We start from the raw sequence: 56045 nt of genomic DNA, 5'->3' as shown, positions 1-56045 counted from the left end.
CGAGCGTCGCGCCGCCGGCGAACACCGTCAGGCGGCGGGCGACCTCGTGCTCCTCCTCCCTCACCCCCCCCCCCCCCCCCTCTCCCCCCCCCCCCCCCCCCCCCCCCCCCCCCCCCCGCGCCGTGTCGCCCCCTCAATCACGCGTGATGCCCCTCCAGTCACGCGTGATGCCTCCCGGATCACGCGTGATGCCTCTTTCCGCCCGCGCGTGTCCACCTCACGCGCGGGCAACGCCCCGGCATGGCAGCATGGAGATCGTGGTGAGCCCTGCTGAACTGCCGACCGCCGAGGTCCGCGACCTGCCCAAGGACGGCCTCGTGCTGCTCGACGTCCGCGAAGACGACGAGTGGGCCGCCGGGCACGCGCCGGGCGCGGTGCACATCCCCATGGGAGAGCTGCCCGTCCGCGTCGGCGAGCTGACCGACCTGCCCGACGACCAGCCGATCCACGTGATCTGCCGCAGCGGCGGCCGGTCCGCGCGGGCGACGGCGTGGCTCAACCAGAGCGGCTGGGACGCGGTGAACGTCGCCGGCGGCATGGGCGCGTGGCACCGCGAAGGCCGGCCGATGGTCGGCGAGCACCCCGGCATCGATCCCGAAGTGATCTAGCCTTGCAGCCGGGTCAGCCTCCGCAGTACCCCCCGGGGTACTGGCCGCGCCAGGTGCCGCCGCCGAACGCCCCGCAGCTGCAGGGCCGGACGCTGGCCGCCCAGCCGGAGCCGTACCCGTATCACCGCCGTCAGGCCCACCGGCCGAAGCTGCGCTGGGTGGCGACCCCGCCACCGGGCGCCTGGCCGCGACGCCGGGTCGTGCCGCCCGAGCGGTACTTCGGGCCGCCGTCGTACCCCGTGCCCCCGCGCTGGGGGTTCCCGAACCTGGTCTGGCGCCGTCCGACGTCGGTGCCCGGCACGGCGTCCGACGAAATCCGCCCCATCGACCGCGTGCCGGTGCTCAGCCGGAGCCTGATCGGTGTCCTCTTCGGGTTCGCCGTGCTCTCCGTGGTCGCCGCCGGCGCGGAAATCTGGCGTTACGTGCTGCTCGTCCAGGGCCGTGACGCCGCGCTGACCCGCTCGGTGGTGGCGTTCTCCGACGGGTTCGTGCTCACCGCCGGCCTGCTGGCCTCGATCCTCGCGCTGCTGCCCGCCGGGCTGTCGGTCTGGTGGCTGCTGGTCACCCGGCAGGCGGCGTCGGACCTCTCGGGTGACGCCTCGCCGCGCCCGGTGTGGCAGGTGCTGGTCGGCGTTCTCGTGCCGGTGGCGAACCTGCCGATGGCGCTGTCGATCGTCGGCGAGCTCGAGCACGCGGTGCTGGGCCGCCCGCGCGACATGCGCCCGAAGCCGTCCCGCCAGGTCGTCGTGTGGTGGGGCGCCTGGCTGCTGAACTGGATCCTGCTCGGCGCGACGATCGTCTGGCGCTTCCGCGAAGACGTCCAGTCGATGGCCGACAGCGTCATCCTGGTCGCCCTGACCGACCTCTCCGCGGCCGCGCTGGCCGTGGTGACGGCGCTGGTCGTCCGGCGGTTCTCGGCGCTGCTGGCGCCTTCGGACGCGCGGGCCGTGCGGTCGATGCGCGTGCTGAAGGTCGCGGACGCGCCGGAGCCCGAGCTGCGCACCGCACGCCCGGCCGGCGCGGCCCGCTAGTACCTCCCGAAAACCGGTTCCAGCTGGTCGAAGGCCAGTTCCGCGAGGGGCCACACCGCGTCGGAGATCTGCTTCTCGTCCTCGACGGTCCGGTCGAAGACCTCCTCGAAGAGCACGCGCAGCACGGTCGTGAGGTGCGCGGCGGCGAGCACCGGCGAGAGCCCCTCTTCGGGGTGGCGCCGGATCAGCAGGTGCGTGAGGGCGGCCTCGCGCTCGCGGTGCATCTCGTGCAGGGCGTTCGTCAGGACCGGGCTTTCCTTGATCATCCGCACGAAACCGGGACCCGAGAAGCCGACCAGCGCGTGCTCGGCGCCCAGCGCTTCGAAGTAGAGCTCGCGGGTGTCGTGGAAGACGCTGTCGCGGACCAGGGTGGCCGGCCAGGACGTGAAGTCCGTGCGGATGTCGAAGACCAGGTCCTCCTTGCGCGGGAAGTGGTTGGTCACGGTCATCTTGGCCACCCGCGCCTCGGTGGCGATCTCCGCGATCGTCACGTCTTCGAAGCCGTTCCTGATGAAGAGGCCCGTCGCGACGTCGGAGATGTTCCTCCTGGTCTCGTGCTTCTTCTGGGCCCGGAGTCCCTCGCTCATGGGGTCACTCTACTGGGTCGGACCCAAGTTTGTGCTTGACCCATCGACTGGGTTCGACCTAATCTGAGGTCCGACCTAGCCAACGGGGGTGGAGATGACAACGGCGGTACGTCCGGACGCGGCGTTGTGGCGGCTCGGCGGGGTCCTGATCATGGGCGCGGTGCTGTCGATCCTCGACGCGACGATCGTCACCGTCGGGATCGACTCGATCGCCCGCGACCTGGGCAGCACGCTGCCGACGGTGCAGTGGGTGGCGAGCGCGTACCTGCTCGCGGCGTCGGCGGCGATCCCGTTGTCCGGCTGGCTCGCCGACCGGTTCGGCGGCCGCGCGGTCTGGCTGACGGCGGTGGCGATCTTCACGGCGGGCACGCTGCTGTGCGGTTTCGCCTGGTCGGCGTCGGCGTTGATCGTGTTCCGGGTGCTCCACGGCCTGGGCGGCGGGCTGATGCAGCCGGTAGGCCAGGCGGTGTTCGCGCAGGCGGCGGGCCCGGCGCTGGGCCGGATGATCGGCGTGATCACCCTCCCGGCCACGGTGGCCCCGGTGCTGGGCCCGATGCTCGGCGGCGCCCTGGTGGCGGACTTCGGCTGGCGCTGGATGTTCTTCGGGATCGTCCCGCTGGGCGTGGCGACGTTCGTCTTCGCCCGGCGGCTCCTCCCGGCGCCGCCGCCGTCCGGCACTCGCGAGCCGCTGGACGTCCGCGGGATCCTGCTGCTCTCCCCGGGGCTGGCAGTGTTCGTGTACGGCCTGGCCGAGGGCCTCACCGTGGCGTGGGTGGCCGGAGCGGTGCTGCTGTTGGCGTACGGCGTCCACGCCTCCCGGGTGCGTTTCCCGGTGCTCGACCTGAAGCTGTTCCGCGACAAGGGGTTCACGGTGTCGAGCATGAGCACGTTCTTGCTGGGCGCGTCCCTGTACAGCTCGATGTTGCTGCTACCGCTGTACTACGAGCAGGTCGAGCACGCGAGCCCGCTGCAGGCCGGACTCCTCCTGGCGCCCCAAGCGGTGGGATCGGCGGCGGTCCTCCTCGCGGGCGGCCGCCTGCTGGCCCGCTTCGGCCCCCGCGCCATGATGCTGGCCGGCATCACCCTGTCGTTGCTGGGAACGGTTGCCTTTACCCAGCTGGGTTCGGCGCCCAGCGGCGTCTGGCTGACGCTGTCGTTGCTGATCCGCGGCGCCGGCCTGGGCGCGGCGACCACGCCGGGCATGACCACGCTGTACGGCTCGCTGGAGCGCTCACGGATCCCGCGCGCGGCCAGCGCGTTCAACGTGATCAACCGCATCGGCGGCTCCCTCGGCACCGCTCTGCTGGCCGCGATCCTCCACACCGAACTGACGGTGTCGGCCGCACCCACGGCCTTCGGAACCACGTTCACGTGGGCGCTGGCGCTGTCCGCCCTGACGCTGATCCCGGCGGCGCTGTTCCCCGGCCGAAGCCGGCTCGCTTAGCCCTTCCCCAAGGAGAACCCGATGACCCGACGCCTCCTGAGCGTCCACGCCCACCCCGACGACGAGTCCAGCAAGGGCGCGGCCACCCTGGCCCGCTACGCCGCCGAAGGGGTCGACGTCCTCGTCGCCACCTGCACCGGCGGTGAACGAGGCGACATCCTCAACCCGGCCCTCAACACGGAGAAGACCCGCGAAGACCTCCCGGCGGTCCGCCGTCGCGAGATGGCGGCCGCCGCCGAAATCCTCGGTGTGCGCCAGCGTTTCCTCGGCCTGGTCGACTCCGGCCTGCCGGGCGAAGGCGAGCCACTGCCCGAAGGATGCTTCGCAGCGATCCCACTGGAAGAGGCGGCAGCGCCGCTGGTCGCGCTGATCCGGGAGTTCCGCCCACAGGTCGTGATCACGTACGACGAGACGGGCGGTTATCCCCACCCGGACCACATCCGCACCCACGAGGTAACCCGCGAAGCCTTCACCGCGGCCCCCGACCCCACCCGCTACCCGGGCACCGGCGAGCCGTGGCAGGCCCAAAAGCTGTACTACCAAGCAGTCCTGAGCCGCGCCTGGTTCCAGGCCCTCCACGACGCAACGCTCGCGGCCGGCCTGAAGTCATCGATGGGCACGGTCCTGGACGAACTCCCGAAGGAGGACAAGCTCACCGTCACCACGAGGATCCGCTGCGAAGCCCACTTCAGCACCCGCGACCGCGCCCTCCTAGCCCACGCGACCCAGATAGATCCCACCGGCCCGTTCTTCACCCACTCACGCGAAATCGAGCGCAAGGTCTGGCCCTACGAGGACTACCACTTGGCCCACCCCACCCCCAGCCCCGCCCCAGAAGACGACCTATTCACCGGCGTAACCCCCTGAGCCCCGCCTCCAATCACGCGAGTTCGGCGTCCAGTCACGCGAGATCCGCCCCGGATCACGCCGAGCCAGACACCCAGCGGGTCAGACGGTGACCCGGAGCCCTTGCAACCCGCGGATCACGACCCCGGCCGTCACGCGAGGTCCGCTCCGGGGTCACGCCGAGCCGGGCGCCCAGCAGCTCAGTCAGTGACTCGGCGTTCCGCAGCCCGCGGATGACGAACTCCGGCCGTGGCCGCGGGATCTCCGCCAGGCGCAGTCCCGGCAGCAATCCATGAGTTCCGCGTTCAGTCACGCGGATCCGTCCCGGATCGCGCCAAGCCGGGCGCCCGCGGGTCAGGCGGTGACCCGGAGTTCCCGCAGTCTGCGGATGACGAACTCCGGTCGTCGCCGCCATGCGCAGCCCCGGCGGCAGTCCGCGAGTTCCGCTTCCAACCACGCGAGATCGGCACCCAATCACACGAGATCCGCCCCGGATCACGCCGAACCAGGCGCCCAGCGGGTCAGACCGTTACCCGGAGTTCCCGCAACCCGCGGATCACGAACTCCGGCCGTCGCCGCGGAGCCTCCGCGAGCCGCAGCCCCGGCAGCTTCACCGCCAAAGCGCTCAACGCCGCGGCGATCTCCACCCGAGCGAGAGGAGCACCAACGCAGTAGTGAATCCCAAGCCCGAAGCCCAGATGGGCATTCGGCGTCCGCCCGATGTCGAGCCGGTCCGGTGAGTCGAACACCTTCGGGTCTCGAGCCGCGGCACCCAGTAGCGCCCCGATCTTCTGCCCGCGGGAGACGACGTAGTCGCCGATCGTCACGTCCTCTGTGGCCGTCCGTTCGAACAGCTGCAGGGGCGAGTCGAACCGGATCAACTCCTCGACGCACGAGTCGAACAGCTCGGGGGACGCCAGCAGGCGCTCCCACTGGTCCCGGTGCGTGAGGAGCGCGGTGATGCCGTTACCGAGCACATTCACGGTGGCCTCGTGGCCGGCCATCAGCAGTAGCACCGCGGTCGCCACCAGCTCGTCCGGTGTCAGCTCGCTGCGCAGGAGGTCGCTGATGATGTCGTCGCCGGGGGACTCGGCGCGGGAAGCCGCCACCGTCCGGATGTAGGCGACGAACTCCTCGGCGGCCCGCTCGGCGGCGTCGCGGCCGTCCTCGGGCAGGTCGAACTCGTACATCTTCACGATGCTGTTTGACAACTCCACCATGCGGGGCCCGTCGGATCCCGGCACGCCGAGCAGTTCGGCGATCACCGCGACCGGCAGCGGCTGGGCCAGGTGCTCCAGCAGGTCCGCGCTGCCGTCGGCGGTGATGGCCGCGGCGAGGTCGTCGACCATGCGGGTGGCGAGCGTCGCGACCATCGGACGCAGCCGCTGGACGTGGCCGCGGCCGAACGCGCCCGCGATCACGCGCCGCAGGCGGGTGTGGGCCGGCGGCTCGTTCTCCAGCAGGGAGTTCCGGTGAAGGAGGTTGAACGAGGCGAAGCGTTCGAGCGGCTCGGCGTCCTGCCAGATCCGGCCGAGCCCGCGGTGGCGCAGCACAGCGGACGACGCGGCGTGCGAAACCGCCACGGCCAAGCCGAGCTTGTCGTGGAAATGGACGTCGCCTTGTGCGCGCAGGGCGGCGAACGCCGGGTACGGGTCTTCGAGGAACTCGGGATCGCGGGGGTCGAACACGTCGCGAGACTAACCCTTCGATAGCGTCTCAAGCCGAGCCAGAGGAGGCAGCAGTGGGCAAGGGCGCGCGCAAGAAGGGTCCCAAGCAGGCGTCGGACCGCAAGCCGAAGGTGCGCGACGTCTTCGTCGGCCAGCCGTTCGAGGGACTGGCGGCGGAGCCCGAGCTGATCGCGCTGCGCGAGTTCGTGCCGTCCGCGACGGCCAAGCTGACCCTCGCCGACGGCGGTGACGTCACCCTCGGCACCGTGCTGCCGATGGCGGCGGCCGCGTTCGTCCGCTCGGACGGCGAGCGGTACCTCGGCCTGCAGGTGCAGACCCGCTCCTCCGACATCAGCCGCGACCTCGGCCGCTCGCTGAAGTGGCTGCTGGACGCCAAGGAGGGCGACGTCCTCGGCGTGCCGGACACCACGACCCCGCCGGCCGCCGACGAGCACGCGCGCCTCCAGGACCTGCTGACCCCGGGCGCCGAGCTCGACGTCACGCTGCACACCGACTTCGCGTGGTGGCTGCCCGAGGACGCGGACGCCACCGGTGACGTCGCGGTCTCCCTCGAGCGCGCGAACGCCGCCATCATGCCGACCGAACGTCTCGGCTCGGGCGCCTACTGGGTCCTCGCGGGGGAGAAGGCGCACCTGCGCTGGGTCCGTCCGGAGCCGGAGAACCTGCTGCTCCAGGCCCTGGCCCGGCTGTCCGCGGCCGGCGAGCTGGGCCTCGGCGAAGGCTCGCGCTACGCGGGCTCGTTCCGCGCGCACGGCCTGCTGGTGCCGGTGTGGGACCTCGACCCCGAGGCCCACGCCCGCGAATGGGCCGACGCGAAGGACGCACTCGGCGCCCGCCTCGACACGGCGTTCAAGTCCCTCGACACCGAGCCCCTGAACGCCGCCGAGCGCCGTGCCCGCGACGGTCTCATCGGCCGCCAGCTCACCCTGCGCTGACCTCGGCCCGCCGCCGACCGCGAGCACCAGCCACGCCGCGTCAACAAGCGCCGGACTACCGGTCCGAACCGGTGGTCGGTGACCGCCTCGATGAGCGTTCAACCAGGGCTTTTGTGGCGCACGAGACACCGCCGCCGGCTCGCGCCGGTGGGACCATTCTTCGCGTGATACTTCACATCTGCGGGGCGGCCGACTGGGCCGGAGTGGGCGAAGACGGCGAGTACCGGCCGCCGTCGCTGGGGGAAGCCGGGTTCATCCACTGTTCCGACTTCGGCACGGCACACCTGCCGGCCAACGCGCTCTACCGGGGGCGGACCGATCTGGTCCTGCTCGAGATCGACCCGGCGAAGGTCGGGGCGCCGGTCCGCTGGGAGGACGGCGAGCCGCCGCACCCGGCCGGGATCTGGTTCCCCCACGTTTACGGCCCGATACCGCACGCGGCCGTGGTCGGCGTGCACGAATTCGGCGAGACGGCGGACGGCGGCTTCACGCTGCCGGCCGCGCTCGCGCTCCGTTGACGTGGGCAACTCATCACCCGCCTGGGCGGCTACGAATCCAGGCGGGAACGCAGGCAACCTGAGGGGGCTGTGATGCGTGTTGGGGAGGAAGGCGACTCGGCTTCTGGCTACCCGACCCCGATGGGAGGCGATACGGTGACCGCTGCGGCACCCGTCTTCACCGGGGGAGATACCTGGGTGACCAGCGCAGGCCGAGGGAGGGCCGCGACGTTGCCGGGTGAGCTGGCGGACTTCGGCGACTTCGTGCAGGCGACACTGCCGGGGTTGCTGCGGTACGGCCACGCGCTCACCGGCAACCCGCACGACGCCGCGGACCTGGTCCAGACCGTGCTCGAAAAGATGGGCTCGCGCTGGAGCTACGTGCACGAGAAGACCGGCGACCCGCTGGCCTACGTCCGCCGCTCGATGGCGAACGCGCACGTGAGCCGGTGGCGTCGGACGCGCCGCGAAAACCTGGTGGCCGACCTGCCGGACACCGATCCGCACGTGCCGGCCGACCCGTTCGAGCACGAGCCGCTGTGGCGCGCGTTACGAACGCTGCCGCCACGGCAACGTGCCGTCATGGTGCTGCGTTACTACGAAGGTCTCTCGGAAGCGGAGATCGCCGGTGCCCTCGGTATCACGCAGGGGACCGTCAAGAGCCAGGCGAGCAAGGCGATCGCGTCGCTGCGGATGAAGTTGAAGTCGGCCGACGACGAAGGCGAAGGGAGTGCAGCGGGTTGAACATCTCCGAGGACGAGCTGGAGCAGCGCCTGCGCGCGATGTTCGCCGACGAACGGCTCGACCTGCCGCCGCCACCCGACGCCGGCACGGTCATCGTGGCCGGTGCGCGACGGCGGCGCCGTCGTCGTCACGCCGTGCAGGCCGTGGCGGGAGTCGCCGCGGCCGTGGTCGCCGTGGCGGGCGGGCTGACCATGGTCCGCCTCCACACCGAAGACGGCACCGCGGTGATGTCCGCCGACGGGTCCGTGATCAGCGTCAAGCCACCCGAGAACCTCACGCCCGGCCGGCAGCCTCAGCCGTCGACGCCCGGGCCCACGAGCACCCACGACATCCAGGTCTCCCCGCCGCCGACCGCGGTGACGTCGAAGCCGGGTCGGCCGCCGTCGACGCCGAAGCCGTCGACGCTGCCGGGCGTGATGAGCGGCCCGCTGCTCGCCGCCGACGGCTTCGGCCGGCTGAAGCTGGGCATGTCCGAGGCCGACGTGACCGCCCAGGCCGTCACGCTCAGCGAGACCCAGGCGGGGACCGCCTGCAGTGTCTACACGGTGGACGGCAGCGGAGTGCCCGCGCCGGCGACCGTCGTGATTTCGAAGGCCGTCGGGCTGACCGTCGTCACCCCGGCGCAGGTCGCGCACACCGCGGAGGGCATCGGGGGCGGGTCCACCAAGGCGGACGTCCTCGCCACCTACCCGGCCGCGAAGGAGGAGCCCGGCGGTATCGCCGCTCCCGCCGGCGGCGCGGCCGACTACCACTTCCGGCTCGGGGAGAGCGGCGTCGTCGAGACCAGCCTCATGAGCGTCAACCAGGACTGCGCCGGCTGAGCGCCGGCCGCATGCGAAAACCCGGGCTGTCCACAGGGGGAGAGCCCGGGTTTTCGGCTTCTGTGGTGGGAAGCAGTCAGAACGTCAGAGTGCCCCGCCGGCCACCGGCGGCATCTGCGAGTCGGAGCCGCCGTCGCCGACGGACTCGCGGTGCAGGTGGTTCTCGACCTCGAACAGGTTGCCGTTCGCGCGCTTGACGACGTTCAGCAGCGTGCTCATCTGGGAGATCTCTTCGACCTGCTCCTTGAGGAACCACTGCGTGAACTGCTCGCTGATGTAGTCCTCTTCGGCGCGGGCCGCCTTCGCCATCGCGGAGATGTCGGTGGCGACTTCCTTCTCCTGCTCGAGCGCGAGCTCGATGACCTCGGTGACGCCGGAGAACTCGTTGCGCACCTCGCCGGTGCCGGGGATCTCGACGTGGTGGTCGCGGTCGAGCATGTACTGCACGAGCGCCATCGCGTGGTTGCGCTCTTCGACCGACTGCTTGTAGAAGTGCTTCGCCAGCTGCGGGAGGTCCTCGGCGTCGAACCAGACCGCGAGCGAGATGTACTGCTGGGACGCGTTGAACTCGTTGTGGATCTGCGCCTGCAGCAGTTCGTAGAACTTCGAGCGCGGTTCTTTCTTCTTGGTGAGGGCCATGCGAACCAGAATAGGTCAAGATTGGCGGTAAAGCCACTTCGGACTGGTGATCTACCCCCTATTAGGGTTACCATTCCTAGAGAAGACAACCCTTATTTAAGTTAGCCTTCCCTCAATGCACAATGCATTAAGGGAAGGCTTACCTCTATTACTTGAGGGGGTCGCGGCGGACCGGGCAGGACATGCACCGCGGGCCGCCCCGGCCGGAACCGAGCTCCGAACCGGTGATCGGCAGCACCTCGATGCCGGCCGCTTCCAGCCGCTCGTTCGTCTCGACGTTGCGCTCGTACCCGACAACCACACCGGGCGCCAGCGCGAGGGTGTTGTTCCCGTCGTCCCACTGCTCGCGCTCGGCCGTCACCGGGTCGAGCCCGGTGTCGATGACGCGCAGGCGGTCGATCTCCATCGCTTCGGCGGCGGCCACGAGGAACGGCGCCGGGCCGGCGACCTTGACCCCGCCGTCGCCGGTCGGGCGCAGCGTGAACGCCGTCAGCGAGTCGCGCGCCAGCGGGTACATCACCACGGCGTCGGCGTCGACCATCGTGCACACCGTGTCCAGGTGCATCGTCGCGCGGGACTGCTCGATCGGCACCGCCAGCACGGTGTGCGCGATGCCGTCGGCGAACACCGACCGCGCGAGCGACTCGGCACCCGCCGCCGTCGTGCGCTCGCCGACGCCGATGGCGAGCACGCCCGGCGCCAGCAGCATCACGTCGCCACCCTCGATCGGCGCCGAATGCGCGCCGTACGCGCGGGCCGCGTGCCGGAAGTACGGGTGGTAGGCGTAGATCAGGTCCAGCACCGCGGTCTCGCGGCGGCGCGCGGGCATGGTCAGCGACGAGATCGCCACCCGGTCGGCGATCCACGCCGACGAGTCCCGCGTGAACAGCAGGTTCGGCAGCGGGTCGACGGCGAAGTCGTGCGGGTGGTTCATCATCCGCACCAGCGACGCGCCCTCGGCGGACGGCAGCTCCTCGAACGTCATCCCGGCCATCAGCACCTCGGCGAGACCGGCCGCGTCGACGCCGGAAAGGTGGGAGCGCAGCGAGTCGCCGAGGTCGCCGCCGAGCCGCCGGTCGTCGACCGCCGCGTGCACCCCCGCCGTGTGGGCGCGGTCGTCCTCCAGCGCCGTCCGGAGCGCGTCGGCCAGCAGCAGCACCTCGACGCCGCGGCCGCGCAGCACGTCGGCGAACGCATCGTGCTCGGCCTGCGCCCGGTCGACCCACGGGATCGAGTCGAAGAGAAGCTGGTCGTTGTTGCGGGGCGTCAGCCTTTTGAGCTCGTTGCCGGGCCGGTGCAGCAGCACCGCGCGCAGGGGTCCGACTTCGCTGTCCACCCGGGGAGGTGTCGTTTCGTCGATCACCACCCGAGCTTAGTCAGGGGAGCCAGGAAATGTGCCCCTTGAGCAGCGAGTACCCGACGAAAGAGACGAAGTCGAACAGCGTGTGGGCGGCCACCAGCGGCCACAGCCGGTTCGTCTTCTGCCACAGCCGCCCGAAGACGAGCCCCATGATGAAGTTGCCGACGAACCCGCCGAAGCCCTGGTACAGGTGGTACGACCCGCGCAGCACGGCGGCGCCGAACACCGCGTTGTTCTCCCGGACGCCCAGCTGGCGCAACCGGGTCAGCAGGTACCCGATCACGAGCACCTCCTCGGCGAAGGCGTTGCCGAACGCGGAGAGCGTCAACGTGATCGGCCGCCACCACGTGTTGCCCAAATTGGACGGTTGCACCGCCAGGCTGAACCCGAGGTGGTAGGAGAGGAAGTACAGCCCCAGGCCGGGGATCCCGATCAGCGCGGCGAGCACCACGGTCAGGAGCGTGTCGCGGCGGGGCGCGGTGCGGTCCAGCCCCACCTGCGTGATCTTGACGCCCGCGCGCCACAGCAGGTAGAGCCCGAGCGCGCCCCAGCCGATCAGCTGCGCCGCCGACAGCAGCTGCTTGAGCAGGTCGATCAGGCCCAGCGTGGCCTGGGGGACGTTGAGCTTCGCCGGCTGCTGGGCCAGCGGGATCGGCTTCAGCAGTGAGTCCACAAGGGACAGCAGGCTGCTCACGCCGGACAGGCCGAGCGTGATCCCGAAGACGATCAGCAGCTCGAGCTTGACCGCCTTGCGCTCCCGCGGGTCCTCGATCGTGACGGGGAAGTCCGGCCGGGCCGGGGCCAGCCACGATCGCGCGGTGAAGGTCATGTCCGCACGCTACCTTCGGGGTATGCCCAGGACTATCGCCACCAACAAAACCGTCGACCGCGCCGCGCTCGTCGAGTTCCTGTCCACCCGCCACCGCGCGATCCTGCTGGCCACGAAGGCCGACGGGAGCCCGCAGCTCTCGCCGGTCACCTGCGGGGTCGACGCCGAAGGCCGGCTGGTCATCTCGACCTACCCCAAGCGCGCCAAGGTCGTGAACATCAAGCGCAACCCGCAGGTGTCCGCCTGCATCCTGTCCGACGAGTGGAACGACCAGTGGGTCCAGCTCAACGGCACCGCCGAGGTGCTGGACATCCCGGACTCGGTCGAGCCGCTCGTCGAGTACTTCCGCGCCATTTCGGGTGAACACCCGGACTGGGACGAATACCGCGAGGCCATGGTCAAGCAGGGCAAGAGCATCATCCGCGTGACGATCGAGAGCTGGGGCCCGCTGGCCAAGGGCGGCTTCCCCGCCGAACTAGCCTGACGTCCCCCGCAGGAACGGGCAGCCGACCAGCCGCCGCAGCTCCATCGCGAGCTGCGGCGGGCTCTCGACGGACTTCGAAAACGCCAGCCGGACGTCGTGGTCACCCGCGTCGGACTCGACGCGCAGCCGCAGCCCGAAGCGGTCCAGCCCGAGCGGGCGGATCCGGCCGCCGCGCAGGTCTGCCGGCAGGTGCTTGGCCAGCTGTTCGACGACGTCGGAGTGGTCGCTCTCCAGGTGCCGCAGCCACTGGGCCTCGTAGTCGTGGAACGGGTCCGGCGGCGCCGCGCTGAACATGTGCGGCCGCAGCGAGTGGGTGCCTTCGGCGTCGGCGAGCACGAGGGACGCCGGCGTGAGCCGCAGCAGCGTCACGCCGTGGCCGACGTCGAGGAGCCGCTCGTCCGGCCGGGACTCGGCGATCGCCACCGCCCGCGCGCGGGCCGAAACCGGCGAGAGCGGCCGCAGCCAGCCGGTGATCCACAGCAGCCCGCGGATCGGCTCCCGCAGCTCGACCGGCGCCTGGTCGGCGAGCTCGACCATCACGGCCAGCTCGCCGCGCTGGGTCTGCTTGGCCGCGGCGACCATCGGGTGGTCGTCGGGCAGCAGCACGCTGACACTCCCGCTGTGGTGCACGTGGTGCAGGACCGGGACGACGCGCTCGCCGTCGAGACCGGCGCGTTCGCACGTCGGCATGAGCGACGCCGGCCCGTTGCGGGTGGCGATCGTCTTGGCGCGCTCGGCGGGGTTCGGTGCCGGCGGGCGGCGGATGGATGTCGGTGCCTCGGTCACGGCTCACCTCCTACTTAGGTGAGCCTAACCTGAATCCGGTGGTCTGGATAGTCACCCGGTTGCGGTGACGGTCACGTCGGCGCTCCGCTGAACGGAGCATCGGGTAACGCCGATGACCGCTTTCCCGAAAAGGCCGGTGACCAGTGCCGACACGGTGGGGGCTCAGCGTGCAGATCGTCCCGGTTCCCGAACGCGTGCGCGCGTTCGAGTTCGACCCCGCCATGCCGTCCGGCGCCGTGCCGATCTTCGGCGAGTACCTCGACCGGATCGGCCGCAGCGCGGCGAACGGCCGCCTGCTGACCTGGGTCCTCCCGCTGGTCGGGATCGCCCCGTTCCTCAGCGGCGCCGGGCTCGCGCTGACGCTGGGCACGATCGCGCTGGCCGGCTCGGTCGTGACGTGGTGGCTCTACCGGGCGCACCTCTGGGTGCCGGAAACGCGGCTGAAGCGGGAGCCGTTCCGCCAGGTGGAGATCGCGCCCGACGGGCTGGTCGCCGCCGGGCGGGCGGTCGGCGTCCGCCTGCCGGACGGCCGCTGGCTGCGCGTCCGGCTCGACGAGGCGGACCGGCTGCTGCTGGCCGGGCACCGGCGGGTGTGGCTGCTGGGCCGCGGCGCGAAGGTGTTCGTCGGCCTCTCCGGCGTGGTCCGGGTGCGCCGCGCCCGGATCTTCGACGCGCCGCCGTCGGGTGCGGTCGCCGTGCCGCCCGTGGTGGCGTCCGGCTCGCCGCGGCTCGACCCCGTGCTGGCCGCGCACCGCCGCCGGATCGCCCGCGAACTGCGCGCGACGGCCGCTTTCCTGCTGGTCCTGGCCGGGTTTGCGGTGTGGGTGCGGTACGACTTCCCGGTGACGAAGTGGGCCGCGCTGACCGTCACGGCGGGCGCGCTGCTCGGCGCGCTCGTGACGGCGTTGCGAGCGGTCGCCCACCGCCGTCCGCTCCCGGCGGACCACTGGACGGAGCTGCGCGCGGTCCTGGACGGTCCGGTCCGCATGGGCCGCCACGGCGCGGCCCGGCTGAGCGGCCTCACGATGCTGGCCGACGGAACCGTGGTCGGCTTCCGCCTGCACAAGGCGGACCCGTCTATGGCGGCCAACATCGCGGCGACGGGCCGGCTGTGGATCGCGGGAGTCCCGAGGCCGGGCGCGGCGAAGACAGGCGTGCCCGGCTACCCGGTGCTCGGCACGGTCTGGCTCGGCTGAGCGGGCGTCCGGTCCCGGCGCGGCAGGAACAGCGGCGTCACCAGCACCAGCACCCCGGCAACGCCGATCGCGACGCGCGGGCCGGTGAAGCTCGCGAGGACACCCCACAGCGCGGTCAGCGCGGCGATCGACGCCTTGGTGCTGACCGACCACGCCGAGAGCGTGCTCGCGACGCGGTCCGCCGGCAGCTGCTCGAGCCGGTAGGTCGCGAGCACCGGGTTGAACACGCTGCAGGACACGATCAAGCCGAGCTCGACGACCATGACGAAGGCGAGCCCACCGGCGCCGGCCGGAAGGAAGGCCAGCGCGAGCAGCCAGCACGCCCGGACGGCGCCGGAGACCAGCAGGATCGGGTGCTTGCCGAACCGCTGGACGAGCCGTGGCGTCAGCCGTGAACCGGCGAGCCCGCCGAGGCACGGCACCGCGAAGGCGAGCCCGTACTGCCACGGCGTGAACCCGAGCTGGTTCAGCATCAGCACGGCGAGCAGCGGTTCGGTGCCCATGATCAGGCCGTTGAACAGCAGGACGTTGAAGTACAGCGGCCGCAGCCCGGGGTGCGTCAGGATCGTGCGCCACCCCTCGGCGAGGTCCCGCGCACGCAGCCGGCTGGTCTGCCGCGGCCGTGGTTCACCGCCGCCGATCGCCCGGATCCCCAGCGCGGAGAGCAGAAAGCTGACGGCGTTGGCGGCCACCGACGTCACCGGCCCGAAGAGCGCGAAGGCGGCCCCACCGAGCGGCGGCCCGAGCGCGGTGGCGGTCCAGTTCGTCGACTCGAACCGCCCGTTCGCGACCAGCAGATCTTCGGGCGGCACCAGGCCTTTCAGAAAGGCACCGCTGGCCGAGGTGAAGGTGATGTCCGCCGCGGCGACGACCACCGAGACGACGAGAAGCTGTCCGAAGCTCAGTGACCCGAGGGCATAACAGGCGGGCACGCTGATCAGCGCGGCGAACCGGACGAGGTCCATGGCCACGAGCACCGGCCGCTTCCGCCGCCGATCGACCCAGGGCCCCATCGGCACGGCCACCAGAGCCCCGACCGCGGGCCCGACGGCAGCGAGCGCGGAGACGGCCGCGGGTCCGACGTGCAGCACGAGGATCGCGAGCATGGGAAAGGCCCCGAAGCCGAGCCAGGTCCCGAACGCGCTCACGGCATAAGCCGTCCACAGCCACCTGAACCGCCGCCCGAGCCGCCTGCGCATCACCGGAGGATCAAAGCGAAGCGAGGTGCGGGGATCAAACAACCGTGCCGTCGGCGCGCCACAACCCCGCGTTGTGCGGCCCGGTCCGGCTCGCCCGGGAGAGGCAACACTCGGGGCGGCGCACGTAGGGCGATCGTCGAGTCGGCCGGCACCGACCAATCCCTTCGACCCCGCCCGGGCATCGGAGAACCGGCGGACCTGTTCGCCGGTGCGGACCGGGAGCAGGTCCTCGATCAACGCCCATTGATCGTCTGAGAGCAACTGAAACCTTTGTCGGACACGCCCTAGAGTCGTCCGCTGTGGACCTCGTTGCCGTGCGCACCTTCGTCACCGCCGTGGAGACGGGGCGGTTCCAGGACGCCGCGGCCGACCTCGCGATCACGCAGCAAGCCGTGTCGAAGCGCATTGCCGCGTTGGAGAAGTCGCTTGGGGCGCGGTTGTTCACGCGCACCGCGCGCGGAGCCGTGCTCACCCGTGAGGGTGCGGCCTTCCTGCCGCACGCCCGCGAGCTGCTCTCCGCCGAGGCGCGAGCACTCGCGTCGGTCCGCACCGGGCCGCTCCGGGTCGACGTCATCGGCCGGCGGCTGTGCCCGGCGGCGCTCCTGCGCGGGTTCCACGAGGCTCATCCGGACGTCGCGCTGGAGGTCGTCACGCTGTTCGACACCGCGATCGCCGCGATCCAGGAGGGCTCGGTCGACGCGTCGTTCCGCGCCGTCGCCGAGCTCCCCGATGACCTCGACGCGCAGTGGGTGTTCGACGAGCCGATCCAGCTGTTGTGCGGACCCGCGCACCCGCTGGCCGCGGCGACTTCGGTGACGCTGGCGGAGCTGGCCGGCCACCGGATCTGGATGCCCGGCGTTGTGCCCGGAACCGAGTGGGGTGCCTACTACGCCGAATTCACCACCGCGTTCGGGCTGTCGATCGACGCCGCCGGGCCGAACTTCGGCACCGAGGTCGTGCTCGACACGATCGCGGAGTCGCCGAAGGTGGCCACCCTGGTCGGGGCCGAAAGCCGAGTTCTCTGGCCGGCGGAGCACGACCTGCGACGCGTCCCGATCGAGCGTCCGACGCCCGTGTACCCGCATTCACTGCTCTGGCGCCGAGGCAACGCGCACCCGGCGCTGGCGGCCCTGCGCGGACACCTCGGAAAGGGCGAGCGCGCGGCCGGCGCGTGGCGGCCCGGCTGGGCGCACTAGCCCAGGGATTTCCGCGTCGCCTGTTCCGTCTCGAGGACACCCTGCCGGATGCCCTCCAGCTGGTCGCTCAGCTCGCGCACCGCGCCGGTGTCCACCGCGACGTCCGTGGTCGCCGCCGTCAGCTCGGCGACGCGCGCCACCAGACTGTCCAACCCGAGCGCCCCCGACTGCAGCTGGGCCAGCAGCTTGTCGCGCGCGCCGGACAGCCGTGCGTGGACGTCCGCCTGGGCCTGGACCGCCGCCAGTGCCTGCTCGAGGTCGCCGCGGACCTCCTCGGGAGCCGACGGCAGTGACTTCTCCAGCCGTCGCCGTTCCCGTGTCACGGCCTCGAGGTCGACGCGGGCGAGAGCGTTGCCGGTGGCCGAGGCGCGGCCGGCCAGCCGCCGGAGCGTTGTCAGCGTTTCCTGTACCACCGGCTCCATGTCCGCGACGCGGTCGGCGAGCGGGCCGGGGTCGAGGGACGCGCTGAGCGAGCCGAACCCGTCGGCCGCGCCCTCGGCTCGGCGCAGCCAGTTCGCTTCGGACGAGCCAGGTACGACGTCGAGCACCCGCGCTTCACGCCGTTCCGGCTCCGGCTCACGACCCAGCGAAGCCACCCCTGCGCGGGCGGCCAGTACCGCTATGCCGATGCCGACGGCGGCGACGACCGGCAGCTGCACGGCCCATGCCACCCCCGCCGAGGTGGCGGCGAACAGCAGTCCCCACGGTTCGGCGAGCTCACGGGCGAACTTCATCAGAAGTTGGAGATCACGGACGTGAACACCTGGTTGATCGAGTCCGGTTTGGACGAGTCGTACTCCGATCCTTCGGTCGCTTCCGCGATCTGCTTCAGCACGTCCTGGTCGGCGTCCGCGCCGTAGGCGATCGTGAACAGCCGGACGGTCTCCGAGTTGCCCTCCGGGCGCAGCTGCGGCAGCAGGTGCTCGATGTCGACGCCGCCGGAGTCCTCGTTGCGGCCGTCGGTCAGCACGACCACCGCGTTGATCGCCGACGGGTCGACGTGCGCCTTCATGTACTCGTACGCGGCCAGCGACGAGTCGTACAACCCCGTGCCGGACTGCGGGGTCAGCCCGCTCAGCCGCATCGCGAGGGTCTCCTTGCCGCTGGTCCCGAGCGCCTGGACCGGCACCAGCTCCTGGTAGTCCTTCTCCCCGTCGAGGCGGGTCGAGAACTGCCAGAGCCCGACCTGGTCTCGCGGCACGAACTGGCCGAGCGCGTCGATCGCGGCCTGCTTGGCCAGGTCGATCTTGCTCTTGCCGGTGCCCTTCGCCTCTTCCCCCATCGAGCCGGAGACGTCGACGACGAGCAGCACGTTCGCCTTCTTGCGCAGGTCCGTCCAGGTCGTCAGCAGCTTCGCCAGCACCGAGGGCCCCGGCGGCCGGAGGAAGGTGATCTTCGCGTCCGCCTGGACGCCGTTGGCCGTCGTCGCCTGCGGGCCGGGTTTGCCGTCGAAGGTGCGGAAGCCGAGGTTGAGGAACTTCGGCTGCGCGTCCGGCCCGCGCAGGTAGTTCAGGAAGTCCGCGGCGATCTGCTTGCGGGTCGGGTCGGCCCAGTTCAGCGTGACGAACGGGTGGTCGGAGTTGAGCGTGCCGTCCGCCGGGTAGATCGCGACGAGCGGCACCTTCGGCGGCGCGTGCTGGCCGACCTTCGCGGGGTCGTTTGTCGGGTTGCCCTGGTTGTAGCCGATCAGCGAGCTCTCCTCGACGGTCACCGCCGAGATGTAGGACAGCGCCGCGCCGCGGTCGTCGGCCTTCTGCAGGTTCGTCAGAAACGTGAGCGTGTTGTCGCCGTAGTGCACGATCGCCTGCTCGATGTTCGAGACGAACTGCTTCGCCTCGGGCTTCTCGAGCGCGGCCGCGGTGAGGTCGGACGACGTGCCGGTGGCCGCGTAGTACGCGCCGATGGTGGCGTTCAGCCCGGCGGTCGAGATGTTCGGGTTCGTCTTGCCCAGCCGGAACTTCCCCCACTCCGGGTGGCCGTACTTGGCCCAGCCCGCCGGGTCGGTCGCGAGCGTGGCGAGGTCCTTCCAGCCGATCGGCTTCGCCGGCCAGCCCAGCGCTTCGGCCATCGGCTTCGGCATGGCGACGGTCAGCGGCGAGTTCGCGATCGACTGCGGATCACCGTCGGGCACGATCGTCCCGGTGTCGCCCTTCGCGTTGACGCGCAGCAGGTTGACCCAGCCGCTCGCGGCCGGCGTCCAGACGTCGGGGCGCGGCCCGTCGGTGGCCTCGTTCCAGCCGTTGGCGAGCGCCTGCATGGCGATGCCCGACGACTTCGACTTCACGACGACGTCGACGCAGTGCCCGGCGACCGTCCGGCCGGAGTAGGCCTTCGCGACCTCCTGGACGATGCCGACCTTCTCGGGCGACGACGCGACGTTCAGCGCGATCGCGTCCGAGCCGGTGCACTTCGGCGCGTCGGCTTCGTCCGAGCCGCTGGTCCAGGCCCGGATCCCGATGATCAGTCCCGCCGCCACGACGATGGCGGCCAGGAACGGGAGAATCTTTCTCTTTCGGCGGGCAGGCTGGGAATTGATCATCGAACCCCCACTTCACGTCGGATGACCATTATCCGGCGGGAGCGGGGTGGCCGGGGGTGTGTTGCCGAACCGTTGCGCGGAAAACCCGGCAGGAGCGGGCGGGGTGACGGCCTTTTTGCCGCCACCCCATTTTGTTTCGCATTCACAACTATGCGTTCGTCGAAACCCTCGATCGGCCGCCGCGGCGGTGCGTCCTTTCTTCGGCGCCGCGCAGCCGCACCGAAGCCTGGAGGAACCCGCGTTCGGCCGCGCGTCGGCCCGCTGCGCCCACGTCAGCGCTTCGTCGAGCCGTGCGCCCGGTAAAGCGTGGCCGGTTCGCCGCCCGCGGTTTCCCACAGCGTGGTCGCCTCGGTGAGCCGTCGGTGGACGCGCAGCGCGCCGCGATCCGCCGTCAGCCAGCCGCGCAGCCGGGACCAGCCGTGACCAGCCGGGCCCGTACGAACCGCTCCACGAGCGTCGAGTCCAGCTCGGCGTGCGGGACGCGCCGCCGGGTGTCCGCGGTGCCTTCGCCGAAGGTGACCAGGCGCAGGAACAGGTCCCTGGCCACGGACTTCTCCGGCGGCGTCGTAACCGGCGAGCGTCAGCGTGACCCCCGGAGTCTCCCGCCAGGTCCGGCGCAGGGCCTCCGTTGCGAACGGCAACGCTCCCGGCTGCCGCGCGACCTCGGCCACCAGCGTCGCGACCAGCGCGTTCTCCAGTCCGCGGCCGGCGTCCGCCGCGGGGCCGAGAACGAGATGCCGGAGACAGGAGTCCACGAAGTCGTCACGCACCCCGAGGACGACCCGCGCCGGGGCTTTCCGCCCGCCCGCGGCGTCGGACAATGTCCCCGCCGAGTAATGCGCCCGTTTCCCCAGTTCGCGATAGGGCGGGCTGCCCGCCTTATCGCGCAATCGCCGTAAATCATCGGCGAACTGTGACAAAACCTCGTCGTCCGTATCGATCGGCCGTTCCCACGCGGCATTACGCCACCCCCGTTGGCGTATTCCATACTGGAGGGGAACGATGAACAGCAACACGATGAAGCGGGCTGGCGGGGGCCGCCACGGCCGCGGCCGCCGAGGCGCCGAGGCGCCGAAGAATCCGACCGTGCACTCGGCGCTGCCGGGCTCGGGCGTGCGTCCGGGTCGACTACGGCCGCAGCGGCGCGTGGACGCACTGCTCGGACGCCGCCGACTACGGCCCGGGCCCCTCCTCGCGACCGCGGGGAGGGGCCCCCGCCGTCAGCTCTTGGGCCCGCGGCGCGACCACGTCCACGCGTAACCGGGGTCTTCGGACGCGTCGGCGGCCTCACCGAGCTCCAGCGGCGCGAATGTGTCGACCATGACCGCGGTTTCGTCGAAGAACTCCGCGCCGATCGACGCCTCCGCCGCGCCCGGCTGCGGGCCGTGCGTGAACCCGGACGGGTGCAGCGAGAGCGAGCCGACGCCGATCCCCGAGCCCTTGCGGGCCTCGTAGTTGCCGCGCACGTAGAACATCAGCTCGTCGGAGTCGACGTTCGCGTGGTTGTACGGCACCGGGATCGAGTCTTCGTGGTAGTCGACCTTCCGCGGGCAGAAGGAACACACGACGAAGTTCGGACCCTCGAACGTCTGGTGCACGGGCGGCGGCTGGTGCACGCGCCCGGTGATCGGCTCGAAGTCGTCGATGTTGAACACCCAGGGGTAGAGGCAGCCGTCCCAGCCGACGACGTCGAACGGGTGCGTCGCGTACGTGTAGCGCGTCAGGCCGGCGCGGTGGCGCACGAGCACCTCGACGTCCTCGCCGTCGGCCAGCAGCGGCTCGGACGGACCCCGGACGTCGCGCTCGCAGTACGGCGAGTGCTCCAGGAACTGGCCCTTCGCGGACAGGTACCGCTTCGGCGGCCCGATGTGCCCGCGCGCTTCGAGCGTGAAGAGGCTGACCTCGCCGTGGGGCAGGACGCGGTAGGTGCACGACGTCGGGATCACCAGGTAGTCGCCGTCGCCGACCTCGAGGCTGCCGTAGATCGTCTCGACCGTCGCGGAGCCGCCGTGGACGTAGAACAGCTCGTCGCCGGCCGCGTTGCGGTAGAGCGGGCTGGGCGCGGTCGCCGTGACGAACCCGATGGTGACGTCGTTGTTGCCGAACAGCCGCCGCCGGTCGGTCACTGCGTCGGTGTCGCCGCCGAACTTGAGGTCCTGGGTCTTGAACGCGCGCGGCTTGAGCGGGTGGTTCGGCGTGAGCGAGCCGCGGTCCTCCTCGACGGCCACGGCGTCGACGATCGCCGTCGGCAGGCCGCGGTGGTAGAGCAGCGCGGAGTCGGCGGAGAAGCCCTCGACGCCCATCAGCTCCTCGGCGTAGAGGCCGCCGTCCGGCTTCCGGAACGCGGTGTGCCGCTTGTGCGGGATCTCGCCTACCCGCCGGTAGTAAGGCATCGACAACCCCTTCTGAAGCGTCCGCTTTGCGAACGATTTTGTCCTCATGTCGTACGCTACTAGCGTGTCATTCGTGTCAAGCGCTGTGGAACTCACGCCCCCCGGCCCCCGTGGGATTCCTCCCCTGTTCGCGAGGCTCGTCGACGACTCGGCGCTGTTCCCTCCGGGCGATGCGGCCATGCCCGAAGCCCTGCGCGCGCACTTCGCGAGCCGGGAGTCCGAACACGCAGGTGTACTGGGGGTTTTTCTCTGTCAGGCCTCGCGGCTGCCCGAGCTGATCACCGAGCTGATCAAGATCAAGCCGAAGCAGCCGCTGCCGCTGTCGCTGATCATCGACACCGGTCTCGGCGGCGTGCCGAAGGCGATCTCGATCGTCGAGTCGCGCAGTGAGCTGCTCGCGCTGCGGATGGTCGAGATGCCCGCGCCGTCGGACGTCGACGAGGTCTGGCTGGAGCGGGTCTCGGAGTTCGTCCCCGAGGACGTCATCCGCGTCGTCGAGCCGCGCCGCGGCGTCGGCTGGCTGGACGGCGTCCGCAAGGTGATCGAGCACGGCAGCTGGCCGAAGATCCGCTGCGGCGGCCAGGCCGGGGAGAACTTCCCCAGCGTCGACGAGGTCGCGGACTTCCTCGCCGTGGTCAGCGGGTCCAGCGGTGCGTCGTTCAAGGCGACGAACAGCCTGCACCGCGCGGTGCGGCACGCGGACCCGGACACCGGGTTCGTGCACCACGGCTTCCTCAACCTGCTGGTGGCCTCCGGGCGCAGCCTCTCCGGCGGCGACGTCCGGGGCGCGCTGGAGTCGACCGACGCCGAAGCGCTGGCCGACGAGGCTCGCGGGTTGTCCGAGCAGGCCGCGAAGGCCGTCCGGGCACTCTTCGCGTCGTACGCAGCCGCGTCGTTCGAGCAGCCGGTCGCCGACATGGGCGAACTCGGCTTGCTGTGACCGGCCGGGAGGGGTCACTGACGCTCGACCGGGGCTTGGCGCTGCTGCAGGCGGTCGCCGACGCCGGCGGGGACGCGGCGACCATCTCCGAGCTGGCCGTGGCCATCGGGGCCAGCCGCGCCGCCGTCTACCGGCTGCTCGTGCCGCTGTCGGAGCGCGGGCTGGTCTGGCGCGACGGCACCAAGGTGCGGCTCGGCGTCGGCCTGCTCCGGCTGGCCGGGCAGGTGCTGCCGCAGCTGCGGGACGCGGCCGGCCCGGTGCTGCGCGAGCTGGCCGAGAAGGTCGGCGCGACGGCGCACCTGTCGGTCGCGCAAGGGGAGCAAGCGCTTGCGGTGGCCGTCGTCGAGCCCTCCTGGACGAGCTTCCACGTTGCCTATCGCGTCGGCAGCCGGCACGCGCTGAGTGCGGGCGCGGCCGGCAAGGCGATGACCCTGCGGCCCGGCGGTGACGGCTGGGTGACCTCGGCCGGTGAGCTCGAAGCGGGCGCGTCCGGCGTCGCGGCGCCCGTGCGCGGGGTGCCGGGGCTGAAGGCCAGCGTGGGAGTCGTCTCGATGGAGCCGCTCAAGGCGGCCGAGGTGGGCCCGCAGGTGCTCGCGGCCGCCGTCCGGCTGGCGGACATCCTGCGCGCTTAGCGGCGCGAGACCGCCAGCAGCGGCCGGACCATGGTCAGCAGCAGGGCGACGTCGATGCTGAACAGCAGGCGCTCGAACAGGCCCAGCGTGACGTCCTGCTGCGTGGGGCCGACGACGAGCGTGATGACGAACCCGCCGAGCACCACGGCGATGCTGGCGAAGCTCGCCGTCGCGAGCCGCCGGATCGTCGTCCGCCGCGGCTCCCACGGGCAGCGCTCACGGCCGCGCCTGGTCAGCACGAACGCGGCGGCGGGCAGCGCGACGAACGCCGTGAGCGCGGCGATGTTGTGCACCTGCCCGGACAGCGTGCGCGCCTGCCCGTCCGGGTCGACGGGCACGAGCCCGCACACGAGCAGCCCGGCCGACCAGACGCCGAGCAGCACGCAGACGGCGGTGGTGCCCGGCCGGTGCGCCTTGGCGATGCCGGCGAGCAGGGCGACCGAGCCGAGGGAGAGCGCCAGGCACATCACGCTGAAGAGCGGCGCGGCCGAGCCGTGCCCGAGGCGGCCGTAGACGTACTCCGACAGCGTCTGCCAGACCGGGCTGACCTGGCCCGACAGCCGCAGGTGCAGGTCGATCGAGATGGCCACGGCGAGGCCGATCCCGCCGAGCGCCAGCCGGCCGTGCACCGGCGAGACTGCGGCGGACCGGGGCTTCACTGCGGTCACCTGCGTTCTCCTGGCCTGTCGGGGACACGGCTGAGGGCAAGGTGGTGTTCACCTTGCCCTCACCCTTTTGTTCCCGAAAGGTTACCGCGTGACCCTGTGAAGGAGCTGTACGCCTCCGTGCTCAGAATGCGAGCTGCAGCAGCGCGAAGGCCGCGAACCCGGCAAACAGGAACCCGGCGCAGCGCTGGATCAGCTTCGGGCGGATCCGGTCGCGGATCTTCGCGCCGATGAAGACGGCCAGGCCGGCGACCACGACGAGCGCGGCGAAGGCGCCGACACCGACCGCGACGGGGTTGCCGATCCGGGCGGCGAGACTGGCCGTCGCGAGCTGGGAGGCGTCACCCCACTCGGCGGCGAAGAGCACCCCGAAGGACGTCATCGCGGAGCGCATGAAGGACAGCGGCGTGGGGCCGACGCGCGAAGCGTCGTCGCCGGCTTCGTCCCCTTCGCGGAATCCCTCGCGAAGGAGCATGAAAGAGCCGAGACCGAACATCGCGGCGACGACCAGGGAAAGGACCAGGTCCGGCAACAGCGTCAGCACACTGCCGAACGCGACGGCGATGACACATTGCACGGCGAACGCCGCGCACACCCCGGCGAAAACCGGCCAGCCGCGGAAACGGGTGGTCAGCACCAGGGTGGCCACCAGCGTCTTGTCCGGCAGCTCCACGGCGAGGACCAGGCCGAACGCGCTGATCAACGCCACCATCGCGGCAGTCATGAGTAATTTCGCCCCTTTCACTGCAACGATAAAGGGGCGATTCGGAACGCCGCAAGCTGATGGCTTCCGCGAATTCGGCCGATCGGCGGTCATGAATTTGTCATCCAGCCGGGACGCACAATTTTCTTCGGTGCGCCGAATTTTGGTTTGTGCCCTGCGGTAGGTTGACGGGCATGGGGTCAGAGGCGCGTGTCGCGCAGGTCAACGAGGTCATCCGCCGGCTGGAGGAGCACTACGTGTTCCCCGACGTCGCGGCGAAGCTGTCGGAGGTGCTTCGCCAGCGTCTCGGCGACGGCGCGTACGCCGGTCTGAGTGACGCCGAATTCGCGACGCTCGTCACAGCCGACCTGCAGTCGGTGAACGGCGACCAGCACCTGCGGCTGCGCCACCACCCCGAGCCGGTGGCCGAAGACGGCGACGAGGCGATGAACTCCGAGGGGTTCCGGATCGAAGCCGAGCTCGAGGGCTTCGGCATCGCGGAGGTGCGGCGGCTGCCGGGCAACGTCGGCTACCTCGACACGACGCTGCTCTACCCGCCCGAGCTGGCCGGGCCCGCGATCGCGGCGGCGATGACCCTGCTCGCGCCCACCGACGCGCTGCTGCTCGACGTGCGCCGCAACCGCGGCGGCACCCCCGGGACGAGCGCGTTGCTCCAGACCTACCTCGTCGACGAGCAGGTCCACTACCTCGACATCTACGAGCGCGAAGGCCACCGCACGACGCAGATGTGGACCCTGCCCTACGTCCCGGGCCTGCGGTTCGGCAGCACGAAGCCGGTCTGGGTGCTGACCGGCCCGAAGACGTTCTCCGGCGGCGAGGACCTGGCGTTCTCGCTGCAGCAGCAGGGCCGCGCGAAGACGGTGGGGGAGGCCACGCGCGGTGGCGCCCACCCGCGTGAGCAGTACAAAGTGGACACCTACCTCGACGTGACCGTGTCGATCGCGCGGTCGATCCACCCGGAGACGGGGGAGAACTGGGAAGGCGTCGGCGTCCGCCCGGACCTCCCAGTGGCCGCGGACCAGGCGTTCGACACGGCGTACGAGCTGGCGCTCGCGCACGTGCTCGAGCTGGGTGACGAGGGCCCGCGCCGGGCGGTCGCCGACGAGGCGCGGCTCGCACTCACCCGTTCGTAGCTCACCCAGGACGTTGGTCCTGGGCGGAACGGGACCACTTGAACTGGTCGGGTCCCGGCCTCCGGAGCACGCTGGACCACGTGGAGGTCCTTGAGCTAGCGCGGTGGCAGTTCGGCATCACCACCGTCTACCACTTCCTGATGGTCCCGCTGACCATCGGGCTGTCGATCCTGGTCGCGGCGATGCAGACCCGCTGGGTCCGCACCGGCGATCCGCGGCACCTGAAGATGACCAAGTTCTGGGGCAAGCTGCTGCTGGTCAACTTCGCCATGGGCGTGGTGACCGGCATCGTGCAGGAGTTCCAGTTCGGGATGAACTGGAGCGCGTACTCGCGCTTCGTCGGCGACGTCTTCGGCGCGCCGCTCGCGATGGAAGGGCTCGTCGCGTTCTTCGTCGAGTCGACGTTCCTCGGCCTGTGGATCTTCGGCTGGGACCGCCTGCCGAAGAAGGTGCACCTGGCGTGCGCGTGGGCGTTTTCGCTGGCCACGATGGCCTCGGCGTACTTCATCCTGGCCGCGAACTCGTGGATGCAGCACCCGGTCGGCGTCACGTTCGAGAACGGCAAGCCGACGATGAACTCGATCTGGGCGGTGCTGACGAACAACACGGCCCTGGCCGCGATCCCGCACACCCTGGCCGGCGCGTTCTCGGTGGCGGCGGCGTTCCTGGTCGGCATCGCGGGCTGGCACCTGTGGCGGCGTCGCACGAACCAGGACGTCTGGCGGTCGTCGCTGCGTCTCGGCGGCTGGGTCGGCATCGCGGCGTTCGCGGTGCTGGCGATCACCGGGGACACGCAGGGCAAGCTGATGTTCGAGCAGCAGCCGATGAAGATGGCGTCGGCGGAAGCCCTGTGCCACACGGAACAGCCGGCGAGCTTCTCGATCATCGCGATCGGCGACGTCGCGGGGTCCAACTGCGAGGACGTCAAGACGTTCAACGTCCCGGCGCTGCTGTCCTTCCTGGCGCACAACGACTTCAAGACCGAGGTCAAGGGCGTCGAGGACCTGGTCACGGAGTACCAGGCGAAGTACGGCACGAACTACCCGGACGACCCCTCGCTCGGCTCGCTGGCCGGCAAGCCGATCGACTACGTGCCGAACCTGCCGGTGACGTACTGGGGCTTCCGCATGATGATCGGCTTCGGCGCGATCTCGGCGGGCATCGGCCTCCTGGCGCTCTGGCTGACGCGCCGAGACCGGATTCCGACCGGCCGCTGGTTCCCGCTGCTGGTGCTGCTCGGCGTGGCCACCCCGTTCCTGGGCAACAGCGCGGGCTGGATCTTCACGGAGATGGGCCGTCAGCCGTTCGTGGTGGTCCCCAACCCGAGCGGTGTGGACGGGGTCTGGATGTTCACGGCCCAGGCGGTGTCCCGGCTGACGACCGGCGAGGTCTGGACGTCCTTGATCGCCCTGACCACGGTGTACGCGGCACTGGGAGTGGTGGAGCTGTACCTGATGCGCAAGTACATCCGCGGCGGCGTCGAAGCGGTGATGCCCCCGGAGAAAAAGGACTCCGACCAGGCCGACGGCGACACACTCGCCTTCGCGTACTGAGGGGGACACCATGTCAAACCCACAGGTCAGGGGCTGTGCAGCAGCCCCCGGCATCCCCAGACCAGCCCCCACCCTTCCCGGGGGGCGTCCCCGAACCCAGCGTATCGGCCTGGTCACTCTCGCGGGTTACCCACAGCAAATCTGTGGACAACTCGCCCGGATGTGGATAACTCACGGCCACCCTGCGAAAGGCGGGTTCCGATGACCCTCGCCACGGTCTGGTTCGTCGTCATCGCCTTCTTCTGGCTGGGCTACCTCTTCCTCGAAGGCTTCGACTTCGGCGTCGGCATGCTGCTGCCGATCCTCGGGCGCGACAACACCGAACGCCGCGTCATGGTCAACACCATCGGGCCCGTCTGGGACGGCAACGAGGTCTGGCTCATCGTCGCCGGCGGTGCTATGTTCGCGGCCTTCCCCGCCTGGTACGCGAGCCTCTTTTCGGCCGCCTACCTGCCGCTTCTCGTCCTGCTGCTCGCCCTCATCGGCCGCGGGGTCGCCTTCGAATACCGCGGCAAGGTCGACTCCGACCGCTGGCGCCGCACCTGGGACCGCGTGATCATGGCCGGCTCGTGGATCCCGCCGCTCGCCGTCGGGCTCATCCTCGCGACCACCGTTCTCGGCCTGCCGCTCGACGCCGAAGGCAACCGCGTCGGCTCCGCGTTCGCCGCCTTCCGGTGGGACACCCTGCTCGGCGCGGTCGCCGTCACCGCCTTCTCGCTCACCCACGGCGCCGCGTTCCTCGCCCTCAAAACCAGCGGTGAACTGCGGGAACGCGCCCGCGGCCTGGCGCTGAAACTGCTGCCGGCGGCGATGGTGCCGATCGTCGCGTTCCTGTCGGTCGTCCAGTGGCGTGCGGGTAATCTGTGGACACTGCTCGCGTTTGGGATCAGTGCTCTCGCGGCGGTCATCGCCTGGCTGCGGCTGCGGGCCGACCGTGACGGGCAGGCCTTTGCCGCGCTCGGTGTTGTCATCGCCGGGGCCGCGGTGCTGATGTTCGGCGCGCTCTTCCCGAACGTCCTGCCCTCGACGCTCGACGCCGCCAACACGCTCACGATCGAAGGCGCCGCGTCGAGCCCGTACACGCTGACCGTGATGACCTGGGTCGCCGTCTTCGGCGCGCCGGCCGTGCTGGTCTACCAGGGCTGGACGTACTGGGTGTTCCGCAAGCGCATCGGCACTCAGCACATCCCGGCGGTCCACGCGCCATGACCGAACTTCCCGGCCGCGCTCCTCTTCCCGCCTCGGAGTCCACAACGGACTCGGTGCGGCCGGGAAAGGGCCCGCTCGGCGCATTGCCGGCCCTCGTGCCGGCCGTGCGCCGAGCGCTGGCCCTGGTGGGGTTCCTCGCCTTCCTCAACGCCGCCGCGCTGGTCGCCCAGGCGTTCCTGCTCGCCGACGTCCTCGCGGCGATCGTCGGAGCAGGCTCCGGGGGACGCACCGCCCAGCTGGCCGCGCTGCTCGCGCTCGTCGCGACGCGCGCGCTGACCGGCTGGGCGGTGCGCACGGTCTCCGCCCGCGCGGCCGCGACGGCGCAACGCGAACTCCGCGCGAAAGCCGTCGACCACGCGCTCCGCCTCGGCCCCGAGTGGATCGCCCAGCGCGGCCACGGCGAGCTGACCGCGCTCACCACCCGCGGCCTCGACGCGCTCGACGCCTACTTCCGCGAATACCTCCCCGCCCTGGTGACGGCGGCCGTCGTGCCGCTCGGCGCCGGCGCGGCGATCCTGTTCGCCGACTGGCCGTCCGGAGTGATCGTGGTGCTGACGGTGCCGCTGCTCCCGATGTTCGCGATCCTCGTCGGCAAGTACACGGCCGGACGCGTCGCGGACGCGACCGACGCGGCCCACCGCATGTCCGGCCGGCTGCTGGAGCTCGTCCGGGTGCTCCCGGTGCTGACCGCGTTCCGCCGCGCCGCCGCGCAGGCCGAAACCGTCCGCGGGCTGTCCGAACGCCACCGCCGCGCGACGCTCAAGACGTTGAAGGTCGCGTTCTCCTCGGCGTTCGTGCTCGAACTGATCGCGACGCTGTCGGTCGCGCTCGTCGCCGTGGTGATCGGCGTCCGGCTCGTCGGCGGCCACCTGCCGCTGGCCATCGGGCTGGGCGTGCTGATCCTCGCGCCGGAGTGCTACCAGCCGCTGCGCGCGGTGGGCGCGGCGTTCCACGCCAGCGAGGACGGCGTCGAAGCGGTCCGGCGCGTCGCCGACCTGCTGGCCGTGCCGGCGCCCGCGTCCGGCACCGCGGTTCCTTCGCGCGGCGAGCTGCGAGTGACTTCGCTGCGTGTCGCCCGACGCGGCGGTTTCGCGCCGGACGGCGAGACGTTCGCGGTCCGGCCCGGCGAGACGGTCTGGCTCCGCGCGCCGAGCGGCGGCGGCAAGTCGACCACGCTCTCGGCCCTGCTCGGCTTTGTCCCGGCGCACGATGGTGCCATCACGGTCGGCTCGACCAACCTCGCCGACGCCGACCTCGCGCGCTGGCGCGAACAAGTCGCGTGGGTGCCGCAGTCGCCGGTGTTCACCGGCGGCACGGCCCGCGAAGAAGCCGGGTCGGACGCGGTGCTCGCCGAACTCGGCCTGGCCGGGCTCGCGGATCGGCCGGTGGCGAAGCTTTCGCTGGGACAACGTCAACGCGTCGCCGTCGCTCGCGCGTTGCACCGGGTGCGCGACGGCGCCTGGCTGTTGCTGCTCGACGAGCCCACAGCACACCTCGACGAAGCGAGCGCGCGCCTGGTGCTCGACGCGGTGCAGCGCGCCGTCGACAACGGTGCCGCGGCGGTCATCGCAGCCCACGAACGCACGGCTGCGGTCGATATGTCGACTTCCGACGCGGTTGTCGCTGAGGTGTCCACAGAGGACGCTTCGAGTGCGCCGCTGAGGTGGCGCGCGCTCCTCGACGGACGGCTTTTCGGCGGCGCTGTGCTGGGTGCGGTGGCGTTGCTGGCCGGGGTGGCGCTGACCGCGACGTCGGGCTGGCTCATCGCCAAGGCGTCGCAGCAGCCGCCGATCCTGACCCTGACGGTCGCCGTGGTCGGCGTGCGCGCGTTCGGGCTCGGCCGCGCCGGGCTCAGGTATGTCGAACGGCTGGTCACGCACGACGCCGCGTTCCGCATCGCCGGCCGGCTGCGGGTGCGGTTGTGGAATTCGCTGGTGCGGCTCGGGCCCGCGCGGAGCCTGCGCGCGGGGGAGGGGCAGCGCCGGCTGGTCGCCGACGTCGACACCGTGCGCGACCTGCTGCCGCGCGTCGTGTCGCCGCCGCTGGTGGTCGCGCTGGTCGCGGCCGGGGCGATCGCCGTCCAGACGTGGGTGCTGCCCGCGGCGGGGCTGACCCTCGCGGGGGCGGTGGCGCTGGGGTTATGCGCGCCGTGGGTCGCTTTGCGCGCCGAACGCCGGGCGACGTCGGTGCTGGCGACTGGCCGTCGCGAAGTGGCGTCGAGGGTTCTGGTGCTGTTCGAGGCGGCGGCCGAGCTGCTCGCCTTCGGCACGGCTCGGGAGCACCGCCGCGCGCTGACGGAGGCCGACACCCGGCTGGTGACCCAGGCGCGTCGCCAGGCGTTCGGTGTGGGCGCGGCGGAAGCGCTGGTGACACTGGTCTGCGGCGCGGCGATGGTCGTGAGCACGGCGTTGGCTGCCCAGGCGGTCTCGAGCGGACGGCTCGACCCGGTCCTGGCGCCCGTGCTGGCGTTGGTGCCGCTGGCGGTGGCGGAGGTGCTGGCGCTGCTCCCGCCGGTGGCGCAGCACTGGGACACCTTGCGACGCGTTCGTCAGCGGCTGGCCGACACACCGGCGTCCGGTGCGATCGAGGCCGAGCACGGTGCCGGGGTGGTCCTGCGGGGAGCGGATCTCGGCTGGCCGGACGGTCCGACGGTGTTGCGCAAGGTTGATCTCGACCTGGCGCCGGGGACGTATGCCGCGGTGGTGGGTCCGAGCGGCGCGGGCAAGTCGACGCTCGTCGCGGCGTTGCTCGGGTTTCTGGCACCTCGGCGCGGCGCGGTTGTCGTGCCGGAGGGGGTGGCGTGGGCGCCGCAGGAGCCGATGCTCGCCGCCACGACGGTCGCCGAGAACCTCCGGCTCGCGCGCCCGACCGCGTCCGAAGCCGAGCTGCGGCAGGCGTTGCGCCAGGCCGCACTCGACAACCTCGACCCGGCGACGCTGCTGGGCAGCGGCGGCAGTGGCTTGTCCGGCGGGCAGGCCCAGCGGGTCGCGCTGGCGCGGGCACTGCTCGGGGCGCCGTCGGCGGGGCTCGTGCTGCTCGACGAGCCCACCGCACACCTCGACGAGCCGACGGCGCGGGTGGTGCGCGAGCAGCTGCGGGAGGCGCTGGCGGGCCGGACGGTCGTGCACGTGACGCACCGAGCCGACGAAGCGGACAACGCGGACGTGGTGCTCGAGGTCCGCGACGGCCGGGTGGTGGCGCGGGTGCCGGTGCCGTGATCGATTCCCGCCGTGTGCTTGCCGGGCCGCCCGCCCGCCGCGCGATAATGACGGAACTCATGGATCCGACGCTTGCCGCGCGGGCGCTGTCCGCCGCCACCGAGATCACGAGCACCGCCCTGTCCGGCGACGACCCGGGCGCGGTGCTGGACACGGTCGTAGCCAGGGCGGCCGAGCTCGCGGACGCGGACCTGGGCTTGGCAATGGTGAGCGCCGACGACGGCCGGGTGGTGGTCGAGGCCGCGTATTACGCCACGCCGCATCCGTCCGCGGAGACCCGGCCGGCCGAGGCCTTGGCGGCGCAGCCGGGCATCGAACCGGCCGCACCGAGCGGCGAGCCGGCCGCGAACAGTGGGGCGACTGCGGCCAGCTCGGCAACCGGCGGCGCGAGTGCGACCGCGGCCACCAAGTCGGGCGCAAGCGCCGAATCTGCCGCAGGCGGCCCGACGCGCGGCGAGGCGAGTGCCGCCGCGACCGCGAGCTCGGTCACCAAGTCGGGCGCAAGCGCCGAATCCGCAGTGGGCAGCGAGGCAACCGGGGACGCGAGTGCCGCCGCGACCGCGAGCTCGGTCACCAAGCCGGGCGCAAGCGCCGAATCCGCGGCGGGCAGCGAGGCAACCGGGGACGCGAGTGCGGCCGCGACCGCTAGCTCGGCCGTCAAGTCGGGCGTGAGCACTGGGTCAGCCGCAGGCAATGCGGCCGCCAAGCTGGGCGCCAACCCTGGATCGACCGCGGCCGGCCCAGCACCCGGCCACGCGAGTTCGCCTCCCGGGCCGCAACCCGCCCAGCCGGGCGTTGCCGCCGGGGAGTCTCTCCGTGGCCTCTCCCTCCCCGCCGACTCCGCCGCCGGCCGGGTTGCTCGGGGTGGGGAACCCGTGGCCAGTGCCGACTTCACCGTCGACCCTCGGACCGCGCCCTTCGTCCCCGCCGAACTCCACGGCTACGGCCCCTTCGCCGCCGCGCCTTTCGGTTCGGGGGGTCGGGTTCTCGGGGCGCTGACCGTCTACCGGAAGCAAGGCCGTGAGCCCTTCTCCGCCGGGACCGTCGAGATGCTTGTCGCCTTTGCCGCTCAGGCCGGGGTTGTCCTGGCTCTTGCCGAAGGCGCCAATGCTCGTCACCGCGTCGCTCTCTACGAAGAGCGTGAACGCATTGCCCGCGAGCTCCACGACGTCATCGTGCAGCGGCTCTACGGCGCCGGGATGCAGCTGGACCGGGTTCGGCGCAACATGCGCAAGCGATTCGCCCAGGCCGATGGCGCGCGGCTGTCCGACGCGATCGACCAGCTGGACCAGACCATCGAGGAGATCCGGGGCACCGTGCGCGCGCTGCGGTCGCCGGAGCCTCGCCACGACACCGGCACGCCCACCGACCTCGCCGAGTCGGCGCGCGGCGAGGTCCGGATCGCCGGTGAGCTTCTCGGTTACCCACCGACCTTGGAACTGTCCGGCGAATTCGCCGACGTCCCCGCGGAACGGGCCGACCACATCCGGGCCGCTCTGCGCGAAGCACTGTCCAATGTGGTCAGACACTCCGGGGCCAGCGAAACCCGCGTGACACTGACCAGGGACTCCGGCGGCGTGAAACTCCGTGTCCGCGACAACGGTTCCGGTGTCCCCCAAGGCGTCGCCACCCGTGGCCTGCGTCATCTCGCCGAACGCGCGGACGCCGCGGGCGGGAAGTTCTTCCTGAACTCCTCGCCCAGTCTCGGCACGCTCGTCGCGTTCGACCTGCCTCTCGACTGACTCGGCCTCACCCTTCTCGGGTCATCCAAGCCTCCCTTCCTCGCCCTCGGGAAGGATCTTACCGAATTGTCGAACATATATTCGACTCACGTTCGAGTGAATCTAGCCTCGGTTTACCGGTGATCGAGATGGCGGTCCGTGACGACGGCTGAAAAGGACGCAGCGAACGGCGGCTTGCGGACGTGATCGTCGCGCGGAGTCACTTCTCCCGGCGCGCGATCCACGCGGCGGCCTGCGTGCGGCGCTGCATGCCGAGCTTCGCCAGCACCGACGTGACGTAGTTCTTGACCGTCTTCTCGGCGAGGAACAGCCGCTCGGCGATCTCGCGGTTCGACAGGCCCTGGCCGATCAGCTCCAGCACGTCGCGCTCGCGCTCGGTCAGCGTCGCCAGCTCGTCCGTCGGCGGGTGCCGCATCTTGTCCAGCACCCGCGCGGTGCTCACCGGGTCGAGCAGCGACCGGCCGGCCGCGACCTCGCGGACCGCGTTCACGACGTCCTGCCCGCGCACCTGTTTCAGCAGGTAACCCGCGGCGCCGGCCATGATCGCGCCGACCATCGCCTCCTCGTCGTCGAACGCGGTGAGCATCAGGCAGGCCGGCGGGTTCGGCTTGGACCGCAGCTCACGGCAGAGCGTGACGCCGTCGCCGTCGCCGAGGCGGACGTCCACCACCGCGACCTCCGGCTCGACGTGCATCGCCACCGCGAGCGCCTCTTCGACGCTGCTGGCTTCGGCGACGACCTCGATGTCCGGCTCGTCGCCGAGAAGGTCGCGAAGTCCGCGGCGGACCACCTCGTGGTCGTCGACGAGCAGCACCTGGATCGGCATACCCCGAGGTTACGGGGTAGTACCCCAACGTGTGACCGCGGACCCGTAACATTCTCACCGGTACGTATTTCCGGCGCTGATTCCGCAGGTCAACGGCCACTGGGGAAGAATCACGAAACGGCCCGTTTTTCGTTGGGCGCTGGCATTTCCGAAATTCCGGAATAGTCCGTAACAGCCTTGACGGCGTCACGATAGTAACCACGCAATCGCGGCACCAACCGCCGCGTTCATCCCCGATTCTTCCCTCGAAAGGACTTCCGGTGTCCTTGTTTCGTCGCGCCCTGACGACGGCTGCCGCCGTTGCCGGGCTCGCTCTCCTCGGCCCCGTCCCCTTCGCCTCCGCCGCCCCGGCCGGGGACAAGAACTGCTCGGACTTCACCTACCAGGAAGAGGCTCAGGCCGTCCTCGACGCAACGCCGGGCGACCCCAACCACCTGGACGACGACAAAGACGGAATCGCCTGCGAGAAGCTCCCGCACCGCGGCCAGCAGAGCACGACCGCGACCTCCGAAAAGCCGTCGACGACCACGAAGACCCACACGGTCCCGAAGTCGACCGCCACCAAGAAGCCCGCCACCACCGGCGGCCAGGTCAAGGTCAAGCCGGTCGGCGGCGTCGCCACCGGTGGCGGTGAGCCCGACGAAGGCGCGCCCACCTTCCTCGTGCTCAGCGGCACCCTGCTCGCCGCGGCGGCGTCCGGCGGGATGGTGCTCTACCTGCGCCGGCGGCCGAGTTGAGGCATCCGCGCCTGTGGCCCGCGGTCACGGCGGTCGCCGCCGCGCTCGGCGCGGTCGTGGTCGTCGCCCTCATCTTCGCGTTCTCGGCGCCGGCAGCGCGCCTGCCGGAGCCCGTACCGGTCACTGGCCCACCGTCGGCCGTCGCGACGCAAACCGGGCTGCCGGCTGCGAAACCCGCGTCCCTGACCATCCCGGCCATCGGCGTCGCGGCCCAGGGCATCAAGGACCTCGGCCTGACCCCGCAAGGGGAGCTCGAAGTCCCCGGTGACGCCAAGACGGTCGGCTGGTTCACCGGCGCGCCGTCGCCCGGCGAGGTCGGGCCGGCGGTGCTGGCCGCGCACGTCGACTACAAACACGTGCCCGGCGCCTTCTCCCGGCTGAAGGAGCTGCACGACGGCGAAGAGGTCCGCGTCGGCCGAGCGGACGGCCGGATGACGGTCTTCACCGTCTACCGCGTCGACCGCTACGCGAAGGCCGGTTTCCCGACGGAGCAGGTGTACGGCGACACGGCCGACCCCGAGCTGCGGCTCATCACCTGCGGCGGGGAGTTCGACCGGTCGAGCGGCAACTACCTCGACAACGTCGTGGTCTACGCGCGGCTCACCGCCGTCGAAGCCTGAGTGAGGTCGATCCGCGCCACCGCCAGCCGGCGGTACGCGCGGTCGCCGAGCGACCAGACGTCCAGGACGTCGCCGTCGAGCTCCGGGTGCGCGATCACCAGCCGCGTCGCTTCGCCGCCGTCCGCACGGTAGCCGACTTCCGCCGGGAGCCCGGCTTCGAGCTGCCGGCACAGCTGCTGCTGGGCGGGGGTGAGCCGGCCCGCGTACCGGTCGCTCAACACCCGCGCGAGCTGCCCGCGCAGCAGGCCCGGGCCGATCGCCGGGGCCGCCAGCAGCCGGTCGGCGTGGTCGAGGGGATCGGGCGGCCCGTCGCCGGGCTCGGCGTCGCGGACGACGACCTCGGGCTCGGCCTGCTCCCGCGCGGGGAGCACGATGCTGCCGTCGGCCGCGTGCCGCGTCGGCGCGTAACCGGCTTCGCGCAACGCCTCGAGCGTGCCGGATGCGTCCACAGTGGACGTCAGCACGGTCGGCGCCACCGCGCGCAAACCGAGTTTGCCGAGCTTGCGGTGCGCAGCCAGCTCGGCGAGCACCGCGGGTTCGCCGACCACGACACTCGCGACGTCGAGGACCTGCGCCTCACCGTGCCGCCGCGCGACGTCGTTGACCAGGTACACCAGCGGCTGCGGCAGCTCGCCGGTGGCGATCGCGGCCAGCTCGTCGAGCAGCTCGGCGGCCGTCGCGCCCTGGTCGAACGCGCGCCGGACGGTCGACGGCGCGAACCGCCAGCTGGTCGCGGCGCCCTGGGCCTCGCGGTCGGCGACGCGGTCCAGCAGCGCCGCGAGCCGCGCGTCGGGGGAGCCGGGGACGATCGCGGTCAGGTCGGTGCCGAACAACGCCGTCGTCCGCGCGCGGGCCACCAGCTCGTCGGTGACCTCGACGAACCGCTCTTCCGAGAGCAGGGCGCGGCCGGCCGCGGTGACGGCGCCGTGTGCGACGACCCCGAGGAGCTCGGCGTCGGCCACGGCGTCTTCGATGTGCCCGGCGAAGTCTTCGGTCGGCAGCATCGGCGCGTGCCACCGGGCGAGCCGGGTGAGCTCGCCGACGTCGGTGATCGCGCCGCCCGGTTCGAGCCGCGCCAGCAGCCGCACGACGGCGCGGCGCACCAGCGTCATGACGTCGGTCTCGTACGTGGGCAGCTCCCACCAGGTGCTCAGCAGCAGCCGGTAGAGCAACGCGGGCGCGGGCCGGGCGAGGCCGGGGTTCGGCGCGAGCGTGGGGGGCGGCGCCTTCTGGCCGCGACGCGGGGGCGGCGGCTCGTCGGCTACCAGCAGCCCGGCCTGCGCGGCGAGGTCGACGGCCAGTTCGATCTCGCCCGGCGTGCCGCCGGTGTCCTTGGCGAGCTTCTTGACCAGCCGGGTCCCGATCGTGCCGTCCTTGAGCAGCGGCAACGGCTCCGCGGCGGCCAGGTCGAGGATCGCCGAGACGCGGTCGAGCAACCGCAGCGCGGCGGCCGACGAGAGGGCTTCGACCGCGTCGGCGCCGCTTTGCGTGACGGGACACTGCGGCTCGTCGGGCGTGAAGGGCAGCTGGTGGTCCGGGCCACGCAGCGCCAGCGCCACCTCGAGCGGCATCGCCGTGCTGCCGTAGTAGGTGCCGAAGAGGAAGCCGTGGTCGAACGCCCAGGTCCCGGTGCCGTCGAACGGCGTCATCCCCTCGACCTCGGGGACGCCGCCGGCCATGTCCCGCAACAGTTTCCGCGTCGCCTCCGGCGCCGTGGCGAACAGCTCGCGGACGCGGTCGCCGTCGCGGAAGAACCGGAGGAGCTCCGCGCGGCCGTCCGGCAGGCCGAGGGCCCGCGACAGCTGCCCGATCCGGGCCCGGCCGAGCTCCTCGAGCAGGTCGGCCAGCGGCGGGCCGAGCCCTTCGGCCTGGAAGCTGGTGCGCTGCAGCAGATCCGGCAGGACGACGTCGCCTGAGTCGTCGACCCACACCAGCGCCCGCTCGGCTAGATCGTCCACAAAGGACTCGACGGTGCCGGGACCGGCGCCGAGCAACCGGGCGGCGCCGGCGACGGACGCCGGCCCGATCGCGTGGCAGACCTGGAAGGCGCGCAGGACCTGGATGTGCGGCAGCGGCAACCCGAGCAGGGCTTCGTCCACGGACTCGGGCTCGGCCAGCCGCGCCGCGACGACGTCGAGCCGGCGCGGCCACGGGTCCTGGAGCACGTCCGGCCGGTGGGCCAGCACTTTCGCCAGCCCGGCCCGGTCGAGGCCCGCGAGCCTGCCGAGCAGTTCGTCGGCGGTGGTCATCCGTCCAGGCTAGATCACGTCTCGCAGGCCACGCCGTCACCGTCGCGGTCGAGCGCGGGCCGGTAGCCGGGCTCACCGCGGTGCAGCGGCGCGGCGCCGGCGGCCTTCGCGGCGGTGCAGTTCTTGTAGTACGCGGCGGAGGTGTCGGGCTCCGGCGCGGGCTCAGTGGTCTCGACGATGACGGGCGGGGGCTTCGGGGCCGCCTTCGTGGCCGGGGCCGCCGGAGTCGGTGCGGGCGCCGGGGCCGAAGTCGGCGCGGGGGCGTTGATGGTCCCGTTGCACGGCGGGCCCCAGAGTCCGCTGACCGCTTGCTTCGCGACGTTTTCGGCGGCTTCGAGCGCGGGCGAAGCAGCGGTCGTGGCGTACTTGAGATAACCCTTTTGCAGCGCGAGAGCCGCGTAATCCTGGCCGTCGGCGAGGGTCACCGTGATGCCCTGCGCCGTTTCCGCGCCGAGCGTCACGGCTTTGCCGGAAAGGGTCGTGAGGGCCCAGCTCTGCGATTCCGTCCAGTAGCACCCGGAGCCGGCCGGTGCCGTGAGACCGAGGACGTGCACTGTTCTGGTGGTGCCGTCGCTGCCGTTCACGACGACGGTCGCGCCGTCGGTCACGGTCGCGACCGTGTAGGTCACGACCACCGGGGTCGGCGTGGCGGACGTGCTGGTCGGCGGCGGTGTCGAGGACGCAGGCGCGGCCGCCGCCACCGGCTTCGGCTCCGGCGCCTCACCGAAAACAGCGCCGAGCACGAACAGGACGGCGAAGGCCGCCAAGACGATCTTCAGCCAGCTGGGAAAGCGTTTCATCCCGGGATTCCTCGTTCCTCGACAGACGTGCCGACGGTGTACTCGCGAAATCCACCACCGTTGTTACGCGGCCGCCGGTGATGGACCACCAGTTGTTATCCGGCGGATTGTCACCGTCACGATCACGTCACGAACAACCGTTCCCCGCCGAAAAGGTGTCACAAGGAACCGGTCGCGAACGACCAGCGGGGCGTGATCGAATCCCTCCCGCTGCTCGGCGCCGGCGGCCACCCCGCGCGAGGCGTCGACTTCACCGCACTGGACATCCGGACGACCGGGCTGCGGCCCGGGCACGTCGTCGAGCTGGCCGCGGTGCGGGTCCGGCCCGACGGCGTGGTCGCCGGCGAGCTGTCGACGCTCGTGGACCCCGGGCCCGGCGTCTCGCCCGGGCCGGCCGTCGTGCACGGCCTCACGCGTGAAGATCTCGACGGCGCGCCGTCGTTCGGCGCCGCGCTGAGCGCTCTGCTGAACTTCTGCCGCGGCAGTGTGGTCGTGGCGCACGACCTGCGGTTCGTCACGGCGTTCCTGGACCGGGAAGTCGCGCGGATCGGCGCGCGGGTGCCGGTGCTGCCGGGGGTCAGCACCGTGGACGCCGCGCGGACCGCCGTCCGGCTGCCCAACTACCGGCTCGCGACGGTGGCGCACGCCTTCGGTGTCGCGGCCCGGCCCGAGCGGCCGGCGCTGTCCGGCGCGCGAACCGTCGCGCAGCTGGTCGTGAGCCTCTTCGGCCGCCACGGCTTCACGTTCGCGGCCGCGCCGGTGCTCCCGGCGCTGCCGCAGTTCGCCGTCGGCCCGTTGCGGCCGCGGGCGGACACGCCCGTCGCCGAGCCGAGCTGGATGGCCGAGGCCGTCGAGCGGGTGGTGGCCGGTCCGGACGCGGACGCGTACCTCGACCTGCTCGCCGGAGTGGTCGCCGACCAGCACGTTTCCGCGGACGAGGTGGCGGCGCTGGCCACGCTGGCGACCGAGGCGGGCTGGCCGGACGACCGCGTGCGTGCGACGCACGAGCGGTTCGCCGGCGCCCTGCGCGAGATCGCGGAACGGGACGGCGTGGTGACCGCCGCGGAGGCGCGCGAGCTGCGTCAGGTGGCGACCGCGCTCGGCGTCACCGGTGTCGACGTGCGGCCCACCGACGGCGGGAAACCGACACGGGTGCTGGTGCTCGGCACCAGCGTCGCGGCCGACCGGCTGCGGGCGCGGGTGCTCGCCGAGGGCGTCCAGCTGGCGAAGAAGCTGACCGGGAGCGTCACGCACCTGGTGGCCGACCCGACCGTGCCGCCCAACGAGCCCCGGCTGGCCCGGGCCGCCGAGCTGGGCGCGACGGTGCTGGACGTCCACACCGCACCGGTCGCGCTCGGCTTCGAGCCGCCACCCGCCGGCGCCGGCGCCGGCTCGTTCGGCGCGGGTCCTCGGCGGGCGGGTGCTCATGGGTGTCGGGCTCGTGCTGATGTTCTTCATCGTGATCGCGATGTTCGCCGGGTCGCCGGTGGTCGCGGGGATCTTCCTGAGCGTCTTCGGCGTCGGCGCCCTGCTCGGCGGCTGGTGGATCGCCGAGCCCGCGCCGCGGTGAGCGGAGTTTCGGTACCGTCGGCCCGGTGCCACGACTGATCCACCTGAACGGCCCGTCCGGGATCGGGAAGTCGACGATCGCGCGGGCCTACGCCGAGCGGCATCCCGGCGTGCTCAACCTCGACACCGACCGGGTCGTCTGCCTCATCGGCGGCTGGCAGGAGACCTTCTTCGAGACCTTCAAGGCCGCGCAGCTGCTCACGCTCGCCATGGCCGAGACGCACCTGCGCACCGGCCACGACGTCGTGATGCCGCAGCTCGCCACCCGCGTTGTCGACATCGAGGCGTTCGAAGCCGCGGCCGCGGGATGCGGGGCCGAGTACCGGGAAATCCTGCTGACCGCGGCCAAGCCGGTCGCGCTCGGGCGGTTCGCCGCGCGGGCCGCGGCCGGGGACGAGGTGACCAAAGGCGTCGACGACGTCGTCCGAGGCCGCGGCGGCACCGCCATCGTCGAGCGGATCCACGACCAGCTCACCGCCTACCTGCCGCAGCGGCCGCGGTGTGCCGTCGTGCCCACCGACGGGCTCGCGCCCGAGGCCACCTACGCCGCCGTGCTCGCCCACCTGCGGGCGGGCTGAGGCTTTCCGGTTCACTGGTCGGTATGGCGGCGATCCCCGAATTCGCGATGCGGCAGATCGAGCGGTGGTGTGCCCAGCGCGGTTCCGTCGGGTGCCGCGTGCTGGAGCGCGCCGTGGTCATCGTCGAATCGGCGGGCGGCGCCGGGGAGCGGGAAATCGCGCGGTTGTCGCTCGACGAGTTCGGGATCTGGTCGATGCTGCGGCCCGACGGCGCCGGCGGGTGGCTCGCCGACCCGGACGCGCCCGTCGCGAGCACTCCGCCGCCGTTGCTGGCGCAGCTCTGACTCAGGACGGCGGCGGGAAGCGGACCTCGTTGCGGTCGATCTTCGCGTGCGCCGCCTCCGCCAGGTCGACGCCGAGGCGGTCGGCCAGCTGGAGCAGGTACAGCGTGACGTCCGCGATCTCGTCGAGCACGTTCGCCTCCAGCGCCGGGTCCGTGCGCCACGCGTCCGATTCCTCCGGCGTCAGCCACTGGAACAGCGAGGTCAGCTCGCCGACCTCGCCGGACAGGGCCATCACGAGGTTCTTCGGGGTGTGGAACGGCTCCCAGGCTCGGGCGGCCGCGAAGCCGCGGAGGCGCTGGGTCACGTCGTCGAAGGTCACGGGCCGATTGTCCCCGGCGGTCACGGACCGCTAACGGCCGTATGGCGGACTGCCGTTGACCGGTGAATCTCTCACTCAATAGGTTGACGTCCGTCGGGATGACAGCGGGGCCCAGGGCACGGGAAGGACCGTCTTGAAGTACCTGCGATCCGTCCGCGGACGCATGCTGTGCATCGCGCTCATCCCCGGCGGTGGGCTGGTCGTCGTGGCCCTGGTGATCGCGTTCTTCCTGGTGCAGCAAGCGGTTCGGACCAGCGACCTGGCCATGGAGACGGCGGGCGCCGCGGACCGGACGGCCCGCGCCGTCGTCGTGTTGCAGGCCCAGCGCAGTGACGCGATGGCCGCGCCCGACCACCGGACCGGGGCGTACGCGAATTTCACCCAGCGGATCGACGGCGCGATCGCCGGGCTGCGCGACTACGCGCGCCGCGCGCCGAACGCGGAATCCGGCTACCAGCAGACAACCGCCGTCGAGCTGCTTTCCGCCGCCGAAGGGCTGGATCGCTCCGATTCCCTCGCTCTGGCGGGGATCGACGGGGTGACGCGGCGGCCGTTCGCCGCGGCCGTGGCCGCCTACCGCGCGGACCTCGCCCGCGTCGCGCCGCAGCTGACCGAGAGCGGCCGAATGGCGTACGAGGCGCTCACCCGCAGCGCCGACTGGAGCAGGCTGGCCGCCGCCGAGGACGCGTTCGCCACCGACGAACCGCTGCCCGTGCCCGAGTCCACCTGGCGCAGCGCCGCCTCCAGCGTCTCCGACCAGCTCGGGCGGCTGTACTCGCAGCAGAGCCAGTACGCCGTGCAGCTCACCCTCGACGACGGCCGCCGCACGCTGGCCGGCGCGCTCGCCGCGGGCACCGCGCTGCTGTTGTTCGCCGTGCTCCTGCTGGTCGTCGTGCGGCGGCTGGTCGCGCGGGTGCCGGTGCCGGTCGTCCCGATCATGGTGCCGACGGTCCACCCGGCCATCCCGCGACCCCGCCACGCTCGGTCACGACGGCCGCGTACCCCCGAGCCGTGGCCGCTGAAAGCCGTGCTCGACGACTTGCGGCGGTTCTGAGCCCATGACGGAGAGTCATGAACTACTCCGAAAAGAGCACGCGGTTGGCCCACCCGCCACGCCGTCGCGGTCGGGCAGACTGGTCCGCGTGAGTCCCCCCTCGGATCTTCGCCCCTACCTGCGCACTTTGGACGCGGAGACGCTGGCGGACCTGCTGCACGCCCACGCCGAGCGTGACCCTGAGCTACGGCATTCGCTCGAACTGCGCGCGGCCACCCAATCCGGTGACGTCAGCGAGGCGCACCGGCTGCTGGACACCGCGGTGACCGACGGGAACGTCGAGTACACCGCGAAGATCGGCGCCGTGCTCGACACGCTGCAGCGGCTGCTCGACGCCGGCAGCCCCGCCGACCTGGCCCCGCTCGCCCGTCGCACGGTCGACGACGTCAGCGAGGTGCTCGAGCAGTCCGGCGACCACACCGGCGACCTCGGCGACCGGCTCGAACGCGCCGTGGAGCTGTACGCCCGCGCGTGCGCCGCCCGGCCGCCGGACCCGGAGAAGCTCGCCGACTGGATCCTCGAGGTGGAGTTCGACGGCCCCGGCCGGCCGGTCATCGACCTCGCCGAGTTCGCGACGGCGCTGGGCGAGCCCGGGCTCCACCGGATCAAGTCCACTGTGGACGACGTGCTCACCGCGAGCGGGTCCGGGCACCGGCGTGACGTGGCCGAACGGCTGCGCGAGCAGCTGGCCGAGGTGCTCGGCGACGTCGACGAGCTGGTCGCGATCCTCTCGGCGAAACCACCGCGGCGCGACGTCAGCCTGAAGATCGTCCGGGTGCTGCGCGCCGCGGGCCGCCACAGCGAGGCCATCGCGCACGCCGCCCGCGCGCTCACCCACGACAAGAACCCGAAGCCCCCGGAACCCGACGACGAAACCTCCCGCCGTCGCAAGGACTTCGACGCGCACCCGGACCGCGAGACGTTCGCCGCGTTGCGCGAAGCCGCGACCGGCGACGGGAAGTGGACGACGCAGCGCCGGGCCGCGCTCGCCCGCCTGCGCGAGCTGGCCGCCGAGGGCGCCGCGCACGCCGACGAGCTGGCTCGCGTCCTGCTCGACGACGGCCGTCCCGACGAAGCGTGGCGCGCCTGCGTGCGGTTCGGGGCGTCGCCGGAGCTGAAGCTCGAACTGGCCGAACAGCGCGCCGCCGAGCACCCGGCCGAGACGATCCCGGTCTTCCGCGAGCACGTCGAGGAGCTCATCGAGCGCAAGGACCCGCAGGCCTACCAGGAAGCCGCGCGCCGGCTGAAGCTGTTGCGCACCTTGCACAAGCGGGCGGAAAGCCCGGAGGAGTTCACCGCCTACCTCGCCGGGCTGGTGGAAACCCACCGCCGGAAAACCCGGCTGATCACGGAAATCCGCGTCGCCCGAATCGCCATGCCGAAACCCGTAACCCCCGCCCGCGCACCTCGTTGACCGAGGTGAGCCGGTGTGCACGTGCACCGCTCATCGAGATCCCGCCAAGGCGGTCTTCCGCTCTGGCCAGCTACGTCGCGGTGGCCCTGTTCCGCCGTCCGGCTCGGCGCCTCCCCGTCGAGCACGCGGCGGGACCCGCGCCAGGGCCACCGCGACCAGCTCTGGGACATCCGGGGCTTCGCCCCGGGCCGGGGGCTCCGCCACCCGGAACCCCCGAAAGCCCGCGTGAAAGCATGGGCCCATGAGCCCGGTGAGTCGCGCCCGCAAGAAGAACCCGCAGCCGGTCACGCACAGCGTGACCGGTCTGTTCAAGGACGTCCTGAACGACTTCTCGGCGCTGGGCGCCGACCCCTCGCCGGTCGACGTCGAGCTCCTCGCGTCCGAAGTCCTCGGCCAGTTCCACGACGTGCCCCTCGAAGCGGGCGACGAGCCGCTCGGTCTCGAGCTGATCGCCTTCGCGCAGCGCAAGATCACGCCGGGCGCGGCCGCGCTGCTGGCTGCGCTCAAGGTCGTCGCCGAGACCGACGTCGAGCGCAAGGCCGCCGAAGACGGCCTGCAGGTCGTCCTCGGCCGCGGCATCCCCGCGCCCGACTGGGCCCCCGGGCTGGGCCGGGTCACCGCCGGCGAGTGCTGGCGGACCGGGGACGTCTACGGCGACGAGTCGTCCCTGCTCTGCGTCTTCTCCCACGGCGACGTCCAGCACGGCCTGCTCGCGCTGCTCGACTTCAGCGAGACCGGCCGGGTGCGCGACCTCGTGGTCATCGAGCAGCCCGGTGAGGTCCTCGCCGAGATGCGCGCCCAGGCCGAGGCGGACCCCGAGCTCGTGCTGTTCGAAGCCGTCGAGCCGGCCGAGGCGCACCGCCTGCTCGCCGACGGCCTCGCGGCGACCGACCACCTCGACGAGGCCGACGTCAGCGAGGACTACGCGCGCTTCCACGCCGTCGCGCTGACCTGGAGCCGCGCGCTGCCGGAGCCCGCGCTCGTCCCGGAGATCGCCGAATGGTCCGACACCGAGCGGGCGGCCGTCGTCGAGCAGTTCGTCGCCGCGAGCGGGGAGGACGCCGGTGCCGCGCGCGCCATCGGCGGCCTGCTGCTGGAGCACGGGGTGCGCACCGACCCGGCGAGCCCGCTGCGCGTCGGCCCGGAGAAGCTCGCGCGGTTCCTCGAGGGCCTGCTCGGCGAGGAGTACGAGCTCGACGCCGAGTACGAAGACGCCGTCGAGCCGGTCGTCCTGGCCTGGGTGCAGTGGACGGCGGAGCGCGCCGGGCTGACCGGGACGGCGATCGCCGCGCTCGACGAAGCCGTCGCCGACTACCTGAGCGAGTACGCCGACGAGGACGACTCCCCGCTGGAGCGCTACTTCGGCGACATCGGCGAGCTGTCGCCCACCGAGTTGGCGGACGCGCTGGAGCGCCGGATGTTCGCCGTGCCGTCGCTGACCACCGAGATCGAGGACGAAGAGGTCGACCTCGACCCCACCGACCCCGAGCAGCGCCGCGCGCTCGTCATCGCCGAAGCCGACGAAGACGAGGAAGAGCAGCGGCTGGTGCTGCGCGCGACGATCGTCGACCAGCTGTGGGACGACGAGCCCGCCGAGGCCTGGCAGGCCGTGCAGCGCCTGCAGGAGGGCGAGCTCGACCGCGACGAGATCTTCGAGCAGCTGATCGACGCGCTGGAAGGCAGCCTGCTGGATTCGGAAACGCTGGAATACGACGCCGACGGTTACGTCGAGGCGCTCACCGGACTCTGACGCTCAGGGGAGGGGGCCCGCCGGCTCGGCGGGCTTCACCTTGCGGCGGCGCTCCTGCAGCCGGTCGTCGAAGTCGACGACGAACGTTCCGGCGGCCATCGCGATCAGCAAGGCCAGACCGAGCACCGCACCGACCCACGTGAGGATCATCGTGAACATCGTGGGCCTCCTCCCCAGCTCAGAGCCGTGTTTCTGTCTTCTTCAGGGTCGCTTTCCCGCCCCCGCACCGGTATCGGCCAACCGGTTACGGCACCTCGGCCGATCGGCCGGGTTCCGGCGCGGAGAGTCGCGAGCGCACCACGATGCGTGCCCGGTCGTTCGCCGAGCGTGGGAATGAGTCGCATGTGGGTGACGGGCCCGTCGTGAGTGGTAATTGGGGTTCTAACCCGAATTACCACTCACGACCGGTCAGAGCTTGCGCAGGCGGACCCGGTTGATCGTGTGGTCGGCGTCCTTGCGCAGCACCAGCGTCGCCCGCGGCCGGGTCGGCTTGATGTTCTCCATCAGGTTCGGCTCGTTGATCGAGTGCCACAGGTGCCGCGCCTCGGCGCGGGCCTCGTCGTCCGGCAGGCCGGCGAAGTGGTGGAAGTGTGACGCCGGGTCCGCGAACGCCGTGTGCCGCAGCTCCAGGAACCGCTCGACGTACCAGCGCTGGATGTCGTCGGTGTGCGCGTCGACGTAGAGCGAGAAGTCGAAGAGGTCGGACACCATCAGCCGCGGGCCCGGCTGCAGCACGTTCAGGCCCTCGACGATGAGGATGTCCGGCTGCTGCACGACCTGCTCCTGGCCGGGCAGGATGTCGTAGGCCAGGTGCGAGTACACCGGCGCGGCGACCCGCTCGGCGCCCGACTTGACCTCGGTGACGAACCGCAGCAGCGCGCGGCGGTCGTAGCTCTCCGGGAAGCCCTTGCGGTGCATGATCCCGCGCCGCATCAGCTCGGCGCGCGGGTAGAGGAAGCCGTCGGTGGTGACCAGGTCGACGCGGGGGTGGTCCGGCCAGCGGGCGAGCAGCGTGCGCAGGATGCGGGCGGTGGTCGACTTGCCGACCGCCACGCTCCCGGCGATGCCGATCACGTACGGGACCTTCGTGCCGCGGGAGTCGTCACCGAGGAACGTCGTGGTGGCTTCGTAGAGCCGCTGGCGCGCGGCGACCTGCAGGTTGATCAGGCGGGACAGCGGGAGGTAGACGTCGGCCACCTCGGCGAGGTCGACCTGCTCACCGAGACCGCGCAGCTTCAGCAGCTCCGCCGCGGTCAGCGGCAACGGCGTCGAACTCCGCAGTTCTTTCCATTGTTCCCGGTGCAGCTCGACATACGGGCTGAGTTCGCGGACCCGGGTCATCGCACACTCCTCCGGCCGTCGCCTGCACTGGCGCACGTTCACCTGCGTGATTAACGGTAGGGCTTACGGCCGGTGAACGCGCTGTGATGTAGTCCACCCCACTAACTTCGGGTGATCACCGAGGGTGGCGGCCGAAGACCTCGTCCCAGGCCGCGGCGACCTGGCGGGCGCAGGTCGCGGGATCGACCCCGCCGATCCCGGTGCCGAGGCCCGGCATCGCGATCGTGTCGACGTACTCGCGCACCGGGCCGTGGTCGAGCCGGCCGTCCCGCCAGTTCAGGAACACCGCGCGGGCGGCGAGGTAGGGGTGCACGGTGTCGGCGGGCAGCCGCTCGCCGGGCTCGCGCATCGTCGGCGCGCTGATGAGCCACGCCGGCTCGGCTTCGCCGGTCGGGACGATCACGGCCTCGCCGATGGGGAGCTCGCCGCCGTGAAACGCCAGCACGGCGCTCCGGACGCTCTGCTCCACACCGGGGAACGCCTGCGCGTAGACGGCGTCGATGCCGCCGCGCATCCAGCCGTAGGAGTTGGCCGGGCTCACCACCGCCTGGGCGACGACGTCGAGCACCGACCCGCGGTGCACCTGGACCCGGCCGGCCAGCTTTTCGGCAGCGGCGGTCCAGGCGGTGGCGAGTGGTTCGTCAACGGCGCACAGCACCAGCTCCGGGGAGCGGGGGGAGACCGGCGGGTGTGCGCCCTCACGGCCGGTGTGCGTGCCCGAGTCGGCGGTCACGCGCTTAAGCATCGCAAAAAATGCCACCCGGCGTAACCGGTTCACGTACCGGCTGTCCGAGTGAAAGTCGCCACCCCCGTAGCCTGGGCCGGTGTCACGGATCGCATACTTCGGCCCCCAGGGGACCTTCACCGAACAGGCCGCGCGGATCCTCGCCGACGGCGACGAGCTGGTCCCGCTGGAGACCGTCCGGCTGGCGATGACCGCCGTCCGCACGGGCGAGGTGGACGCCGCGTGCGTGCCGATCGAGAACTCCGTCGAAGGGGTGGTGCCGGCAACGCTCGACGCGCTCAGCGAGTCGACGCCGCTGGTCGCCGTGGCCGAGGCCATCCTGCCGATCCACTTCAGCGTGCTGACGCGGCACGGCGCCGGGGAGATCAAGTCCGTCGCCAGTCACCCGCACGCGCTCGCTCAGGTCCGCGAGTGGGTCGAGGCGAACCTGCCGGGCGCCCACGCGGTCGCGTCCTCCTCGACGTCGGCGGCCGCGGTCGGCGTGCTGGAGGGCGAGTTCGACGCCGCGGTCTGCGCGCCCGTCGCGATCGAGCACTACGACCTCGAGGTGCTGGCCACCGAGGTCGGCGACGTCTCCGACGCCGCGACGCGGTTCCTGCTGGTGCGGCAGCCGGGTGCGCTGCCGGCCGCGACCGGCGCCGACCGGACGTCCGTGGTCGCCGCGGCGGTGAACCGCACCGGCACGCTCGCCGAGCTGCTCACCGCGCTGGCCGACCGCGGGATCAACCTGACCCGTCTCGACGCCCGGCCGACGCGCAACAACTTCGGCGAGTACCGCTTCTTCATGGACTTCGAGGGGCACGTGGCCGAGCCGCGGATCCACGACGCGCTCACGGCGCTGCGCCGGCACTGCCACCACCTGCGTTTCCTCGGCTCGCACCCGCGGGCGGACGGAACCCGCTCGACGATCGAGCCGGGCTTCGGCAACGACGAGTTCACCGAGGCGGCCGCCTGGGCCGACGCGGTCCGCAAGGGGGAGCTGGCGTGAAACTGCTGCTCATCCGCCACGGCCAGACCGACGGCAACGTCCGGGGAGCGCTCGACACGGCGCTGCCCGGGCCGCCGCTGACCGAGCTCGGCCAGTCGCAGGCCGCGGCGCTCGCGGGGCGGCTGTCGGGCGAGCCGGTGGTCGCGGTCTACGCGTCGCAGGCGACCCGCGCCCAGCAGACGGCGGCGCCGCTGGCCGCGCAGTTCTCCCTCGACGTGCAGGTCGTCGACGGTGTCCACGAGGTGGTCGCCGGTGACCTGGAGGGCGCGACCGACCACGGCTCGATCCGGGTCTACATGGAGACCGTCCGGAAGTGGACGCTCGGCGACCTGGAGCCGTCCCTGCCCGGCGGCGAGAGCGGCACGAGCGTCCGCACCCGGATGCTCGACGCCGTCGCCGGGCTGCGGGCCAAGCACGAGCAGGCCGACCCGGACGGTGTGATCGTCCTGGTCAGCCACGGCGGCGCGATCCGGCTGGCCGGCGAGTGGCTCGCGCCGAACGTCCACGCGGACATCGCGAACGCCGCGCTGATCCCCAACACCGGCCTGGTGGAGCTGGACGCCCGCCCTGACGGCCGCTGGCACTGCCTGAGCTGGGCCGACACCCCGCTCTGAGCGGTCACCGGAACGTGTTCGCGCGATCGCGGAAGTGCACCACATGGAAATAGAGTGCGTGGGTAATTAACGGGTGGGAGCCAACCCATCCGGGGGCCGGTACGTCTACCGACCAGGAGCACCCAACTAGGGAGGCGAGTGGAATGCAGCTTTCACGGTTGTTCCCGGTCGTAGCGGCCACGGCGGGCGTCTTGGCGCTGTCCGCCTGCGGTGGGGGAGCCACGCCGGCCGCCAGCAGTTCGACCCCGACGACGTCGGAGACCCCGAGCTCGACCACGGCCACCACCGCCGCGTCGAGCCCCAGCAGCTCGGCCCCGGCGCCGTCGCCGACGGCCGCGCCGGTGGACAACGGGCTCTGCAAGGCCGGCGACGTCACGCTGTCGCTCGGCCAGGGTGACGCGGGCGCGGGCTCGGTGTACCGGCCGCTGGTCATCAAGAACAGCAGCTCGAAGCCGTGCGAGATCCAGGGCTTCCCCGGCGTCTCGTACGTGGCCGGCACCGACGGGCACCAGGTCGGCAAGGACGCCTTCCGCGAGGGCACCAAGGGCAACGCGGTGAAGCTGAACCCGGGGCAGTCGGCGATCGCGGACATCCAGTTCGTCAACGTGCGGAACTTCGACTCGGGCACCTGCCAGCCGACGGCGGTGAAGGGCCTGCGGATCTACCTGCCGCAGGAGACCGCGTCGAACTTCGTGCCGTCCGACGGCACCGCCTGCGCGAGCACGAAGATCCCCGGCAACCAGCTCGCGGTGAAGACGGTCCACCCCGCCTGATCAGATCCGGGCGCAGATCTCCTTCGCCTGGACGAGGTGCCGCTGCCCGGAGATGTCGTTGAAGTGCAGGCTGAGCACCATGCGGCTGACGCCGTCGATGTGGTCGGCCAGCGGCTGGTAGGTGGCGTTCACCTGGGCGGCCGCCGCGGCGAGCTCGCGCGCGGCCGTCATCCGGTGCAGCCGCTCCCCGGAGAGGCCGGGGGTCAGCGACGGCTGCGCGTCCCGGCTCGTGTCGGGCAGCTCGCCGACGCGGTCGAGCGCCTGGCACGCCGCGAGCGCGTCGTCGAGGGCGCCGGCGTGCACCCCGGACAGGCCCCAGAGCAGGCCGAGCACCCCGCCGCCCAGCACGAACCCGGCGACCGCCGACAGCACGAGCAGCCGGCGCGACGGCGGTGGGCCCGCCGCGACCTCCTCGGTCTCGGCCGAAGGCTCGTCGAAGTCGGGATCGGCGTCGGTGCCGGTGTCCACGGTGCGCATAAGCCGCCTCCCACCACCTGGGTGATGAGACATTTCAGCTCATGAACCCGGATTCCGGGGCAGGAGCGCCGTGGCTGAGTCCGATTCGTCATCCAGCGAGGACCGCCACAACGCACCCGCCGCGAAGCCGGCGATCACCAGCATCGCGACGCCGGACACGGCGAACGTCCGTGCCGCCGTGCCGAGCGCCTCGGTCAGCACCCCGCCGAGCAGGGCGCCGAGCGGGATCGCGCCCCAGACGACCGTCCGCCACACCCCGAGCACCCGGCCGAGCAGCTCGCCGGGCACCAGCCGGTGCCGCGCGGTCGCGAGCACGACGTTCACCGCGACCACGGCGGCCGCGAAGAGGCCGAACAGCGCCGCGCTCGCGACCGGCGAGCGCACCAGGCCCATCCCGCCGAACCCGGCGGCGCAGCCGACGATGCCGCCGATGACGACCGCGCGCCGGCCGGCGGCGCGCACCAGCCGTGGCGCGAGACCGGCGCCGAGCAGCCCGCCGATCCCGCCGACGAACGCGAAGAGCCCGAAGGTCGCTTCGGACAGGTGGAGGTCTTCGAGCGCGTAGAGCACCAGCTGCGCCTGGGCGAGTTCGCTGACCAGGCTGAGCAGGCCCGCGATCGCGACCAGCCGCAGCAGCAGCCGGTGCCCGCGCAGCCAGCGCAGGCCGTCGGCCAGGTCGGCGCGCAGCTTCGCCGGGCGGACGGCCGCCTCGGCCTTCGCCCGGTAGGTGCCGGTGAGCCCGAGCAGCACCGCGGCCGCGATCGCGAACCCCGCGGAGTTGAGGACGAACGGGAAGGCCGCGAAGACCGCGAAGGTGAGGCTGCCGATCGGGCCGCCGAGGAACGTCTGGCCGACGATCTCGCACGCCTGCAGCTTGCTGTTGGCCGCGTCGAGCGAGCCGTCCCCGACCACGGCCGGGATCAGGGCGTTCGCCGCGCTGTCGGCGATGGTCTCGGCGGTCCCGATGACCAGTGCGGTGAGGTAGACCAGCCAGATCGTCATCCCGCCGGCGGCGACGAGCACCGCGAGCGCGCCGACCGTGACGGCCCGCGCGGTGTTCGCGACGATCATCGCGCGCCGCCGGTCGATCCGGTCGACCAGCGCGCCGGCCACCGCGGCGAACAGCAGCCAGGGGAGGAACTGGGTCGCGGAGAGCCCGGCGATGAGCACGGGGTCGCGCGTCAGGGTCGTGGCGAGCAGGGGCAGGGCCACCTTGCCGACGCCGTCACCCAGATGGGACGCGGCACTCGACGTCAGCAGCCACCTGAGTCTTCGCGCACCGTCCATCGGGCCCCCCGGCACTGATCGCAGCCACCCCATGACTTCGGGTAACAGGATAAGCGCGAGTTCACCCGATGGTGGTCACAGTGTCACTACTGGTGCGGGTCAGCCCCAGCCGAGCTCGTGGAGCCGGGCGTCGTCGATGCCGAAGTGGTGACCCAGCTCGTGCACCACCGTGATCAGCACCTCTTCGACGACCTCGTCCTCGTCTTCGCACATCGAGAGGATCGGCTGCCGGTAGATCGAGATCCGGTCGGGCAGCACCCCGCCGTAGGACGACGTCCGCTCGGTCAGCGCGATCCCGTGGTAGAGCCCGAGGATGTCCGGCGCCTCGTCGTTGAACTCCTCGACGAGCACCACGACGTTGTCCATCGCCTTGGCGAACTCCGGCGGCACCTCGTCCAGGGCCTCCGAGACCAGCTCTTCGAACCGCTCCCGGCTCATCTCGACGGGCATCAGCCGCTCGTCTTCGACGTCGGCGGCGCGGAGCTCGACGCGTCCGGACCGCCGCCCCCGTCCGAGGGCGGGCCGTCGGCCGGGGGCCCGTCACCCGGCTGGCCGCCGTCGGGACCCGCGGGCGCGGCCTTGACGCTGCCGGTCACCGCCTGCAGGCCGCTGTTGTCCGGCAGCTTCGCCGCGACCTTGCAGTTGACCTTGGTCGAACCGGCGTCCCAGCTCTCCTGCTCCCGCAGGTCCCAGGTCAGGATCAGGTGCTTCGCGTCCAGGTCGGCCCCGCCCGTGTAGTCCGCCGCCTGCTTGGTGCACTCGGTGTCGAGCCAGCTCTTCTGGTCTTCCTGCGACGGGTAGGCGTCCTTGAACTTCGTCTTGAGGTCGAGGGTCGCGATGATCTCGTAGGAGTGCGGCTTGGTGCACTCGACCGGGTCGCCGACGCCCTTGCCCTGCAGCGCCAGGCACGTGCCCGGCTCGAAGACCAGCGACTGGTCCTGCCCCTTCGCCGGCCCGGTCGTCGGCAGCAGCTTGCCGCCGGGGCCCGCCCACTGCAGGCCACAGCGCAGCTGGCGGTCGCCGTCGTCCCACTGGGACGGTGTCGGGCGCAGCAGGTTCGTCGTGAGCTTGCCGTACGGGTCGAGGCCGTGCCCGAGGTACGGCTTCACGTCCGCGGTGCACTTCTGCTGCGCGATCTGCTGCCACTGCTCCAGCGACGGCACCGGCGCGCCCTCCGGGAACTGGGCGCCGATGTCGACGAGCGTGGTCACCTCGAACAGGTGCGGCTGGGCGCAGTCGACCTTGCGCGCGTCACTCGCGTCCGGGTTGTCCCAGGTCAGGCAGCTGCCGGGCGGCGAGTGGAAGGCCTCCTGGGCCGCCGGGGACAGCTTGCCGGCGCCACCGCCGGCGCCGCCCGCGATGTCACCGCCCCACGAGAAGACGACACTGAGGGCGAGCGCGATCAACGCGCCCGCGAAGATCCCGCCCATCACGACGCGGGTGCGCAGCGTCTGCGTGGCGGTGGGGAACCGATCGGCGCTGGGAGACATCGCAGTCCATGATGCCCGCGCCGCGCGAGACGTGCGCGACCTAGGGTGGTTAGGGTGGGTCACGGTTTCGTGGTGGCCGGGATTACGGAGCGCACATGACGCAGGACAACAACACTGGGGACCAGCCGCCCCCGGAACCGCCGAAGCGCGGTTCCATGAGATTCCAGGACTCGAACACACAGCCCCGCCAGCCGTCGGTTGCGGAGCAGCGGGCTCGTCAGCAAGCCCTCAAGCAGGAGGAGCAGGACGCCGAACTGGCTCGCCAGGCCGACGCGAAGGCGGCGACCCGGCGCAAGATCCTGATCGGCAGCGGGGTCACGGTCGGGCTCGTCGGGCTCGTCGCGACGTTCTACGCCGTCGCGAAGCCGGCGGGAGACGTCACAGCCGTCTGCACCGACAACAACGGTGTCATCCAGAACGACGACAACTGCGACGAGAACTACGTGACCAGCCACGGCGGCTACCACAGCGGTGGCTTCCTGTTCCTCCCGATCCCGGGCGGCGGTTACAACAGCTACCGGTACAACTACGGCGGCACCGGTGTCATCGGGCAGCGCGTGACCGGCGGCTCGTACGACGCGCCGTCGTCGCGGACCAACGTCAACACGAAGTCCGGCAAGTCCGTCCAGCGCGGCGGCTTCGGCATCAGCGGCAAGAGCGGCAGCACCGGGAGCACCGGCGGCGACAGCGGCAAGAGCGGGGGATCGTAGGTGTACCGGGACCGGCGTGAGCCGCGGCGCGACTGGCAGCGGATCGTCGAGGAGCAGGGGCTCGTCTACGGCACGCCGGCCCGCGACGCGAGCGGGCGGATGCGGCCCTACTGGGACGAGTCCGTGCACTACGTCTTCGACATGGACGAGGTCCTCTCCCTCGAAGCCGACGTCGAACTGCTGCACTCGATGTGCCTCGAAGCCGTCGACAACGTCGTGACGACCGAGGGCTACCAGCGCTTCGGCATCCCGGAGTGGGTCTGGCCGCACATCGCGGAGTCGTGGAAGCGGCAGGACCCGCACGTCTACGGCCGGTTCGACCTGCGCTACGACGGCAAGTCGCCGGCGAAGCTGCTCGAGTACAACGCGGACACGCCGACGACCCTGCTGGAGGCGTCGCTGCTCCAGTGGCACTGGAAGACCGACGTCTTCCCGGACGACGACCAGTGGAACTCGATCCACGAGAAGCTCGTCGAGCGCTGGGCGTTCCTGCAGGACAAGCTGCCGTCGAACGAGCTGCACTTCACCTGGTCGGCGGCCGACCCGTCCGGCGAGGACAACGTCACCACGGCGTACCTGCAGGAGACCGCGGCCGAGGCCGGGCTCGACACGGTGGGCCTGGCGATCGAGGAGATCGGCTGGGACCCGCTGCTCAAGCGGTTCGTCGACCTCGAAGAGGCGCAGATGGCGACAGTGCTGAAGCTGTACCCGTGGGAGTGGGTGGTCGACGAGGAGTTCGGCCGCAACGCGGTCGAGTCGCTGCCGCGGACGCTGTGGATCGAGCCGCTCTGGAAGATGATCCTCTCCAACAAGACGCTGCTGGCGATCCTGTGGGAGAACTACCCGGGGCACCCGAACCTGCTGCCCGCGTTCGCCGACGACCCCGGCATCCTCACCGAGTACGTCCGGAAGCCGAAGCTGGGCCGCGAGGGCGCGAACGTGCAGATCGTCGCCACCGGTTACGAGACCCAGACCGACGGTGTCTACGGCGCCGAAGGGTTCGTCTACCAGGCGTTCGACCCGCTGCCCGAGTTCGACGGCTACCGGCCGGCGCTCGGCGCGTGGATCGTCGGCGACAGCTCGGCGGGCCTGGGCATCCGCGAGACCGGCGGCCTGGTCACCGACGACGGTGCGGCATTTGTCCCACATCGCATCCCCGAAGCGTGATACAACACCGTCGCTGATCAGCTCTTTCCTCCTGGGAGACAACTCGTGAACACGACCCTTGCGCTGTCCGACACGTTCGGCTCCGACCTCGTGCGGGGGATCGGCGCGATCCTGCTCTACGGCGTCATCGGCCTGCTGCTGATGTTCGCCGGGTTCTACGCGATCGACTGGACCACGCCGGGCAAGCTGTCGAAGCTGGTCACGCAGGGTCTGCCGAACGCGGTGATCGTGACCGCGTCCGGGATGCTCTCGATGGCGTTCATCGTCGTCGTGGCGATCTTCAACTCGGCCAGCGACCTCACCGAGGGCCTGATCACCTCGCTCGTCTACGGCCTGCTCGGGATCATCGTCCAGGTGATCGCGGTCCGGCTGCTGGAGTGGGCGACCCGCATCGACGTGGCGTCGACCATCGAGAGCGAGCACTTCGCCCCGGTGAGCATCGTCGTCGCGGCCGCGCACCTCGGCCTGGGCCTCGTGGTGGCGGTCGGCATCTCCTGACCCCGGGTGTGGGGCGGGGGGGGGGGGGGGGGGGGGGGGGATGGTGGTTTTGCTCTTGTTGGTGGGGTGTTGTCGTGGTGGGGGGGCTAAACGAAAGGGGTAGAAAGGCTCGCACCC

At 71.7% G+C, this 56045-nt stretch carries 55 protein-coding genes and 2 pseudogenes; 33 read left to right on the top strand and 24 right to left on the bottom strand.

What is annotated here, in order from left to right; all coding sequences use genetic code 11:
- The first annotated feature begins 248 nt into the window (after positions 1-248).
- Both ACZ63E_RS41170 and ACZ63E_RS41165 read left to right on the top strand, forming a co-directional pair.
- Complete coding sequence (locus ACZ63E_RS41170; protein ID WP_465341737.1) at positions 249-608, top strand: rhodanese-like domain-containing protein; 360 nt, start codon at positions 249-251, stop codon at positions 606-608.
- Between the two features lie 2 nt (positions 609-610).
- Complete coding sequence (locus ACZ63E_RS41165) at positions 611-1639, top strand: DUF4328 domain-containing protein (RefSeq protein ID WP_465341736.1); 1029 nt, start codon at positions 611-613, stop codon at positions 1637-1639.
- Here the strand turns inward: ACZ63E_RS41165 and ACZ63E_RS41160 are convergent.
- The gene (locus tag ACZ63E_RS41160; RefSeq protein ID WP_465341735.1) at positions 1636-2226 is read right to left on the bottom strand and encodes a TetR/AcrR family transcriptional regulator; all 591 of its coding nucleotides are present in this window, start codon (positions 2224-2226) and stop codon (positions 1636-1638) included. The two genes, ACZ63E_RS41165 and ACZ63E_RS41160, sit on opposite strands and share 4 nt — an antisense overlap.
- Positions 2227-2320: 94 nt before the next feature.
- Here ACZ63E_RS41160 and ACZ63E_RS41155 point away from each other — a divergent pair, with 94 nt between their 5' ends.
- Together ACZ63E_RS41155 and mca are read left to right on the top strand one after the other, a co-directional pair.
- Positions 2321-3670: a DHA2 family efflux MFS transporter permease subunit gene (locus tag ACZ63E_RS41155; protein WP_465341734.1), complete on the top strand. Its 1350-nt coding sequence runs from the start codon at positions 2321-2323 to the stop codon at positions 3668-3670.
- Positions 3671-3691: 21 nt separating this feature from the next.
- Complete coding sequence (gene mca, locus ACZ63E_RS41150) at positions 3692-4537, top strand: mycothiol conjugate amidase Mca (protein WP_465341732.1); 846 nt, start codon at positions 3692-3694, stop codon at positions 4535-4537.
- 500 nt (positions 4538-5037) lie between these two features.
- Here the strand turns inward: mca and ACZ63E_RS41145 are convergent, their stop codons facing one another.
- The gene (locus tag ACZ63E_RS41145; RefSeq protein WP_465341731.1) at positions 5038-6204 is read right to left on the bottom strand and encodes a cytochrome P450; all 1167 of its coding nucleotides are present in this window, start codon (positions 6202-6204) and stop codon (positions 5038-5040) included.
- A 53-nt stretch (positions 6205-6257) separates the two neighbouring features.
- On the opposite strand from ACZ63E_RS41145, the gene ACZ63E_RS41140 reads away from it, so the two are divergent.
- The 4 genes from ACZ63E_RS41140 (at position 6258) to ACZ63E_RS41125 (ending at position 9201) form a co-directional block, all read left to right on the top strand.
- The gene (locus tag ACZ63E_RS41140; protein WP_465306199.1) at positions 6258-7139 is read left to right on the top strand and encodes a DUF5926 family protein; all 882 of its coding nucleotides are present in this window, start codon (positions 6258-6260) and stop codon (positions 7137-7139) included.
- Positions 7140-7303: 164 nt separating this feature from the next.
- Positions 7304-7657, top strand: a complete 354-nt coding sequence (locus tag ACZ63E_RS41135; protein WP_465341730.1) for a DUF952 domain-containing protein — start codon at positions 7304-7306, stop codon at positions 7655-7657.
- 210 nt (positions 7658-7867) lie between these two features.
- Complete coding sequence (locus tag ACZ63E_RS41130; RefSeq protein ID WP_465341744.1) at positions 7868-8380, top strand: SigE family RNA polymerase sigma factor; 513 nt, start codon at positions 7868-7870, stop codon at positions 8378-8380.
- Positions 8377-9201: a hypothetical protein gene (locus tag ACZ63E_RS41125; RefSeq protein WP_465341729.1), complete on the top strand. Its 825-nt coding sequence runs from the start codon at positions 8377-8379 to the stop codon at positions 9199-9201. The genes ACZ63E_RS41130 and ACZ63E_RS41125 overlap by 4 nt, the downstream gene beginning before the upstream one ends.
- A gap of 84 nt (positions 9202-9285) precedes the next feature.
- Here the strand turns inward: ACZ63E_RS41125 and ACZ63E_RS41120 are convergent, their stop codons facing one another.
- The 3 genes from ACZ63E_RS41120 to ACZ63E_RS41110 form a co-directional block, all read right to left on the bottom strand.
- Complete coding sequence (locus ACZ63E_RS41120; protein ID WP_465341728.1) at positions 9286-9840, bottom strand: ferritin; 555 nt, start codon at positions 9838-9840, stop codon at positions 9286-9288.
- 148 nt (positions 9841-9988) lie between these two features.
- Positions 9989-11176, bottom strand: coding sequence for an arginine deiminase (locus ACZ63E_RS41115; protein WP_465307010.1), 1188 nt, complete (start codon positions 11174-11176; stop codon positions 9989-9991).
- A 40-nt stretch (positions 11177-11216) separates the two neighbouring features.
- Positions 11217-12029: a CPBP family intramembrane glutamic endopeptidase gene (locus ACZ63E_RS41110; protein ID WP_465306191.1), complete on the bottom strand. Its 813-nt coding sequence runs from the start codon at positions 12027-12029 to the stop codon at positions 11217-11219.
- 22 nt (positions 12030-12051) lie between these two features.
- Between ACZ63E_RS41110 and ACZ63E_RS41105 the strand changes: the two genes are divergently transcribed.
- Positions 12052-12513, top strand: coding sequence for a PPOX class F420-dependent oxidoreductase (locus ACZ63E_RS41105; RefSeq protein ID WP_465341727.1), 462 nt, complete (start codon positions 12052-12054; stop codon positions 12511-12513).
- On the opposite strand, the gene ACZ63E_RS41100 is transcribed toward ACZ63E_RS41105, so the two are convergent.
- Positions 12505-13299 carry a DUF2470 domain-containing protein gene (locus ACZ63E_RS41100; protein ID WP_465341726.1) on the bottom strand — a complete coding sequence of 265 codons (795 nt, stop codon included), beginning with the start codon at positions 13297-13299 and terminating at the stop codon, positions 12505-12507. The two genes, ACZ63E_RS41105 and ACZ63E_RS41100, sit on opposite strands and share 9 nt — an antisense overlap.
- Positions 13300-13466: 167 nt before the next feature.
- On the opposite strand from ACZ63E_RS41100, the gene ACZ63E_RS41095 reads away from it, so the two are divergent.
- Positions 13467-14495, top strand: coding sequence for a hypothetical protein (locus ACZ63E_RS41095; RefSeq protein WP_465341725.1), 1029 nt, complete (start codon positions 13467-13469; stop codon positions 14493-14495).
- Here ACZ63E_RS41095 and ACZ63E_RS41090 read toward each other — a convergent pair.
- On the bottom strand, positions 14462-15697 hold the full coding sequence (locus ACZ63E_RS41090) for an MFS transporter (RefSeq protein ID WP_465341724.1): 1236 nt from the start codon (positions 15695-15697) through the stop codon (positions 14462-14464). The two genes, ACZ63E_RS41095 and ACZ63E_RS41090, sit on opposite strands and share 34 nt — an antisense overlap.
- A gap of 296 nt (positions 15698-15993) precedes the next feature.
- On the opposite strand from ACZ63E_RS41090, the gene ACZ63E_RS41085 reads away from it, so the two are divergent.
- Entirely contained in the window at positions 15994-16890 is an 897-nt protein-coding gene (locus ACZ63E_RS41085; RefSeq protein WP_465341723.1) for a LysR family transcriptional regulator, read from the top strand.
- Here ACZ63E_RS41085 and ACZ63E_RS41080 read toward each other — a convergent pair.
- The 4 genes and pseudogenes from ACZ63E_RS41080 to ACZ63E_RS41065 form a co-directional block, all read right to left on the bottom strand.
- A complete protein-coding gene (locus tag ACZ63E_RS41080; protein ID WP_465341722.1) occupies positions 16887-17624 on the bottom strand; it encodes a hypothetical protein in 738 nt (245 codons plus the stop codon). The two genes, ACZ63E_RS41085 and ACZ63E_RS41080, sit on opposite strands and share 4 nt — an antisense overlap.
- Complete coding sequence (locus ACZ63E_RS41075) at positions 17624-19429, bottom strand: substrate-binding and vWA domain-containing protein (RefSeq protein ID WP_465341721.1); 1806 nt, start codon at positions 19427-19429, stop codon at positions 17624-17626. Before ACZ63E_RS41075 ends, ACZ63E_RS41080 begins: the two co-directional genes overlap by 1 nt.
- Before the next feature lie 391 nt (positions 19430-19820).
- Positions 19821-20184, bottom strand: a pseudogene (locus ACZ63E_RS41070) (nSTAND1 domain-containing NTPase).
- 465 nt (positions 20185-20649) lie between these two features.
- The gene (locus tag ACZ63E_RS41065; protein ID WP_465341720.1) at positions 20650-21822 is read right to left on the bottom strand and encodes a homogentisate 1,2-dioxygenase domain-containing protein; all 1173 of its coding nucleotides are present in this window, start codon (positions 21820-21822) and stop codon (positions 20650-20652) included.
- A gap of 85 nt (positions 21823-21907) precedes the next feature.
- Here ACZ63E_RS41065 and ACZ63E_RS41060 point away from each other — a divergent pair, with 85 nt between their 5' ends.
- Positions 21908-22762, top strand: coding sequence for a hypothetical protein (locus ACZ63E_RS41060; RefSeq protein WP_465341743.1), 855 nt, complete (start codon positions 21908-21910; stop codon positions 22760-22762).
- Entirely contained in the window at positions 22759-23394 is a 636-nt protein-coding gene (locus ACZ63E_RS41055; protein WP_465341719.1) for an IclR family transcriptional regulator, read from the top strand. Before ACZ63E_RS41060 ends, ACZ63E_RS41055 begins: the two co-directional genes overlap by 4 nt.
- Here ACZ63E_RS41055 and ACZ63E_RS41050 read toward each other — a convergent pair.
- Complete coding sequence (locus ACZ63E_RS41050) at positions 23391-24062, bottom strand: DUF998 domain-containing protein (protein WP_465341718.1); 672 nt, start codon at positions 24060-24062, stop codon at positions 23391-23393. The genes ACZ63E_RS41055 and ACZ63E_RS41050 overlap by 4 nt on opposite strands.
- A gap of 121 nt (positions 24063-24183) precedes the next feature.
- Positions 24184-24771, bottom strand: a complete 588-nt coding sequence (locus tag ACZ63E_RS41045; protein WP_465307006.1) for a TMEM165/GDT1 family protein — start codon at positions 24769-24771, stop codon at positions 24184-24186.
- A 185-nt stretch (positions 24772-24956) separates the two neighbouring features.
- Here ACZ63E_RS41045 and ACZ63E_RS41040 point away from each other — a divergent pair, with 185 nt between their 5' ends.
- From ACZ63E_RS41040 to ACZ63E_RS41015, 6 genes and pseudogenes are all read left to right on the top strand, one after another.
- The gene (locus ACZ63E_RS41040; protein ID WP_465341717.1) at positions 24957-25916 is read left to right on the top strand and encodes a S41 family peptidase; all 960 of its coding nucleotides are present in this window, start codon (positions 24957-24959) and stop codon (positions 25914-25916) included.
- Positions 25917-25996: 80 nt separating this feature from the next.
- The gene (locus tag ACZ63E_RS41035) at positions 25997-27469 is read left to right on the top strand and encodes a cytochrome ubiquinol oxidase subunit I (RefSeq protein ID WP_465341716.1); all 1473 of its coding nucleotides are present in this window, start codon (positions 25997-25999) and stop codon (positions 27467-27469) included.
- A 201-nt stretch (positions 27470-27670) separates the two neighbouring features.
- Positions 27671-28678: a cytochrome d ubiquinol oxidase subunit II gene (gene cydB / locus ACZ63E_RS41030; protein ID WP_465341715.1), complete on the top strand. Its 1008-nt coding sequence runs from the start codon at positions 27671-27673 to the stop codon at positions 28676-28678.
- The gene (gene cydD, locus ACZ63E_RS41025) at positions 28675-31896 is read left to right on the top strand and encodes a thiol reductant ABC exporter subunit CydD (RefSeq protein WP_465341714.1); all 3222 of its coding nucleotides are present in this window, start codon (positions 28675-28677) and stop codon (positions 31894-31896) included. Before cydB ends, cydD begins: the two co-directional genes overlap by 4 nt.
- A gap of 59 nt (positions 31897-31955) precedes the next feature.
- A pseudogene (locus tag ACZ63E_RS41020) lies at positions 31956-32153 on the top strand (GAF domain-containing sensor histidine kinase); the annotation flags it as partial.
- A gap of 411 nt (positions 32154-32564) precedes the next feature.
- Positions 32565-33638, top strand: a complete 1074-nt coding sequence (locus ACZ63E_RS41015) for a GAF domain-containing sensor histidine kinase (protein ID WP_465341742.1) — start codon at positions 32565-32567, stop codon at positions 33636-33638.
- Between the two features lie 199 nt (positions 33639-33837).
- Here ACZ63E_RS41015 and ACZ63E_RS41010 read toward each other — a convergent pair whose 3' ends face one another.
- Positions 33838-34464, bottom strand: coding sequence for a response regulator (locus ACZ63E_RS41010; protein WP_465306161.1), 627 nt, complete (start codon positions 34462-34464; stop codon positions 33838-33840).
- 260 nt (positions 34465-34724) lie between these two features.
- On the opposite strand from ACZ63E_RS41010, the gene ACZ63E_RS41005 reads away from it, so the two are divergent.
- Positions 34725-35201: an excalibur calcium-binding domain-containing protein gene (locus tag ACZ63E_RS41005; protein WP_465341713.1), complete on the top strand. Its 477-nt coding sequence runs from the start codon at positions 34725-34727 to the stop codon at positions 35199-35201.
- A complete protein-coding gene (locus tag ACZ63E_RS41000) occupies positions 35198-35821 on the top strand; it encodes a class F sortase (protein WP_465341712.1) in 624 nt (207 codons plus the stop codon). Before ACZ63E_RS41005 ends, ACZ63E_RS41000 begins: the two co-directional genes overlap by 4 nt.
- On the opposite strand, the gene ACZ63E_RS40995 is transcribed toward ACZ63E_RS41000, so the two are convergent.
- Entirely contained in the window at positions 35791-38070 is a 2280-nt protein-coding gene (locus ACZ63E_RS40995; RefSeq protein ID WP_465341711.1) for a helicase-associated domain-containing protein, read from the bottom strand. The two genes, ACZ63E_RS41000 and ACZ63E_RS40995, sit on opposite strands and share 31 nt — an antisense overlap.
- A 14-nt stretch (positions 38071-38084) precedes the next feature.
- On the bottom strand, positions 38085-38870 hold the full coding sequence (locus ACZ63E_RS40990) for a thermonuclease family protein (protein WP_465341710.1): 786 nt from the start codon (positions 38868-38870) through the stop codon (positions 38085-38087).
- Positions 38871-39062: 192 nt separating this feature from the next.
- Between ACZ63E_RS40990 and ACZ63E_RS40985 the strand changes: the two genes are divergently transcribed.
- From ACZ63E_RS40985 to ACZ63E_RS40975, 3 genes are read left to right on the top strand one after another with little or no spacing between them, the layout of a single operon-like run.
- On the top strand, positions 39063-40478 hold the full coding sequence (locus ACZ63E_RS40985; protein ID WP_465341709.1) for a 3'-5' exonuclease: 1416 nt from the start codon (positions 39063-39065) through the stop codon (positions 40476-40478).
- The gene (locus ACZ63E_RS40980) at positions 40466-41017 is read left to right on the top strand and encodes an AAA family ATPase (protein ID WP_465341708.1); all 552 of its coding nucleotides are present in this window, start codon (positions 40466-40468) and stop codon (positions 41015-41017) included. The genes ACZ63E_RS40985 and ACZ63E_RS40980 overlap by 13 nt, the downstream gene beginning before the upstream one ends.
- A 23-nt stretch (positions 41018-41040) precedes the next feature.
- Positions 41041-41301, top strand: a complete 261-nt coding sequence (locus tag ACZ63E_RS40975) for a DUF3024 domain-containing protein (RefSeq protein WP_465341707.1) — start codon at positions 41041-41043, stop codon at positions 41299-41301.
- A 1-nt stretch (position 41302) separates the two neighbouring features.
- Here ACZ63E_RS40975 and ACZ63E_RS40970 read toward each other — a convergent pair whose 3' ends face one another.
- Complete coding sequence (locus ACZ63E_RS40970; RefSeq protein ID WP_465341706.1) at positions 41303-41620, bottom strand: nucleotide pyrophosphohydrolase; 318 nt, start codon at positions 41618-41620, stop codon at positions 41303-41305.
- Between the two features lie 133 nt (positions 41621-41753).
- On the opposite strand from ACZ63E_RS40970, the gene ACZ63E_RS40965 reads away from it, so the two are divergent.
- From ACZ63E_RS40965 to ACZ63E_RS40955, 3 genes are all read left to right on the top strand, one after another.
- A complete protein-coding gene (locus tag ACZ63E_RS40965) occupies positions 41754-42674 on the top strand; it encodes a nitrate- and nitrite sensing domain-containing protein (protein ID WP_465341705.1) in 921 nt (306 codons plus the stop codon).
- A gap of 88 nt (positions 42675-42762) precedes the next feature.
- Positions 42763-44088, top strand: coding sequence for a hypothetical protein (locus ACZ63E_RS40960; RefSeq protein ID WP_465341704.1), 1326 nt, complete (start codon positions 42763-42765; stop codon positions 44086-44088).
- 241 nt (positions 44089-44329) lie between these two features.
- Positions 44330-45838: a hypothetical protein gene (locus tag ACZ63E_RS40955; protein WP_465341703.1), complete on the top strand. Its 1509-nt coding sequence runs from the start codon at positions 44330-44332 to the stop codon at positions 45836-45838.
- Positions 45839-45841: 3 nt separating this feature from the next.
- On the opposite strand, the gene ACZ63E_RS40950 is transcribed toward ACZ63E_RS40955, so the two are convergent.
- From ACZ63E_RS40950 to ACZ63E_RS40940, 3 genes are all read right to left on the bottom strand, one after another.
- Complete coding sequence (locus ACZ63E_RS40950) at positions 45842-45997, bottom strand: hypothetical protein (RefSeq protein ID WP_465313972.1); 156 nt, start codon at positions 45995-45997, stop codon at positions 45842-45844.
- Positions 45998-46246: 249 nt separating this feature from the next.
- Positions 46247-47179, bottom strand: a complete 933-nt coding sequence (gene coaA, locus ACZ63E_RS40945; RefSeq protein WP_465313973.1) for a type I pantothenate kinase — start codon at positions 47177-47179, stop codon at positions 46247-46249.
- Between the two features lie 115 nt (positions 47180-47294).
- A complete protein-coding gene (locus ACZ63E_RS40940) occupies positions 47295-47912 on the bottom strand; it encodes a macro domain-containing protein (protein ID WP_465341702.1) in 618 nt (205 codons plus the stop codon).
- 91 nt (positions 47913-48003) lie between these two features.
- Here ACZ63E_RS40940 and pheA point away from each other — a divergent pair, with 91 nt between their 5' ends.
- From pheA to ACZ63E_RS40925, 3 genes are all read left to right on the top strand, one after another.
- Positions 48004-48912 carry a prephenate dehydratase gene (gene pheA / locus ACZ63E_RS40935; protein ID WP_465313975.1) on the top strand — a complete coding sequence of 303 codons (909 nt, stop codon included), beginning with the start codon at positions 48004-48006 and terminating at the stop codon, positions 48910-48912.
- Positions 48909-49526: a histidine phosphatase family protein gene (locus ACZ63E_RS40930; protein ID WP_465341701.1), complete on the top strand. Its 618-nt coding sequence runs from the start codon at positions 48909-48911 to the stop codon at positions 49524-49526. The genes pheA and ACZ63E_RS40930 overlap by 4 nt, the downstream gene beginning before the upstream one ends.
- Positions 49527-49669: 143 nt before the next feature.
- On the top strand, positions 49670-50299 hold the full coding sequence (locus ACZ63E_RS40925) for a DUF4232 domain-containing protein (RefSeq protein WP_465341700.1): 630 nt from the start codon (positions 49670-49672) through the stop codon (positions 50297-50299).
- Here ACZ63E_RS40925 and ACZ63E_RS40920 read toward each other — a convergent pair whose 3' ends face one another.
- The 4 genes from ACZ63E_RS40920 to ACZ63E_RS40905 all read right to left on the bottom strand — a co-directional run bounded on the left by ACZ63E_RS40920 (position 50300) and on the right by ACZ63E_RS40905 (position 53553).
- Complete coding sequence (locus ACZ63E_RS40920) at positions 50300-50776, bottom strand: hypothetical protein (protein ID WP_465341699.1); 477 nt, start codon at positions 50774-50776, stop codon at positions 50300-50302. It abuts the gene before it with no gap.
- A gap of 39 nt (positions 50777-50815) precedes the next feature.
- Positions 50816-52063, bottom strand: a complete 1248-nt coding sequence (locus ACZ63E_RS40915; protein ID WP_465341698.1) for an MFS transporter — start codon at positions 52061-52063, stop codon at positions 50816-50818.
- Between the two features lie 99 nt (positions 52064-52162).
- Complete coding sequence (locus ACZ63E_RS40910) at positions 52163-52513, bottom strand: metallopeptidase family protein (protein ID WP_125305989.1); 351 nt, start codon at positions 52511-52513, stop codon at positions 52163-52165.
- The gene (locus tag ACZ63E_RS40905) at positions 52513-53553 is read right to left on the bottom strand and encodes a septum formation family protein (RefSeq protein ID WP_465341697.1); all 1041 of its coding nucleotides are present in this window, start codon (positions 53551-53553) and stop codon (positions 52513-52515) included. The genes ACZ63E_RS40910 and ACZ63E_RS40905 overlap by 1 nt, the downstream gene beginning before the upstream one ends.
- A gap of 155 nt (positions 53554-53708) precedes the next feature.
- Here ACZ63E_RS40905 and ACZ63E_RS40900 point away from each other — a divergent pair, with 155 nt between their 5' ends.
- From ACZ63E_RS40900 to ACZ63E_RS40890, 3 genes are read left to right on the top strand one after another with little or no spacing between them, the layout of a single operon-like run.
- A complete protein-coding gene (locus tag ACZ63E_RS40900) occupies positions 53709-54263 on the top strand; it encodes a hypothetical protein (protein WP_465341696.1) in 555 nt (184 codons plus the stop codon).
- Complete coding sequence (locus tag ACZ63E_RS40895; RefSeq protein WP_465341695.1) at positions 54264-55430, top strand: glutathionylspermidine synthase family protein; 1167 nt, start codon at positions 54264-54266, stop codon at positions 55428-55430. It abuts the gene before it with no gap.
- Positions 55431-55475: 45 nt separating this feature from the next.
- The gene (locus tag ACZ63E_RS40890) at positions 55476-55928 is read left to right on the top strand and encodes a DUF350 domain-containing protein (RefSeq protein ID WP_465341694.1); all 453 of its coding nucleotides are present in this window, start codon (positions 55476-55478) and stop codon (positions 55926-55928) included.
- Positions 55929-56045 lie beyond the last annotated feature (117 nt).

Source organism: Amycolatopsis sp. NPDC104819 (assembly GCF_055583145.1).
The sequence above is the reverse complement of the archived record's forward strand: the minus strand, read 5'-3'. Positions and strand labels throughout refer to the sequence as shown.

Bases quoted from the DNA above. Each gene is read 5' to 3' on its own strand.
- ACZ63E_RS41105 (WP_465341727.1), top strand. From the start codon at position 12,052: ATGCCCAGGACTATCGCCACCAACAAAACCGTCGACCGCGCCGCGCTC.
- ACZ63E_RS40920 (WP_465341699.1), bottom strand. From the start codon at position 50,776: ATGCGCACCGTGGACACCGGCACCGACGCCGATCCCGACTTCGACGAG.
- ACZ63E_RS40910 (WP_125305989.1), bottom strand. From the start codon at position 52,513: ATGCCCGTCGAGATGAGCCGGGAGCGGTTCGAAGAGCTGGTCTCGGAG.
- ACZ63E_RS41045 (WP_465307006.1), bottom strand. From the start codon at position 24,771: ATGGTGGCGTTGATCAGCGCGTTCGGCCTGGTCCTCGCCGTGGAGCTG.
- ACZ63E_RS40900 (WP_465341696.1), top strand. From the start codon at position 53,709: ATGAGATTCCAGGACTCGAACACACAGCCCCGCCAGCCGTCGGTTGCG.
- ACZ63E_RS40955 (WP_465341703.1), top strand. From the start codon at position 44,330: ATGAGCCCGGTGAGTCGCGCCCGCAAGAAGAACCCGCAGCCGGTCACG.
- ACZ63E_RS40905 (WP_465341697.1), bottom strand. From the start codon at position 53,553: ATGTCTCCCAGCGCCGATCGGTTCCCCACCGCCACGCAGACGCTGCGC.
- ACZ63E_RS41120 (WP_465341728.1), bottom strand. From the start codon at position 9,840: ATGGCCCTCACCAAGAAGAAAGAACCGCGCTCGAAGTTCTACGAACTG.
- mca (WP_465341732.1), top strand. From the start codon at position 3,692: ATGACCCGACGCCTCCTGAGCGTCCACGCCCACCCCGACGACGAGTCC.
- ACZ63E_RS40950 (WP_465313972.1), bottom strand. From the start codon at position 45,997: ATGTTCACGATGATCCTCACGTGGGTCGGTGCGGTGCTCGGTCTGGCC.
- ACZ63E_RS41075 (WP_465341721.1), bottom strand. From the start codon at position 19,429: ATGATCAATTCCCAGCCTGCCCGCCGAAAGAGAAAGATTCTCCCGTTC.
- ACZ63E_RS41170 (WP_465341737.1), top strand. From the start codon at position 249: ATGGAGATCGTGGTGAGCCCTGCTGAACTGCCGACCGCCGAGGTCCGC.
- ACZ63E_RS40995 (WP_465341711.1), bottom strand. From the start codon at position 38,070: ATGACCACCGCCGACGAACTGCTCGGCAGGCTCGCGGGCCTCGACCGG.
- ACZ63E_RS41080 (WP_465341722.1), bottom strand. From the start codon at position 17,624: ATGAAGTTCGCCCGTGAGCTCGCCGAACCGTGGGGACTGCTGTTCGCC.
- ACZ63E_RS41110 (WP_465306191.1), bottom strand. From the start codon at position 12,029: ATGACCTTCACCGCGCGATCGTGGCTGGCCCCGGCCCGGCCGGACTTC.
- cydD (WP_465341714.1), top strand. From the start codon at position 28,675: ATGACCGAACTTCCCGGCCGCGCTCCTCTTCCCGCCTCGGAGTCCACA.
- ACZ63E_RS41065 (WP_465341720.1), bottom strand. From the start codon at position 21,822: ATGCCTTACTACCGGCGGGTAGGCGAGATCCCGCACAAGCGGCACACC.
- ACZ63E_RS41155 (WP_465341734.1), top strand. From the start codon at position 2,321: ATGACAACGGCGGTACGTCCGGACGCGGCGTTGTGGCGGCTCGGCGGG.
- coaA (WP_465313973.1), bottom strand. From the start codon at position 47,179: ATGACCCGGGTCCGCGAACTCAGCCCGTATGTCGAGCTGCACCGGGAA.
- ACZ63E_RS40915 (WP_465341698.1), bottom strand. From the start codon at position 52,063: ATGGACGGTGCGCGAAGACTCAGGTGGCTGCTGACGTCGAGTGCCGCG.
- ACZ63E_RS41040 (WP_465341717.1), top strand. From the start codon at position 24,957: ATGGGGTCAGAGGCGCGTGTCGCGCAGGTCAACGAGGTCATCCGCCGG.
- ACZ63E_RS40925 (WP_465341700.1), top strand. From the start codon at position 49,670: ATGCAGCTTTCACGGTTGTTCCCGGTCGTAGCGGCCACGGCGGGCGTC.
- ACZ63E_RS40975 (WP_465341707.1), top strand. From the start codon at position 41,041: ATGGCGGCGATCCCCGAATTCGCGATGCGGCAGATCGAGCGGTGGTGT.
- ACZ63E_RS41160 (WP_465341735.1), bottom strand. From the start codon at position 2,226: ATGAGCGAGGGACTCCGGGCCCAGAAGAAGCACGAGACCAGGAGGAAC.
- ACZ63E_RS41010 (WP_465306161.1), bottom strand. From the start codon at position 34,464: ATGCCGATCCAGGTGCTGCTCGTCGACGACCACGAGGTGGTCCGCCGC.
- cydB (WP_465341715.1), top strand. From the start codon at position 27,671: ATGACCCTCGCCACGGTCTGGTTCGTCGTCATCGCCTTCTTCTGGCTG.
- ACZ63E_RS40990 (WP_465341710.1), bottom strand. From the start codon at position 38,870: ATGAAACGCTTTCCCAGCTGGCTGAAGATCGTCTTGGCGGCCTTCGCC.